A 57,671-nucleotide genomic window follows, 5' to 3' on the forward strand; every position below is an offset into this window, starting at 1 on the left:
TGACATAAATAAAGGTGATCGTTTACAGTCAATTCGTGGGGTAGTTCCATCTTCATTAAATTCAATTGTCGGTGATGCATTTGCGGTTAGAAATGATTATGCTTTAGAACAAGATTTTTTTGTTGAACCAAAATTTTATAGAATAAGTCCAACTCACCGTATAAAATCAGCGCTTCTTGATCCAAAAGCACCAAAAGTTATGCCACCAAAAATTATTTACCAAAAATGACTCCAATTTCAAAAAATGAGGCAAAATAATGAGCAATAATTCTAAATTTTATCTTGAAAAAAACACATATTTTTTTGGTAAGATTGTCCGCCAAACTTGGCGTCAATTAACTCCTGGTGTTAAAAAAATGCTTGAATCTAGCGGCGAAAAACCAATTGTTAGCTTTGAAAATGTCGATATTACCTATGGAACTGGTAACCGAAAAAACAAAGTTATTCATGACATAAGTTTCAATATTTATGAAGGTGAAGTTCTTTCTTTTGTTGGTGAGTCTGGTTCAGGAAAGTCAACAACCGGTTCTGCGCTAGCAGGTTTGGTTCCTCGAAGTTTTGGGAAAATCACTATTAACAATTTAGAATTACCAAAAAATACTCGTAAAATCCGCGCTAAAATTCTTGATGAACTAGTTTCAAATGTGCAAATGATTTTCCAAGATCCACTTTCTTCACTTAATCCTTATAAAAATATTTATGATGTAGTTACCGAAGGAATAGTCAACCTCGAACAGCGAAAAAAAGGTTCAATAAAACAGTTATTTTCACAACATTATTACCAAAATACCTTTGAAAATCTAGTAAAAATTCTTAAAAGCCAAAAAATTCCCCAAAATTTAATCAATCAAATTAGCGATCAATTTTACAAAAACACAACCCAAATTTCAGTGTCAGATTTATTTGCTAATTTAATAAATTACCTTAAAAAAATTAGCTCAATTCACCCAAATATTGTTGACTTTATCCAAAAAAAGTCTCTATTTTTAAAGAACTTTTTGGAAAAACCGACAAAAGATGTAACCTATAAATACGTTACAGACATGCTCGCCTCAATTGGACTTGACAGTTCAGTTTTGTCAAGATTTCCATTAGAATTTTCAGGAGGACAACAACAAAGAATTGGAATTTGCCGTGCTTTATTACTTAGACCTAAAATTCTTGTTGCTGATGAGCCAATTTCGGCACTTGATGTTTCAATTCAAGCCCAAATAATCAACATTTTTAAAGATTTAAAGGAAAAATACAACTTAACAATATTTTTCATTTCTCATGATCTTCGAATGGTTGAATACATTTCAGACCGAATTGCTGTTGTTTATCGAGGTCGAATTTTAGAAATTGGCCCAACAAAAGAAATAACCCAAAAATTTTTACACCCTTATACAAAATCATTGATTGAATCAATCCCGACAATTGAATCAAAAGGTGAATCACTTGCAGGATTTATTTATGATCCAAAAATGCATAAATATTCAGAATCAAACCAACCTGAGTGGATTGATTTAGGAAATAACCATTATATTTTAGCCACTTTTTCTGAAGTAAAACGTTGGAAATTAGGAGACTATAATTATGAAAAAAACTAGTATTTTAATCAGTTATCTGCTTGCTGGCGGCGGACTTGCGACAACGGCCGGCGGAATTATCGGTGGAATTAAACTTTATGCAAATAATAACGAACTTGGAGTTTACAATCTTGATGTTGCCTCAGACAATATTAATGAAATTAAACAAGATGAGTTAGTTTATGCTAATTTTTTGAATGCCCAAGGTGAAAAAATTGCAACTTTTGCACCTTTAGAAGACAATAAAGACGGCAAATACGGTATTTTTTTAAATTCAAATATTAAATCTGAAAAAAGAATTTTTTCAGAATCAGAATTTGCAGACTGATTTGCCCAAACATATAACCGTCAAACTCCAATTTTTGAACTACAATTAGGGGTTATGAAATTTGTTAATGAATATTGGGATGCTATTTCACCTTCAGAGTTTTTTGAATATGCTAAATGATTCAATAAAAATGTTTCCTGAGGTCCTGATGCTTTGACATTACAACATTTTGCGCTCAAAAAAGGGGTAACACGGTCAGGAAATAACTTATTATTAGGTCAACATTCAGCTGTTCGAAAAGAAGAAGCAAAAATAGAATTTTATCCTGATTCATTTTTTGGTTCATTTCCAATTTATTCAGAATTAGCTGGAAAAGGTAACGGACTTGACAATTTAACTTACAAAATTTTTCATGATGCAATTTCAAAAGAATCACTTGATGAATATTTTGAAAAAATTCCACAACAACAAGTTTTAGCAAATTATGACAAATCCAAAGTTATTGCTGGAATTCCAGCCACTGATCTTGTTAAAAATGAGACAATTTATCTTTATGATTTAGTTAAAATTTTAAAAAATTCATTTCCTGAAGATCAAGAAATTTTAGCTAAATTAGAAAAAATTAAAGAGCCAGAGAATTTTTTGGTTTTTAATAATGCAGGCCAAACAATTGAGGATGTACAGAAAAAATTTGAACTCGCAATTCTCATGTTTGCGCATGAAAAGGAAATTCAGTTACTTAAAAATTATAGCTTCAAATTTCCCGAAGATTTTAAAAAAACTTATAAAATACGTGATATTTTAAATACAATTAGGTCTGATTTGAAAAATGATGACAATAATGTACCGCGCGGAGTTCTTTCTTTAGACCTTGAAGGTCTTGAGCCTGATCCAACCTCTGAAGACCAAAAAACTCCTGCTAATGGTAAAAGAACAACTGATTTTATACTAACCCAAAATGTAAATCCTGATATTTCAACACTTATTGCTGCTGAGTTAGCTACAAAAATTTCCGAAAAAGTTAATGAAATTGTTAAAAACGGATTTTATGACCTATATAATATAAATCACCCAGTTGGGAAAACAATTGGTATTTATCAAAAAAGCCCTGAAAATAGGCTATTCTTTCCACTTGGATCTGGTACTGAAAGTCCTTCAATTGAGGCGCAAAACGAATTTTTGGCTGAATTTGATGCTAGTTTGTGATCATCATACCAAATTAAGTCAGTCAAAAAATTATCAAATCATGAATTAGAAGTTGAACTAACAGATCCAAAAGACCCTGAAGGTTCAACAAAAACAATCAAATTTAATCTAGACCCATCAAGCCCAAATTATGCTCAAAGTCTTGAAGAATTTGATAGTTTTAAAATTGCTGTTGACTGAAAAAACCGGGCAATTCCAAAGGTTATTCAGGAAATAGAAACTCTAAAAGACGGACAAACAGTAAAAGTTTATCAACTTTATGGTGAAATTTTTGATGGACTAATTGATAAAGTTTTAAAACATAAATCAACAAATGGCGAAAATCTTGTTGGTACTTATGTTGATTCTGAAGTTGACCCAAACACAGGACTAAAAAAATATACCACAAAAACAGGCGAATTTATTGGTTATTCGCATTCATCAAGAATTCCTTATATCGCGCTTTTAAAAGCATCTTCACCATTTTTTAAAACAACCGGAATTAACTATTTAAAATATGTTGGCGCTCATGAATACGGACACCATCAAACTCTAAATTATGCCCAAGACAATTCTGATCCAGATTTAAATGTTGTTTTAAATGCTCTTTCGACAAATACCGGAATAAGTTTGCAGTCTTTTTATAATTTTGAAGTTCTTCAACAATATCTTAATGCAAGATCTTCTGGTCTAAGTTTGCGAAAAGCAACTCCAAGTTTGAACCCTGAAGATAAAGGAATTTATCCAAATTTTAGCTTTGACAGCGAAAATAACTTTGAGGATGAATCTGAAATTTTTGGCGCCAAAGAAAATCAAGATCTTGATAAGTTAATTTCTAAAAAATCTCGTAGATTCCTACAAACTATTGATGGGCTTAAAACTGCTGCAGATATTCGAAAACTAAAATTATATGATCTTTTTCTTCTAAACTCAATTGATCCAGATTCAGGGACAATAAATCCTGGAATTTCAGGTGCTTCTAAATTCTTCCGAAATAGAAATTCAACTTCGCAAGAATTTACTGAAGATGAATCAAATCAAGAGGCTAAAAACCAAAAAGGATTTATAAATTCTAACGATATTCAAGGCATTTTTGCTAATTCATTAACTGATGGAGCTGGAAATAAAATCCAATTTGACGCACAAGGTAAAATTCATGTCGCTGATTTTGAGCCAAGTTCTGACCGAAGAACTTTTAAAAATTTAAAAGTTCACTTATTTTACGAAAATGGTAAGCCAGTAATTGATCCTTTAACTTTCAAAAATCCTGAAAGTCTCGGTGAATTACAGGCAAAAATCCGTGAAATTCAGAATAATTTTGAGGCTAACATAGTTAAAAACTTTCGCGATAATGGGTGAGATTCAAGTGCTCAATCATTTACTAGATTTTCACCTTCAAGTCCAGCTTTTGAAAAAACACTTGATTCAATTTTGCACAACCCCGTTGAAAATCAAGCATTTTTTGGCACAATTATCGGTGAAAACCCTCAAAATTTAAAAGCCAGTGTTGAAATTCCAGATTCAGTTTTTGACTTGTCAAAATTTTTGGTAGAAATTCAACTTTTGCCTAACATTCCCGATAGTGTGGCGAATTTAGCAAGGGAATTATTAGATAAAGAAAGAAATGCCGGCTTTAAATTCCTTGATTTTTTCAAATTATTCAAGGGAGTTCAACCTGATTCCTCTAATAATGAAATTTCCCAAGCTTTTGAACAATTCAGAACAACACTTAATTTACAAAACCAACTTCAACCGATTCTTAACTCAATGCTTAACGTTTCTAGCAAAAAAGATTCAGATTTACATGCAAATTTAAGCAACATTTCGAGTTTTAAAGACTCACTTTTTTCAAAAATACCCCAAATAGTCTCACTTCTTGAAAGGCTATACACTATTTATTTCCAAACTTTAGTTGAGGCATTTTCAAAAAACGGTACAAGTTCTGGTTCGGCAGCAGGAGCAGGAATTTTAACTAGACTCTTTACTTTAAGACTTAATTCTGAACTATATAAAAATTTAGATAAAATTATAAAATTCACCGACCAAAGCGGGCAAAGTATTTCTCCTAGTCAGTTATTTGTAACATTAGAAAATTTTAATGATTTACCACAAACACAGCAAAATAATCTTAGTATTTTAACTAATGGTCCGATTTTTGCTAGTTCATATTTTGGGAAAATCATTTCAGTAAATGGAAATCAATACTATCAAAATCCAAAATATGACTTTTATACCGGTGTTCAAACTCAAACTAAAATTGATAATGTTCTTGATCAAAGCGAATTTGACCATACAAAACAATTATCAGAACGTTGGACTTCACCTCTTGGAAATCTTTTAAAATTTTCACAAGTGACTGCTCAAAAGCCACTTTTTGGAATTGCTGAAGATTTTAAATTTAATGTTTCAGGTACAACAATTGATAAATCCAAAATTTACCTCGATGCATGAGATAAAACTGTTTTTGGTTTTGATTATGAAAATAATTATTTTGGATATCAAAACGAAAATAAACAAACAGAATTTTCATCAACTTCAGATTTTATAGAATTTATTTCAATTGATCCATTTGCTCTTAAAATTTCAAAAATTAACGGTGAATTTGTTAGAAATTGAGATTTTGACTATGTTAATTCCAAGTTTGACCTTTATAAATATAGTTTTGATAATTTGTCTAAAAATTTCAAATTTAAAGAAAATCAAACTGGAAATCCAGCGCCTAAATGAACTAAAGGTGAAAAATTTGACTCAAAAATTGAACAATTAATTTCAATTTTTAATATTTCTCGTGAAGAATTACAACAAAATTTGCAAAAATTTGCGAACAATTTAATGGAAGCCTTTGAGCAATCAACTCTAAACTTGTTAATCAAAAATACAAAAATAGATAACAAAAATATTGATCACCTATTTTTATCATCTGTTGGTTTTATGGGATTTAAAAATTTTGCCCGAAAAACACGAGCAACTTTACCGTCAACAAAATTTGGGAAACTAACAAATTTTGATAGGATTGAAATTAGAGGGGTTGATTTTGCAGGTTTTGATGAAACAAATTCTTTGGTTTTAGATGAAGAATCTTTCGTTGACTCAGATTTAAATAACTCTGAAAACTCAGAAGTATTTAGATGAATCAAAGGCTTTTTGGAACAAAAAAATATTGAAGCTACCAACCTTGATTTGTTTAAATTGCAATATTTAGTAGGGACAAAAACCGTTGTTGACTACACAATTGATGGCTTATTCCAACGATTCCAACGAATGAATACAGATCTTGAACTGTCATGACTTCGGTCAAAAAATTCAGCTAGATTTGAGACAAAACCTGACGATTTTTTCAGTAATTATGTCTATAATTTTCCCGAATCTTTAACAAGAGACTATGTTCAAATTCATTATTCTCCAAGTGACGAAACGCTTGATAATATTATGCCAGGTTATAAAAATATCTCTGAATCTAATACTGGAAATGAGTATTTTGTTGACGCAATTTATACGAGAAAATGGATTAAAAATTTCATTCCCGCTTTTGACATCGCCCAGGCATACTCTCAAACTTTAATTAGTCCATTTACTAACTATTTTTTGACTAATTATGTAACTTCAAAAAATTCTGAAAATTTAAATACTTTATACCAAAACCTAACAAAAACTTTCCAAAAAGCACAAGAAAAACAACTTTATGATCAAGTTCTTGAGTTTAGTCAGCAAGAAAAGGCCGAAATTGAAAAAATCCAAAGTGAAGAACTACCTAAAAAATTCATTGATAAAACCTTAAAAAACATCGAAAATCAAGGAAGAATTCAGGAAGTTAATGCCAAAATTAAAAGCCAAAAAGATGATATTTTTGCTCAAACTTCAATTGAATTATCTCGAGTACTTTCAGCTTACAAAGGTGAACTTGGCGATTCACAAACATTTAGTAGAGCAAATATTCAACCGGTTGTTGGAAATCTTCGTTGAAGAAATGGCTATATAAATCAAAATATTTCTACAAATAATGGATTTTTTAAAGATCGCTTCCAAAGAAAAGTGCTAAATTGAGAATTGTATGATGACAATTTGGAACCTGTTGAGGATCAAACTATTCGAATAACTAACCTAAAAGGTGAAAAAGTAACAAACAGACCAGAAGCCTTTTGGTATTATTCTCTCAAAACTCAAGGTGTTGGCCAAAGATCGCTTTCAGGAATTTGGCGTGATTCTAAACAAGATAAAGTTGCCTTTTGAGGTTTTCTAAAAAATGAAGATGCCCAAAAAGCTAAATATTTAACTCTTGAAGATGAACAAACAGCCCAAAAATTCTACATCAAATTAGTGAGTGATTCTACAAATAACATTTTTTATCTAAAAAAACAAGCTGATTTATCAACAAAATGGACGCTAAAAGACGAAGGATATAGCTCATGAATTTCATCTTGGTCAATTATCGGTGAGTTCAAAAATGCACTTCTTAGACCAGGAATTGACGGTCTAAAAAGATTCAGAATTTACTTTTCAGATGAAAATAGGCAAGAAATTAAAGACTTATTTACATTAGGAAATTCAAAATATCTTGCTGAAAATGGTAAAAACTTCAATTTAGCACCAACATATATTGAACAAAAATCAAATCAAACATTCCTTGTAATCAGACCTCAATTTAAATAGGAGCTAATATGAATAAATTTAAAAAGTTACTGATTTTAAACACTTTTTTTGCAATACCCACTTTTTTCTTGCTTTCATGTGCTTCTGCTCTTGAAAGAAATCGGCAGGAATTTGACTTTGGAGTTTCAACAACAACAATTAATACTCTAAATTATGTAAAGAATAATTCTTCACACCAAATTCTCAATTCTTTAGTTGAATCTTTTGTAAAACCAGGTCCATCTGCTTCAAATTCATATGGGGCAAAACTAAATTTGCCTGCAATTACCTTTGAACTTTATAGCACAAATCTTCAAAGCGCATCTGCAGATCAAATTCTTCAAAATCCTACAAGCATTAGTGCTGATGGTTCTTCTTATCCAATTAGCGATTTTTCTTTGGCACTTGGATCAATAGCTCCTTCAAGTGGTGGCTCAAAATCTTTTATTGGAATTCAAAACGCTTCTCAATCAATCGTTTCAACCTCAATTTTTCTAAATAAAGGTGCTTCAAGATGGTCAAATAATCAACCTGTTATTGCCCAAAATTTTATTGACTATATTTTATATGTACTAAATATTAATGTCGCTTCACCTAATTTAGTTAAAGTTCTTTCAACAAACATTAAAAATGCCCAGAGAATGATCTCACTACAACAGGATTATGTCTCAAAATTTGGAAATCCTTATCTAAATCCCTTTGGTCAAAAAAGATACATAAAAGACGAAAAAACCGGTAAAGTTAGTCTTGATTTTGACCAAAAAGTTTTTGAATCACAAAACGAAGGTGATGAAGAATATGTTGCTCAATTCAGAGAAGAAGCGCGAAAATTTGGAATGTACACAGGTCAAATTTTTGAACAAATGACCAATAAAGAAGCTGTTGAGTTAGTTCAAGCTAACTTGTCTTTAAATCCCGATTTTAGTGCTAATTCAACTGAAATTAATGTTGTCGAAAATGGGCAAAGATCTGTAATTAAATTAACAAAAAACCCATTTTTAGACCCTTCACAAATTTTTGACGGTCCTAATTTAACTCCAAGATATGATTTTTTGCCTGGGGACGAATATGGACTTAGAATTCAATTTGAAGACTCAGCAGCAAAAAAATTCATTAACTTGTACAGACAGATCGTTTATCCTGATATATTTTTCCCGATAAACCGTGAATTTGTTGAGATTCATGCTGGTGGAATTAATAATTTTGGTACCGATTTATCGAAATTTTTAACTAACGGACCTTTTGATATTTCTGAACTTAATTTAGGTTCACAAGGTTCAATGATTCTAACAAAAAAACAAAGTTATTATTCATCAGATAAAACTGTTCCTAACAAAATTAAAGTCTTTTTTGCCGAACAACCTGAACTTTTATCTTCACTTTTCCTTGATGGCTATATTGCAAAAACTAAAATTCCTTCAACATTTCAGTCCAAATTCTGATCAGAAGAAAAAACAAGAAAATACATGGAAAAACAAACCGGATATGGGACAATCGGAATTCAAGTTAATTTGGACAATGTCAAAAAAGGAAAATCATATCTTCAAGATTCAGATCTTCGAAAAGTTATTTTTTATGGTATAAACCGGATTGATTTACTCAATTTATACGGTCTTGACCACTCTTTTCCACAGACAACTTGAACTAATTTTGACAGTATTTTAACAGCTCGGGGATATCCCTTAGAGACCTTTTTGGAAAACAGAAACTACCGTTCAGAACTTTTAGACTCAAGTGGTAGACAAGTTGAATTTCCAGTTTTAGCCCAAAATTATGGCTCACATTTAGCAAAAGGGGTTTGATTTGAATCTGTTCCGCGAGTTGACACTTCTTATAGTCCGCAAGCTGCAAATTTTTTCCTTGAAAGATTCAAAAAAAATAATCCTACTGTTAGAAAAGTTAAACTAAGTTTCATTTATAAAGATGATGCCGAAGAAAAAGTTGCTATCGGTCTGCAGGACATTTTAGCCCGAAATACGAATAATTTTATCGAAATTGACCCTGTTAGACTTCCTGATGGAATTTACCAACAAAGACTTTCAACTGGTGACTTTGATTTAACAATGAAAAACATTGACTTTTTCAACATCGGTGGTTCTCAACCTCATTCATATATAAAAGCGTTTTTCAACACTGATGAAATTTCGCCAAGTGATAATAAATTTTCTGGACTTGAGTCAAATCCAGCTTCTTCAATGACTTATTGAAAAATGTGAAATGAAATTTCACCTGAGCAAAGGGCTGAAATTGCTAAAAGACTCGAAATTTCTGACATTTTTTTAAAGAAATTTGAAGAACTAATTACCCGAAAATTGAAAGTTGACGCCCAAGGAAAGCCTATTTTTAAACAAGTCTACCTTGATGTAGATCAAAAAATTCCTGCTACCGATTATAATAATAAGCCAATTTTAGTTCCAGAATTCTCTGAGTCATTAGATGAATATAACAACAGAATTGACTCATTCTTTAATGCAATTTTTACTCCTCAGGAAAGACGTGAAGGCTGAACTCAGAATAGAGTTTTTGAATTTGTCTTGGTTTTTGAGAAAATAATTCGTGAATTTTCACCAATTATTCCAATTATGGAAGTAGACACTTTTTGAACCATCAACCGAATTAGGGCAGGATCAGGAAATTCCTTCCAGTTTGCTTTTGATGTTGAGAATATTAAGGTCAATTTTGTAACTCCTGAAGATGGTAAGGAATAAATTTTGCAATTTTTAATCTAATTTAATTTTCAAATAACTTGAAAAATAAATAAAATACCAGTAATTTCTGGTATTTTATTTATTATTAAAAAAATGGGGTAGATACCTGAGTCTGACAGTTTGATGACAAAAATTCACTTTTTAGTGAATATCCTGAGTTTCCCAGTTTGAAGGCAAAAATTCACTTTTTAGTGAATACAAATATGAAAAAATAACGGTAAATCAGTATTTTTTTATCGTAAAACCTTATTTTTTATTAATTCCGTTTAATTACATTTTTAAATTAATTTTTATGGTATAATTATAAATTATGAAAAAACAAAATTTGGTTTTATTTAATGTTTGAGGAAACTCGAAAGATAAACTATATAAATATGTTGGCTGAACACAAGGTTACGGTAAAGCTCCAAAACGGTGATTTAGTTTAGGAAATGTGCAAAATTTGGAAAAAATTAATCCAAATGCTATTCAAATTATCAAAGAAAAGTTGAAATTGTTTTCAAATTTAGATGACATGAATAAAGTCAAGATTGCTTTGCTTGATTCTATTAAAAATTCCAACATAATCGAAGGTTCGGTTTTTGTTGGCGGGGAATTAATTGAAAAACTTATTGAAAAGCACAATATTTTTGAATCACTTCCTAAAAGTAGACATAAAAATATGAAAGAAATTTTTAACTACTTAATTTCAAAACGGATCACTGATCCTGGTAGCATTATTAATGCTTTTGATAAAAAAGATGACTACTCAAATCAAATAAATACTTCCAAAAATAGTTTTTATAGACTCCTAGATCTTGTCTTTGAGTCACAAAATCAACTTTTAAATAGTGTCAACAAAATGGTAACAAGTGAACTTGGAAAAAGGGACAGTGAATTTTATTTTGACTCATCAACAGTCTATTTTGAGACATTTGAAAGAAATGGATTAAGAATTCCTGGTTATTCTAAAGATGCTAAATTCAAAGAAGACCAAATTGTCATTGGCTTAGCGTGTGATAAAAATGGTATTCCTTTTCATATTAAAGTTTTTAAAGGAAATACCGGCGATTCTAGTACATTAATCCCTTTTATTTTAGATGTTGAATCCAAATATAATATCAAAAATATGACAATAATCGCTGATCGCGGCATGTCAACAGCCGCAAATATTCGATTTCTTGAATCAAGAAACTATAATTTCATTATTTCTTATCGTGCAAAGGTAGGGACTCAAAAATTTAAAAATTATTTACTAGATCCAAGCGATTATGTTAATGTAAGTGCGGATTTTAAGTATAAAAAAGAAGAATTTTATTCATCATATAAAAATAAAAGATACACTGAAAATATTAGAAGAAGAATTATTACTTACAGTACAAAAAGAGCGATAAAAGACAGAAAAGCTCGTGAAGAGCAAATCGAAAGTTTTATTAAAAAACAAAATAAAGACGGTTTTATCGAGGTAAACAAATTGTTTGGTAAAAAACCTAAATATTTTAAGGAAATTTCAAACATGAAATTTGAATTAGATCAAAGTAAAATTGACAAAGACAAACAATTTGATGGCTACTATGTTTATGAAACAAATATACTGAATTCGAATGTCTTAGATATAGTTGAAAAATACCAAAAACAGTGGAATATTGAAGCTAATTTTAGAAGTCTAAAAGGTTTGTTGAATATTCGGCCCGTATTTTTAAGAATTGACGAGCACATTCTAGCTCATACACTTTTGTGTTTTATCTCACTAGTTATTTTAAAAACTATAATATTTAAAATCAACAAACATATTAGTGATAACAAGTTATTTGAAAACAATCAATTAACTGAAGTTGGTTTAGTAACGATGTTGCAAAAATTAAGGCAAAGGGTTGAATTTAACACTTTAGATCAGCAAATAACATTTAAAAATCGAGATGGTGTCCCTAGTGATCCGAATATTTGAAATAGGTACGATTTTTACTTTAATATCTTAATAAATAGGTAAAAAAAATTGTAATTAACTTTTAACAAAAAATTTAAAAAAGCCCCTAAAACCGGATACTTTTTTAAAATTACCTTATGAAACTGGGAAACTCAGGAAAATTCACTTTTTAGTGAATATAAATAAGCAAAAATACCGCTAAATACGGGTTTTTTGACTTAAAATCTTAATTTTTATAGTTTTGAAATTAGCCCTTTGTAAAAAAAAAAAAAAAAAATGCTTGGTCTAAGAAAAAATTATGTTATAATAAACATCACTTAAGAATAATTAATAAATTTGATATTGAATTAAAGGGGAATTTGTTATGTTTTTGCCATAAAAAAATCAGATAGTGCGAATTATCCATTATATTTTTAAATATGATGGAATGCCATAAATTTGACCGTTTAGAAATCTACAAACTTATGGCTTTTGGTTATTGTTCTTTCAAAACTTCATATATTTTTTTAGGCTCAATGTGAATAAAAATGAGTTTTCTTTTTACATTGAGTTTAAATAGTAGTTGTATTTTTTTATGATTTTTGTTAGCGTTTTAACTAAAAAAGGTAGTTTAAATATTTTATAATTTTGCTTTTTAAGTTAAAATTTTAGCTTTTTTTAGTTTGCTTTATTTGATTAATAAGTAGATTTTTCTTTCGCAAGTGTTAGTTTAAAATTTAGTGTTTTTGCCTTGATAGTTATTTTTCCTGAGTTTGCTAGAAAAGTTAAAAAAGCGTCTAAAATAATAAACTAGGACAGTTTTTTAAGATTATCTATCAAACTGGAAACTCGGGATTTTAGTCTAATTTTTATAGAAGTTAAAAAAAATAAATAAAATACCAGTATTTTCTGGTATAATATTTAATATTTGAAAAATGGGGTAAATAAAATGTCGGTATCAATTAATGAAATTTTTATACATCCTGAGTTGTATGATCAGAAGAAAATTACAGTTCAAGGTTGAATTACAAATATTCGCGGTAATCTAAAAATAATGTTCGTCGAACTAAATGATGGTTCGTCATTTAAAAATTTACAATGTGTCCTTAAGAGTGATAATATTGACTTTACAAAAGTAGAAAATTTAGCAATTGGTGAAGCTATTGAGATTAGTGGTGTTTTTTCAAGCACTCCTGAACGCCAACAAAATGGTGAGGTTTTAGTTGAGGATTTAGAGGCCAAAGGTCGTAATTATAACAATAATTTTCCGATTCAAAATCAAGAAATTTCCTTAGAAGTTCTTAGACAAATTCCACATTTTCGTCACCGAACTCGACTTTTTCGTGCGATAATGAGACTAAGATCTTCACTTTTTTATGAAATTCATAAATTTTTTCGTCGTCAAGGATTTGTTAATTTTTCAGCACCAATTTTAACCTCAAACGATGGTGAAGGTGCTGGTGAAACTTTTATTGTTGACGATGAGCAAAAAGATTTTTTTAACAAAAAAACAACTTTAGGTGTTACAGGTCAACTTCATGCTGAAGCTTATGCTCTTGGTTTTAAAAAAGTCTACACTTTTGCCCCTACGTTTCGCGCTGAGCGATCAAATACTAGAAAACATGCTGCCGAATTTTGGATGATTGAACCTGAAGTAGCGTTTTTTGATCTTGAACAAATTATTGAATTAGCGACAAAATTACTTCAAAAAGTAATAAAATCTGTAATAATTCGCAACAAAGATGAATTTGCATTTCTAGAAAAAGTGGGTGATAAAAACCTGCGCCGACGTTTAATTCAATTCTGTGATTCTCAAGTAGCACAAGTAACTTACGAACAAGCAATTAAATTACTTTCTGACCACAAAGATCAATTTGAGGAAAAGAACCTGTTTTTTGGTGCCGATTTAAAAACTGAGCATGAACGGTTTTTATCTGAACAAATTTTTCGCGCCCCTGTTGTTGTAATTAATTATCCAAAATCTCTAAAAGCATTTTACATGCACCAGAACGATGATGGCAAAACTGTCGCAGCCTTTGATCTTTTAGTTCCAGGAATTGGTGAGTTAATCGGTGGGTCTCAACGTGAAGTTCGTTATGAAAAACTACACGAGAGAATTACCGACTTGAACATGAAAGTTGAAGATTTCCAATGATACCTTGATTTGCGTAAATTTGGTAACCCCGGCTCAAGTGGTTTTGGACTTGGTTTTGAAAGATTGCTAATGTTTGTTACTGGAATTGATAACATTCGTGATGTAATACCTTTCCCAAGAACGAATAAAAATATTTTAATGTAAGAGGATAAAATTGAAAATTGATTTTGTAAAAGCAAGTTTTTGAAGACGTTTATTTGCAGGATTAATTGATTTTGTATTTCTTTTTCTTACTTTTTTAATATTTTTCTACCTATTTTTGATATTAACTGAATGGTCAAAAATAAAATTTTATCTTTGAATTCTAAGTGTTTTTTTATTTGTAATTTTTTACCGCATTTTTTTAATTATTTTTTTAAAGCAAACAATTGGACTTTTTTTAACAAAAACTAAAGTTGTTTTTTTCGAAGAAAACCTTAATTTTTTAAAAAAATTCTGAATTTTACTAAAAAGGGAAGCATTTTTAAGTCTTAATTGAATATTTTCGCTTTTATTTTCCTCAATTATTTTAGATTTGAGTTTCGGAATTGATCTTAACTTTTTTCAAACTTTTCAAAATTCAAGCCAAAATTTAACTTTTTTTCAACAAGTTAGCTTAAGTTTTCCCGCTTTATTTTCAAAAATTAACTTTTTCTTCTTAATTGTAAATAACCTCTCAATTTTAGGTTCAAAAAAATTAACAATTATTGATTCTTTTTCTAAAACAACTATTTGCTTGAAACAAACGCCTATAAAAGCGGATTATTTAAGATCAATTCATGCAAATTTTAGTCCAATTCATTGGGAGGTTAATTAATTATGTCATCACAAAATATTCTTTCACAGCTAAATGACAAACAAAAAATCGCTGTTATTAGTAATAGCTCGCATCTGAGAATTGTTGCAGGTGCTGGAACAGGAAAAACAACTGTTCTAACAAAAAAAATTGCCTATATTATTAATGAATCACTGGCATATCCCAATCGTATTTTGGCGCTAACTTTTACAAATAAAGCCGCCGAAGAAATGCGAACTCGTGTAGAAAAACTTGTTCATGAAAAGGCAAAAGATATACAAATTTTAACTTTTCACTCGCTTTGCAATTTGATTTTGCGAACTGAAGCAAAAAATATTGTTGAAATTGATGAAATTCAAATAGATGATTACCGTTTTAATATAATTGATGAGCAAGATCAGCGTAAAATTATAGAAAAACTTTTAGGTGCAAACCTTAAAACATCCGAGGACAAAGACGATAAAAAAATTACTGCATTTCAAGCGATTGAGTTTATTTCAAGAGCCAAAAATTTAGAGCAATCCCCAAGCCAAGCACTCAAGCTAGCAAATAATGAAGTTGAATTAATTAAGGCCAATGTTTATAAAAATTATATTGAAAAAACAAGGGAAAATAACATAATTGATTTTGACGATTTATTGCTTTATACTAAAATAGCATTTGAAAAAAATCCACAAATTGCCCAGCGTTGACAGAAAAAATTTGACTTTGTGCTTGTTGATGAATTTCAAGACACCTCGCTAATTCAGTATTCTATTTTAAAGTTTTTTATTAAGAACAATACAAAATTATTTGTTGTTGGTGATCCTGATCAGACTATTTATTCTTGAAGAGGCGCTGATCCATCACTTATTCTTAATTTAGAAAATGACTATCCTGATTTACAAACAGTAATTCTTGACAAAAATTACCGCTCAACACAAAATATTCTTGATGCAGCTAACCATTTAATTTCAAATAATAAAAACCGAATAAAAAAGAATTTAGTAGCTCACTCAACTGAAAAGATTGATATTCATTTTGAAGATCTTGGTAATGAAAGAGGCGCTGAAGTTGACTGAATTTATGAGACAGTCCAAAATTTAATTACAAAAAACAAAGTAAATTATCGAGACATTGCAATTTTAGCACGCTCAAATTTCTATTTTCGACAAATAATTGACAAACTTGATGCCCATAATATCCCTTATATAAAACACGGAAATTCTCCTCTTGCTGCAAAAAAAGAAGTTCGTGAAGCTATTTATTTTTTAAAAGTCATTGAAAATTCTGACCCTTATGCTTTTGAACAAATTATTAATGTGCCGGCCAAAAAAATTGGTGCTATCACAATTAGTAAATTAAATGATTTAGCAGCTAAATTTGAACTTAATTTGTACGATTTTTTATTTAAATACTATTCAGGAAAAATCAATTTAAAAGAAGAACATGGTAAAATTCCGTTAACTATTGAAAATCAAGCCAAAATTAAAAATCTTTTTGAAAGAATAACCGCCGCAAGACGATTCAAGTCTGAAATTGAAGAAAAAAATCCGACAGTTTTTAAACTTTTTTCGCAAGTTCTTGACTCTTTTTTGAAAAAAATTAACTACTTTAGTTCAATAAAAGATCCTAAACAAGAATCTGACACAAAAGAACTTTTGGAAAAATACTATGAATCACTTGATAATTGGCAAATCCAAAATCCTAACAAAAAATTAGCCGATTACCTTGATTTTGCAGTTATTTCTCATTTTGAACAAACCGAAACCCCAAATCGAATTAATTTATTAACAGTTCATTCTTCAAAAGGGCTTGAATTTGAGTATGTTTTTTTAGTTGGTATGAATCAAGGAGTTTTCCCTTCACAAAAAGTTCTTGACCAAAATCTTGAGAGTGAATACGAAGAAGAAAGAAGGCTAGCATTTGTTGCAGTAACAAGGGCAAAAAAAGTTTTATATATAACAAACGGATTTCGTGGTACTTTTTATAATGATCATGGTCGTCGTTGAAAATCTAGTCAAAATTCAATTTCACCATTTATTAAAGAGATGAAAATTAAGGCTGAACAATTTTATCAGTTTCGTAAACTTGATGCAACTGGAAAGCTTAATTACCAAAAAACTGATTCAGAAAATGTTGAATTTGCCCCTGGAAATCATATCGCTCATCTGAAATTTGGTAAAGGAATCATTTTGGAAGTGCGAGCTGACTCAATTTTGGTCAAATTTTTCGATATTCCTGGTGATAAAGGGATAAAAACACTTGTTAAAACTCATAAGTCCATTGAAAAAATTTCGTAAAAATGTCTCCACAAATTCAAACTTATTTAATAGTTGCGCTAATTTTGCTAATTAGTATTTTTTTTGTTTGCTTTTTGATTATAGTGTTACTTTTTGCCAATAATAAAAAAACCAAAATTCTCCCTTTAATTCCTTTCACTTATGATTCTGATTTAAAAAGAATCCGTGTTAGCGATGTTTTTTCACTTCCTAGTTTGAAATATATTGTTGAAAACAACAATTTACTAACAGGACTTTGGGTGAGTCAATCTGATTTTATTTCGCTCCTTGAAGAACCATATCAAAAATTATTCCTTTCACGAATTGATAATTGAAAAAAAGGTTCAATCACAATTAAATTTCAAAAAAGATTTCTTTTTAACAATAATTTTAAAGTTTTTTTCCAAGATAAATCAAAAAACGGTTTTGTTTTAGCCCAAATACAAAAATCAATTTTTGATATCGCTAAATACCAAAAAACCTTTAAAAATCGACTAGTTGACAAACTAATTCTTGATTTTGCAACCCCAAGTTTTCTGGTAAGCTTTAGTTTTCCTTTTGAAATAACGGACGATTTTGCTAAAAATTTTTATATTTCTTACAACAAAATTCTCCCTTTTTTTGTTAAAATTTCTAATTTTTCCATTTTTTACTTTGAGAATATTTTGATTATGCAAATATGTGCAAAATCACCTAAAATGCTGGAAAAAATTAGAAATTCATACAAAAATTTTGCAAAAGCCCATAATTTAGGTAATTTTTTGTCTTGAGTAATTATAAATTTAGATACTCAAATAAATTATGACTGAAAAATAGAAATAAAAAAATTTTTTAACCAAATAACAGCGAAAAAAGCCTTATTTCTCGAAGTAAATTCAAGTAGTCCGCAGTTTAAGTCGATTATTGACACCAAAACACAAGTTCAGCAAATATTTAATATACAAAATCATTTTCTTGCGCATATTTATCAATTTGATAATAAAAACCCTGTTTATAGCGTCTTTGATTTAGACTTTCACAGGAACCAAAAAATCGATGAATTATTAAAATTTTTAACCCAAAATCCTTCATATGATCATTCGCAAAATATTTACAAAATTAATTATATAATCGCGCAAAAAATGCGTAATTATCCAATTGATTTTCAAAAATTAACATTTTTAATTGAAACAGAAATTAATATACCAGAAACAAATATTAGTCATATTCCTAATATTTGCTATCAAAAAATAGTTGATTCTAAGCTTTTTTATTATCTTGCAATTAATAAGCCACCTTTTTTATTTATTAAGAACCTTAATGATTTTACCGATTTTAGTGATGGAAATGATATAGTTGTTTCATCACTTGGCGAATATGCCCGTCGTGAAAAAGTAAAAGTTGTTTTTAAAAAGCAAGATATAACAAAATTTAACTTTGGTAATAAGAATTTTCCTCTCTATTATTGGTAAAAATAATAAAATTTGCTTCTTTTTCCTAATTTTTTCCTTTTTTTGGCCAAAAATAGTTAAAAAATTAATTTAGGTTGCAACAAATTACTATAAGGGAGCAAAAATGCAAATTTATCAATATGGAAAAATTGTCTCAAAAAATAAAAATTATTTAATTATTGAAAATCAAGGGAGTGGATATTTACTGTATGTTCCGCGGATTGACCGTTTTAATACCGATGAAAATAGAAAAATTTATCTTTACGAATATGAAAATGATTATTCAAAAATAACTTACGGATTTGCAAGCTTCCGTGAAAGAATTTTATTTGAAGATTTAATTTCAATTCAAGGAGTTGGTCCAAAAACTGCTATTTCTATCCTTAACAGCGGTTTGCAAAACGCAATTAATTTAATAGCCGCAAATGATTGGAAAGGTCTTTCAAAAATTCCTTATCTTTCCGAAAAAAATGCTAAGCAAATTGTTTTTGAATTTCACGGAAAATACAAAAAATTTCTTGAGAATGACAAAAAACAAAATCAGGAAAATATTCTTGAAACTGATTCTAAAGAAGTTGATAAAACCGATGATTTGAATGATGAAATTCTCCAAAATAATTCAGTCGAAGAAAAGACATCATCCGAACTTGAAGAAACTTTAAAAATGCTTGGTTTTAAACCTAATCAAATTAATTATGCACTCACAAAAGTTGAGCCTAATGAAAATTTCGAAAACTTAATAGAACAAGCTATCAAGATTATTTCAAATGCCAGAGAATTTAGAAGTTAGGCCAACAAATTTTGATAATTTTATTGGCCAACAAAAATTGGTTGAAACACTGAAAATTTTAATTTCATCTTCTCAAAAGCGCAAACAAGCTTTAGACCATATTTTATTTTATGGACCTCCTGGAACCGGCAAAACGACACTAGCAAATATTGTAGCCAACGTTCTTGAATCCAAAATTAAGTACGTGCAAGGCCCATTACTCGAAAAAAAGGCCGACGTTCTTGCTATTTTAGCAAATATTTCTCAAGACACAATTCTTTTTATTGACGAAATTCACGGAATTAATAAAAATATTGAAGAGCTTTTATATTCAGCGATGGAGGAGTTTGTTATCGATTTACAAATTGGGGTTGATGGCGAGCAAAAAATTATGAGAATGAAATTGCCGCATTTTACACTGATTGCCGCATCAACAAAACTAGCGCAAATTTCAACACCTTTGCAAAATCGATTTGGCTATATTGCCAAAATTGTCAACTATACAACTGATGAAATGGTTCAAATTATTTCAAATTCTGCAGCAATTTTGAAACTGCAAGTCAACAAAGAAATTATTAAATACATTGCTAGTTTTTCAAATAACACACCTCGAATTGCTAATAATTTATTAAAAAGAATTCGTGATTTTGCACTTGTTTTGAATAAAAAGAAAATTGACCGCGAAATTGTTAACAAAACTTTTGACAGCATTGGCATTTATAACCAAGGCCTTTCTCAAATAAACATTGAATATTTGAACACCTTATTCAAAATTTTTAAAGGAAAATCTGTCGCACTCGATGTGCTTGCTAATGTTTTAAAGGAACATCGGCAAACAATTATTAATATAATCGAGCCGCCATTAATTGAAAAAGAATTAATTGAAAAAACTCCTAGAGGTCGCCGAATAACTTCAAAAGGTAAGCAATATTTAACTGATTTAACTACTAAAGACGAAAAAAACACCTAAAAAAGCGTAACCTTTTTAGGTGTTTTTGTTTCAATATGTACTATTTTATCCCTATTTTCCTGAGTTTGGCAGTTTGATGGTAAAAATTCACTTTTTAGTGGATACAAATATGCAATAATACCCGTAAATCCGGGTTTTTTGACGGTCAAACCTTAATTTTTATTATTTTGAAATTGAGCTTTTGTAAAAAAAAAAAAAAAAATGTTTGGTGCAAGAAAAAATTATGTTATAATAAACCTCACTTAAGAATAATTAATAAATTTTGATATTGAATTAGGGGGGGTAGTTATGTTTTTTGTCATACTAAAATTAGATAGTGCGAATTATCCATTATATTTTTAAATATGATGGAATGCCTTAAATTTGACCGTTTAGAAATCTACAAATTTATGGCTTTTGGTTGTTGTTCTTTCAAAACTTCATATGTTTTTTTAGGCTCGCTGCAAATAAAAACGAGTTTTCTATTTGCATTGAGTTTAAATAGTAGTTGTTTTTTTATGATTTTTGTCAGTCTTTTAAACTAAAAAAGTAGTTTAAAAATTTCATAATTTTGCTTTTTAAGCTAAAATTTTAGCTTTTTTAGTTTGCTTTATTTGATTAATAAGTAGATTTTGCATCCATGAGTCTTAGATTTAAAATTTAGTGTTTTTACTTTGATAGTTATTTTTCTTGAGTTTGGCAGTTCGATGGGTTCCTAGTCACCCGAATATTTGAAATAGGTATGATTCTTACTTTGATATCTTAATAAATCACTAATAAAAATTGTAATTAACTTTTGTCAAAAAAGTTAAAAAAGCGCAACCTTTTTAGGTGTTTTTGTTTCAATATGTGCCATTTTATCCCTATTTTCATAAATAAATTTTAAAAAATCCCAAACCATTATCATCGCTATAACATCATTTTGGCAGTAAATTTGTAAATTTTTTCTAGTTTCTATTCACTCCATGTCTCCAATGTAATTGAAATAACGATCAACGGCTTTAATCATTGCTTCAAGACCATTTTTTACAGCTAATTTTTTATAAGGTGTTATTAAGTGATCTAAATTATAATTATATTCATTAATAAAATTTTCAATTTTTTTAATTGAGTAAAAACCTTTAAGATCAGAAATTACAACTCAATATTTTGAGAATGGGTCCTTTAAATCAATAGTTTTGGCAATTATTTCATCAACTTTTTTTTGATATCTTTGAATTTTTTCAATTGCCTCATGATATGGATTATTACTTTGGTAATGCATAAAAATTATGTTAACCATTTCTTTAAGTCTTGTAAGTTCATATGATTTGTTAAAAACAACGTAAAAATCAGCACTTTCGAGATAAATTTTATCAATAATTTTGCAAAAATTATCCCAACTATAAGTTTTAGGATCAAAAACGACATTAGTTTCGTCAAAATCTTGAGGTAAAATTTCTCCATTATCAGTGACAACAATTGAAACTTGGGTAACAATTTGTTGAAAAGGTTGGGCATAATCCATAGCTGGAAAAGGTAAAGAAAGAGCTTCAAAATCATACCAAACAATTTTTTTCCCATTCATTTTATTAATGAAGGTTTCTAAATTTTCAATTTCATTAATAATTATTGAATTACTTTTTTTGAAAAAATTATACCAATATGAATTTTTTTCAAAAGAAATGAGTTTAGTTTCATCATTAACAAGTGATAAAATTCTTCTAGAATTTAAAAGTGTTCCGCTAATACCAGTTAGTTGAGGATAAAACTGTTCAACCAGGAAAGCAAAGTTAGGACTTTTTTCAAAGGCACTGTTATCAATTTCACTAGGTTTAGTAAATTTTGTTACATTTTTAGCATCAAGAATCTCATCAATAGCAATATTAACAGGGATCATGTGAACAACTTTTTTATCTTTAACCTTAGAAATTTTTTCAATTTGATTTCTGAATAAGTTTTTTATTATTTTATTGTTCTCTAAAAATGTATTATCTCAAAACTCATCTAAACTAAGACCATTTTGCTTTGCAATTTTTTTTGCAAGAAAAATATTCCCACTTTCAGAATCAGCTTTGGATATAGTTTTTGCTGATTTATACCTTGAAATTCAGAATGTTTCATGAAATTCAATTTTATTTTTTTTTGGATGTTCAACTGTGTTAATTAAAAAACAAGATACTTCATCAATCGGATTTAAATCACCACTGATTTCTCGAAGCATATAATTAGATATTCAAAAATCCCAATTTGCTCTTAAATAGTCTTTGACTTTAGTTGAAGTAGAAAGTTTTAAAATACTTAATTTTTTGTTAAAAACAAAAAAAACTGACGGCTTAGCCGTTGCGTTTTTATATTCAAATGCAGGGTTAAAGATTATATCACATTTTTGATTTTTATAAAAATCAACGGTTTGCTCAATTTTTTCATCAATTAAAATTTTAGAAACAAGACAAATTTTTTTGTCAGCAAACCTTTCTTTTATATAAAAGTAAAATGTTTTGTTGAAACTTTTAAAAATATTCTCATGCAATTCGGGAAATTTTATTTGATTTTCATGAAAAGAGTCAAAATCTCAAAGTTTTTGATCGAAATCATCATCATCTAAGTCAATTTCATCTGAATTTTGTGCATCTGGATTGTTTCAAATAAAATATTTTTGTTGAGTATGCAATTTTAGGTAATGAGAAAAATTAATTTTTTCCATTTAAATACAAAACCTTAATAATTAAGTATCTATTTGAAATTTTTGCTCTAAAATCGCCGGGTTAACTTTTAAAATATTTGGTGAATCAACAAGATTTTGATCAAAAATATGACTATCAGTAAAAAGCTTATTATAACCGCCAACAATTTTATAAAAATTATTTTGTGATCTTCAAGGCAATTTTACTCTAAAAATAAAAGTATTATCTTCATTTTCAACAGGTCTGACATAATTTGCTAAATATTCAATATCTTTATTGTTAATTTGATCAAAACCGGTTTGAACCCCTGTATTTTCACGTTTAAAAACAAGAGTATAATTATTTACAGTGTTAATTTTAACTACTCCAGGGCTAAATTTAACTTTAAAATCAACATCAATATTTTGAAGGTCACTATGAATTTGTCCTGCGAATTTACTATTAGAAACTTTGACACCAACAATATCACCATCAGTTCTAAAAGTTAATGGAAATAAATTCTCATCAAAACTTAACATGTTACCCTTTTGATCATAAAGTCCCGAAATTATGTAAGTTGTGTCTCGTTCAAGATTTTTGAGGTTTACATATAAAGACTGATCAGATCTTAAGTTATGTGTAAAACTTTGTGTTTCAGGATTAGATCGAAGTGCGCTTGCCTTTCTATATTGAACATCAATTTGCTGTGATGTCAAAGTTGTATCAGAAAGTGAAACCTTAAAACTATATTGGCTCGAAGGGTCAGTTGAATCAAGTTTTTGGAATGAACTAGGAATTATTGTTGGATTTGGATTAGTTTGAAAAACATTTCCGCGAACAAATAATTGCTCTTCTTCTTGGCCGTTAATGCGAGTAATTCTAACAACATATTTGGTTTTTGAGTCTAAATTGTTAATTTTTAGTAAAACTTTGGGCTTATTTTCGTGAAGTGCGCGAAAAGCTGAAAATTTAACCTGTTCATAATTATCAGTGTTTTCTTTTCTCAATTCAACTTTGAATGTTTTAGATAAATTTTCTTGTGGAGCTAGTGAAATATTATTTAACAAAAGTTCGACAGATTTTGATTGTATATTCTGAATTGAAATTTCTGGAATTTCGGCATTTGAGCATGCAACAAAAATAACAGGCACGGAAGAAAATAAACCTGTCTGTAGCGTCAAAAATTTTAGTTTTCTTTTAAAATTTTTCATAATTTCCCTTTTCTCTCATTCCTAAATAAAAAAATTATACCACAAATTGCTAAAATTATTGCTTTTAATAGTATTTAAAATTTAATTTTTTTCATTTTTTGTCTAAAACATAAAAAAATTAATCACCCAAAGGTCCGCAAAAATAAATATAATTGAATAAATGAAATTTGTGCTAAAATTTCTTTTATTCTGCAAAAAAAACGGTCTGATTTCAAATGATAAGTCAAAAAAAATTTAATAAATTCCACCTTAAGGCAAATTATAAACCTAGTGGCGATCAACCCAAAGCAATAAAAAGCATAATTCAAAATATTGAAACTGGTAAAGAATCGCAAATTTTGATGGGTGTAACTGGTTCTGGAAAAACTTTTACAATGGCGAATGTAATTGCGCACTTTAACAAACCAGTATTAGTTTTGTCACACAATAAAACGCTCGCTGCTCAATTATATACTGAATTTAAGGAATTTTTTCCGGAAAACCGGGTTGAATTTTATGTATCATACTTTGATTTTTATCGCCCTGAGTCATACCTTCCTTCAAAAGATGTTTATATTGAAAAAACAAGTAAAACAAATGCTGATCTTGAAGCAATGAGAATGTCTGCTCTTAATTCGTTAATCGAGCGAAATGATACTATTGTTGTTGCTTCGGTTTCAGCAATTTATGGGACTCTAAACCCAAATGAATATCATGATAATTTTTTGCTTATAAGTGTCGGTCAAGAAATAAAACCAAAAGAATTAGCCCTAAAATTAACTAGAATTAAGTATCTTAATAACTTAGTTGAGCAAAAACCGGGACTTTTTTCACTAAAAGGTGATGTAATTGAAATTTCGCCAGCTTGAGATGAAACTTTTAACATCAGAGTTGAATTTTTTGGCAATACAATCGAAAAAATTAGTACAATTCAGCCAGTCTCAAAAAAGCTAATAAAAACCTATTCAGTCTATACAATTTATCCTGCCACTGCATATAGTGTTAAAAAAACTATAATTGATAAAGCAATTGAATCTATTAAAATTGAGCTTGAAGAGCGCTTACTTTTTTTTGAGCAAAATAATAAACTTGTCGAAAAACAAAGGCTAAAAGACCGAGTTAATAACGATATTGACTCTTTAAGTGAATTTGGAATTTGTTCTGGAATTGAAAATTATGCCCGTCATATTGACGGCCGTCAACAAGATGAGCAACCATTTTCTTTACTTGACTATTTGCCGCAAGATGCCCTAATTTTTATTGACGAGTCTCACGAGATGATCAAACAAATTGATGGAATGTTCAAAGGTGATCGAAGTCGCAAGCAAACATTAGTTGACTATGGTTACCGTCTTCCTTCAGCGCTTGATAATCGGCCTTTAAAATTACATGAATTTGAACAATTTAGGCAGCCTAAAATTTTTGTTTCAGCCACACCAGCTCAATATGAACTTGAAAAAACTGATGGTGAAGTTGTTAGTCAAATTATACGGCCAACTGGATTGCTTGATCCTGAAATTATAATTGAAAATACTGATAATCAAATGGCAAAAATTTCTAAATATTTAGATTTGCAAAAAGAAAAAAAGGAACGAACTTTAATTTTAACAACAACAAAACGTAACGCTGAGGAAATTAGTAAATACTTGCAAGAAAAAAAATTACACAATGTTTATTATTTGCACTCAGAAATGACAACCTTTGAACGTGATGAAATTATTATTAAATTACGAAAAGGAATTTTTGATGCAATTGTTGGGATAAATTTGCTTCGTGAAGGTGTTGATATTCCGGAAGTTTCATTGATTCTTGTATTAGATGCAGGTCTTGCTTCTTTTTTAAGATCAAAAACGTCATTAATTCAAATAATTGGCCGTGCTGCTCGAAATCAATCAGGAAAAGTAGTCCTTTTTACTGATGGAATTACAAAAATAATTCAAGAAGTTATTAATGACAATTTAGCTAAACGAAAAATTCAAATACAACACAATCAGGAAAATAAAATAATTCCAAAAACAATAAAAAAACCAATTCCTGAAAGTATAAATCCAAATGCTCTAAAATTAAGCAAAGTTCTTCATGAGAAAAAAATGAATAAAAAAGAAATCGAAAAACAGATACAAATTTTAGAAAAAGAAATGAGAAACGCCTCTAATGCTAACCGTTTTGAGGAAGCTATTCAAATTCGGGATCTAATTGCCGAAATTAAACAAAAAGCGGATCAATTTTAAAAATAAAGTGTTAAAATGAAATTGGAATTATTTTATAATAAATCACTCTCATCGCTATGTTTTTATGATAGTCAAAAAAAAATGCTAACAAAAGTAAAAACACCTGTTTTTACAGCATTTTTTTCAGATTTGGAGTCTAAAACTATCAGATTCAATTTTTGCTTTAATTTAAAAATTTCTTATTTTAATAACTTTTTATTTTGACTTGCAAGTCAAAATTTAATTTCAAAAAACAATTTATTTAATGGGCTTAATTTGTCTAAAAATAAAATATTTGCTCTAAAATTGTTGAATAATTTCCACATTTTATTTTGAAAATATCAGATCAATAATCTTGTCATTTTTATTGAAGATGATAATGAATTTAGCGATTGATTTGCGCAAAATTATGTCGTTTTTAAGGAACAAATTTATAAAAATTCTAAACTATTTATTTGTTCTACAGATACTGTTGTTGGACTTGGTTCGTTTTATCATGATTTGGATCTAGAAGCAATTTACAAAATAAAAAACCGAGATGTTAGCAAAAAAATTGTAACTTTGGTAGGAAAAATATCGCAAATACAGCCATTAATTAGCCCAAGTAATTACAAAATTCTTAAACAAAAAAGCAAAAAATATTGACCTGGCGCAGTTACTTTTATAATTGAAAAAAAATCATTTAGAATTCCTGGGCTAACAAAGTGCCAAGACTTATTTATAAAAAATGGCCCTGCTTTTGTTACTAGCGCCAATATTTCCGGCCAAAAACCTCTTAATTTTCAAGAAGCTCGCCAATTATTTTGGCAAATCACAAAATTTTACGATTTTGGTCATGGTTCAGGTCGCCCCTCAAAAATTTATGATATTGATCTAAAAACTTGAGTTCGAATTTAAAATTTACTTCTTAAAAATAAAAAAAACCTTTGGGAAAAAAGGTTTTTTAAAGTCAATTAGATATGGTGGGAACGAATGGGATCGAACCATCGACCTCACGATTATCAGTCGTGTGCTCTAACCGTCTGAGCTACGCTCCCGAAGGTGATATAACTATAGCAATATAATTATATCATATTTTTTTAAAAAGGAAGAAAAAATTACCGTTTTGAAAATTGACGTGCTCTTCTTGCTTTTCTCAATCCAAATTTTTTACGTTCTTTAGCTCTAGCATCACGTGTCAACATTCCAGACATTTTAAGACTTGGACGATAATCAGCTGAAATCTCTAATAAAGCTTTTGCAATTCCTAATCTAATCGCACCGGCTTGCCCAGAAATTCCACCACCATGAGCATTAACACGAATATCAAATTCAGAAATTGTATTTGTAATAGCTAGTGGTTGTAGAGCGTCTTTAATTAAAATATCAGATTTTAGGTACTCTTTTGCTATTCGGTTATTAATTTTAAAATGACCATTTCCGCGTTTTAAAATAACACGGGCAACTGAAGATTTTCTTCTTCCTGTTCCATAATAAGTTAATTCTTGATTCATTCTAATATTTGACCTCTAATTTTTTAGGGTTTTGACCTTGGTGTGGGTGTTCAATTCCGGCATAAACATAAAGATTTTTTCTTTGTTTGTCCCCTAGTTTTGTGTGAGGTAGCATACCATAAACCGCTTTTTCAATTAAAGCAATTGGTTTTTTTGCACGAAGTTCTCTAGCAGTTCTAACTTTTAAACCACCAGGATAACCAGAGTGTCTATAATATAGTTTTTGGTCTTCTTTTTTTGCTGTTAATAAAATTTTTTCAGCGTTAATTATGATTATTTTATCTCCCATATCAACGTTAGGAGTAAAAAGCGGAGAGTGTTTTCCGCGTAAACGGCTAGCGACAAACGCGGCTAAACGCCCTAAAATTTGTGACTCTGCATCAATAACAAACCATTTTCTTTCAACTTCATTTGGTTTTATAAACGTAGTTTGTCTCATGACTACCTTTCTATAATTTTTAAAAAGATTTTTATAAAAATAATGTAACGACTAAGGGAGGGAGATTTTTAAAATTATACACTATTTTTTGAAATTCAAAACAAAAAAATAAAAATTATTTATTTTTAATATTATCAAAATAAAAATTTGAAAGTCTAGCGTAAGTTTCAAAATTTATTTCTTGTGGTCGTATTTTTGGGTCAAAATTGAAAAAATTAAAAATTTTTTCAATTTCCTCTTGTGATAAAGAATTTTTGAGATTATTATATAATGTTTTTCGCTTGAATTGAAAGCACAATTTTGTAAATTTAAAAAATTGTGCAACTTTTTCAGGGTTTAAATTTTTTCTTATTGAAAAATGAACAATAGCAGAATTTACCTTTGGAACCGGAAAAAAAGAACTTGGAGGTACAACGAAAAACTTTTTTACTTCAGCAACATATTGGCAGGCTAGTGATAATTTTGAGTAAGATGGTGAGCCTGGTTTTGCAATAATTCTATCGGCAACCTCATTTTGAACCATTATTAAGATTTCATCAAATTTTTCAAAATTATCAAATATTTTAAATAGAATTTTTGATGTTATATAATAAGGAAGATTTCCAATAACTGTTTGTTTTTCTGAAAAATTCAGATCTGAAAGTAAAAAATCCTCATTAATTATTTTTATATTCTTGTTTTTAAATTTATTTTCAAGCAGTGGAATTAAATTTTTGTCAATTTCATAACAAGTCAAAAATTTAGCTTTTTGGACTAAAAATTTAGTCAAAAAACCGGTTCCAGGTCCTATTTCAACAATATTTTTATCTGCTAGGTCAATACTACTTACAATTTTTTGGGCAATTTTTTCATCTTTTAAAAAATTTTGACCTAGATGTTTTTTAGGCGATATTTTCAGCATTTTTTACCTTAAAAATTTTTAGCGCATTTTCATAAACTATTTTAGAAAGCTGCCTTTTTGTTAAATTTTTCAAATTAGCTATTGTTTGATAGGTATTTTCAATTTGCGGAGATGTATTGGGCCAAACTTGACGATTAGGTTCGGGACTTAAATATGGCGCATCAGTTTCACACAAAATTCTTGAAATCGGAGTTTGAGATACTATTTTTCTTAGTTCAACACTCTTTTTGAATGTTATTACTCCTGAAAAGGAAAAATAACAGTTTTTTTTGTTAACTATTTCTGTGAATTTTTCATAATTTGTTGAAAAATTATGAAAAATAAAGTTAATTTCAGGAAATTTGTCAATTATTAAAAGTATTTGATTAATTGCATTAAATTCGCCAAGTTTGTCGCGAATATGCAACATTACAGCGATATTATTGCTTTTTGCGATTTCAATTTGGGCCAAAAGTGCATTTATTTGTTCTTGTTGGCCAGGGTTATTTTCATAATAAAAATCAAGACCAACTTCGCCAATTGCTACCACATTTTTGTCAATGTATTTTGAAAGGTTATTATAATTATCTGTTGTTTTTATTAAATTTGGATGTATTCCAATAATTTTATATATTTTATCAGAATATGAACTAATTGGTTTAATCTCTTCAAGATCCTCTCAAGAAGTTCCAACAACAAAAAGTAGACCAATATTATCATCAAATCATTTGGTAATTTCTTGTTTTGGGTTTTGAAAATATTCCAAAAAAGGATGGCAGTGAACATCAGTAAAGTTATATTTTTCAATTTCCTTAATTTGGAATGTTAAAAATGAAGAATTTTCTTCTTGAAGCCAAGGTGCAAAAAAATTTTTAAAAACTATACTTTTTTGGTCAATTTTAAGATAAAAATCACGTAATTTATAGTGTTTTTTAATAAAATCAAGTATAAATTCGCCAATAATGTTAATTCAGTTAGAATCCAAAAGTTGACTAAAAAAAATCAAACTTAAATAGAAAGTTTGTTCTTTTTTAGAAATAATAAAATGTGCTAAACTAAAGTCTAAATTTTTGTCAAAGTCAACAACAGTAAATTCATGATTATTTTCAAAATTTTGGAAATAATCCAAATTGGCAACATTAGTTTTACCATTTTTAGTTTTTAAATTTACTTCTAAATTAAATTTTTTAATCGAATTTAGAAGTAAATTTAAATGCCGCGGAGAAAATTGCTCGATTTTTAAATACATTATAACTTTTCGAAATATTATTAAAATTAATTATATTTTATTATATAATTATATTCTAAATAAAAAAATAAACAAGGCGAAAAATGAACATAGATATAAAGAAAAGTGTAATTCTTTTTGGAATGGAAAATTCACTAGATTTAGCAAGAAAAATTTCAATTCAAACAGGAATTCCGCTCTCAGGGATTGATCGAACAGTCTATGCTGATGGCGAAGTTTTGCTAAAATCTAATGAAACTGTTAGAAATTCAACGGTTTTTGTTATTGCAAATACATCAAGACCAGTTAATGAAAATATAATGGAACTTTTAATTTTCATTGACTCTTTAAAGCGAGCTTACGCTCAAGAAATTGTTGTGGTTCTTTCATATTATGGTTATGCTAGACAGGATCGAAAATCATCCGGAAGACAACCAATTACTGCAAAATTAGTAGCTAATTTACTTGAAAAAGCAGGTGTAACTAAACTAATTTTGGTTGATATTCACAATCCAAGTATTCAAGGATTTTTTGATATTTCAGTCGATGAACTTCATGGCCAATATATTCTTGCAAATGAACTTGTTGGCAAAAACAAGGATTATGTTGTTGTAACCCCGGATCATGGTGGTGCTGTTAGAGCTAGAATTTTAGCAGAAATTTTAGGAAAACAAACAAATGTTGCCGTTATTGACAAGCGAAGAACCGGGACAAATCAAACTGAGGTTCTAGGATTAATTGGAAACGTTGAAAATAAAGATTGCATTATAATTGACGACATTATCGATACAGGTGGAACTATAATAAATGCTGCAAATGTTGTTAAACAAAAAGGTGCAAAATCAGTAATTTTAGCAGCAACACACGGTGTTTTTAGCCACGGATTTGACAAATTTCAAGAAAATGAAAATATTGACAAGGTAATAATTACTGATTCAATCGATAATAGACAACTTGTAGAAAAATTTGATAAATTACTAGTTACATCTTTAGCTGAATTTTTGTCAAAAAGTATACTAGCATGCATCCATTCAAAATCAATTACAAGTATTTATGAGGAAATTAAGGAAAAATTAATTTCAGCAAACAAAAATTAAAATATTTTCAATGTTTTTATGTATAAAGAAAAAGTAAAGTTACTTGTTGATTTAGATGTATTTGAAAAACTTGAGCAATACGTAAAATTAATCGAATTTTATAATCAAAAATTTAATTTAACCGGTTTTTCAGGGGATATTCTTTGGAAAGAAGGCATCCTTGAGTCCATTGTTACAATGAATTTTATAATAAATTTTTTGAAAAAAGAAAACATTTCAGAAAAAGTAAAAATTTTAGATATTGGAGCTGGCGTAGGCTTTCCTTCGATTCCGTATTTAATTTTTGATCCAAAAATAGAGTTGACCATTTGCGAGTCTATGCAAAAAAGGTGCCAATTTTTAAAAAAAGTATCTGAAACTCTGGGAATTAAATTTAATTTAGTTTGTAAATCTGTCCAAGAAATTGAAAACGATAATTTTGATCTTGTGACAGCACGAGCAGTTGCAAATTTAGAAAAACTCGATAAAATTGTTAATAAAATCAAGGCCAAAAATACAATATTTGCATTTATTAAAGGACCAAAAATTTTTGAAGAGCTCAAAAATTGCAAAAATTGCGATTATCAGGTTGCAGAATTTGTCAATAATCTTGATAAAAAAATTTTTATAGCATTTAAAAAAATATAAAAATTTAATATACTTATAATTATTTTTTATTGTAAAATTGTGTTCTAATTGATAATTTTAAGTAAAGGAACTAAAATGAAAACTACAAGATATTTTAGCATTGATATTAAATGTGCAAGCTGCAAGGTGGTTTTTGAAAAACTATTTGAAAATTTGGAAGATTTTCAATGGAGTGCAAATATCAGTGCAAAAGTTTTGAAAATTATTGCTGATGAAGAAAAATATCCTGACGAATTTATTAGTGAAAAATTAACTTCTGTTGGTTATGCAAGTGAAAAAATCGACGAATAATAGAAAATTTTTCGTTGACTCTAAACAAAAGGCAAAAATAAAAATATTTATTGAGTTATTAATTTTTATTTTTGCCTTTTTTTCGTTTATTTTCGATACTTTAAATAATTATAAAGTTTTAAATTTTAGTCACGATCACAAAATTCATCTAATTTTAGCGTCAATTTTGTTTTTCTTTGCATTTTTAGTTATCTTTCTAGAAAAAAAATACTTTTTAGCATACAAAAACCTTTTAAGAAAAATTTTTACAATGGAATTGCTAATAGCGATTGCAAGCCATGTTTCATTTATTTATTCTGCAATTTCATTTTTGTATAAAATAAGTACTGGTGACAAAATTAGTATGGAATTTTTTGAAGTTTCAATTATTCTGTTCTTATTTTTTAATGCTGGAAAATATCTTGAGGAAAAACTACAAAAAAAATCAAGTTCAGACTTTCAAGGAATACTAAAATTAAAAAATCGCTATTCACATATAATAGTTGATGGCAAAAAAGAACAAATTTTAACTAATAAAATTACCCCTGGTAATATTGTTTTTGTTCCAAAAGGTGAAGTAATTCCAACTGATTCAACCCTAAATTCTGATTTTGCAACTATCGATTACTCGTCAATTAACGGTGAATCTTTGCCTATTGAATTTGTTAAAAATCAAGAAATTTTGTCTGGAAGTATCAATATTGGCGAGCCGATTTACCTAACTTGCACAAAAAAAGCGCAAGATTCATTTTTAATGCAAACAATTAACAGATTAGAGTCAATTTTTGAAACTCCTTCCAAAATTGAAAGAGTTTCAACTAAAATAGTTTCACTTTTTACCCCAACTGTTTTAATTTTGTCAATTTTAACTTTTGTAATCTGAGTCATAATCGGTTATTCACTTGGAGATTTTGAGCAAATTTATACTGGATTTACGCCTCCAAGAAATTCTCATCCATTTTATGTTGGTGCTCATATAGGAGTTGCTGTTTTGGTAATTTCGTGTCCTTGTGCTTTTGGAATAGCCGCGCCAATGGCTATTTATTCTTCTTCGATTTTGGCCTCAAAAAATCGAATTTTATTTGCAAATTCAGAGATTTATGAAAAAATTATTACCACAAAAACAATAATTTTTGACAAAACCGGAACTCTAACTGAAGGAAAACCAAAAGTTGTTGAATTTCAAGGCGATTCAAGTTTTTGACCTTTAATTAAGGAAATGGCTCAAAATTCTAAACACCCAATTTCACTTTCAATTCATAATTTTTTGCCAGAACATCAAGAAAAATTTGACAATTTTAAGGTTAGCGAAACTCCTGGACAAGGTTTGGGACTTATTGATTCAGACTCAAATAAATATAGCCTTATTTCTCACGAGTTTGCAAAAAATAATAATTTTTTGATTGATAATAATTTTAAATTTGACAAGCTAGGTAATTACACAGTTTTTGCTAAAAATGATAGAGTTATTGGTGTTTTTTTAATAATTGATCAAGTTAAAGAAAGTGCAAAAAAAGTTGTTAAAAAATTTCAATCTCACGGGATAAATTGCATTATTGCTTCAGGTGATAATCCAAAAAATGTTGAAAATGTAGCAAAAATATTGGGAATAAAGCAATTTTATGCAAATTTGAAACCTAATGACAAGTTTGAATTAGTAGAAAAACTAAAAAAAGATACCCCGATTATTTTTGTAGGTGATGGACTAAACGATATTTTAGCTTTAAAATCTGCCGATCTTTCAATCGCTTTTGAAAGTGGTTCTAACCTTAGTAACTCAATTGCTGATATTTCCTTATTTGAAACAGATCTTGTTATGGTTTATAAATCACTTGAAATTATCAAAAAAACTAATAAATTAGTTAAATTAAATTTCTTGTGAGCAATTTTATTTAATTCGCTTTTCATTCCTTTAGCGTTTTTAGGTTTTATAAATCCAGTTTTTTCAATGTCATTAATGTTGTTTTCATCAATTTTCCTTATTCTTAACACAATTATTTTCAAAAAAAGACATCAGAAGTTTCTCGAAAAAGCTATTTAAAATTTTTATTTTTGCATTTGTCAAACTTACATGTTTACAAAATTATTTTAATTTTAACCTATGAATTCATAGGTTTTTTTATGCTTTTTAGATTAAAAATTATTCTTTAGCTTTTGAAAATAATATAAAAACTCCTGAGTTTGCTAGTTTGATGGCAGAAATTCACTTTTTAGTCAATAAAAATAGGAAAAAATACGGGTAAATCCGTGTTTTTTGCGGCTAAAATCTTAATTTTTATTATTTTAAAATTAACCTTTTGAAAAAAAAAAAAAAATGCTTGGTCTAAAATAAAATTATGTTATAATAAGCATAACTTAAGAATAAATTAATAAATTTGATATTGAATTAGGGAGGAATAAGTTATGTTTTTCGCACAATAAACTCAGATAATGCCATTTTTTCCATTATGGCTTTAAATATTAATGGAATGCCTTAAATTTAACCGTTTAGAAATCTATAAATTTAAGACTTTTTTATTGTTCTTTCAAAACTTCATATATTTTTTTAGGCTCAATGTAAATAAAAATGAGTTTTCTTTTTACATTGAGTTTAAATAGTAGTTGAATTTTTTTATTGTTTTTGTCAGTGTTTTAAACTAAAAAAGTAGTTTAGAAATTTAATAATTTTGCTTTTTAAGTTAAAATTTTAGCTTTTTTAGTTTGATTAATAAGTAGATTTTTCTTTCATGAATGTTGGATTTAAAATTCAGTGTTTTTGCCTTGATAGTTATTTTTGCTGAGTTTGTCAAAAAATTTAGAAAAGCGCCTAAAACCAGACACTTTTTAAGATTGTCTCATCAAACTGGAAACTCGGCAAAAAAATTAGAGTTTTATTCTTGAATTAGTATTTATGCTGTTTTATTTTCAAAGTTTCTAAGTTTAATTATTTTTTAACAAGCAAAAATTTAAAAATTAAAAAACCAATGAACATTTTATGATTCACAAATGCAAAAAAAATGCTTTTTTTTAGAGTTTTTTAGGATAAGTTTAATATAATTTACTTATTTTAAAAATTTAATCTATCAAGAAATACCAAATTATGAAGTTAATTAAAATTGAAATTGAAGGTTTTAAATCCTTTGCAGAACCCGTTAGCATCAAATTTGACGGTTCTATTGTTGGAATAATTGGGCCAAATGGTTCAGGGAAATCAAACATAAATGATGCAATTAAATGGGTTTTAGGTGAAAAATCAGCAAAACAACTACGTGGATACAATATGGACGATGTTATTTTTGCTGGTTCAAAAACAGTCGCTCCTGTTGAAAAAGCGATGGTAAAATTAACATTTAGTAATGAAAGTCGCGAAGATTCTGCCCAAATTTTTACAATTTCACGACTTATTAAGAGAGGTCAGGGAACTAATGAATATTTTTATAATGACCAACCAGTTCGCTATAAAGATATCCGTAATTTAGCAATTGAGGCTGGAATTTCAAAGTCATCTCTTGCAATTATTTCTCAAGGTACAATTTCTGAAATCGCGGAGTCAACTCCTGAGCAAAGAAAACTTGTAATTGAAGAAGTTGCCGGAACTTCCAAGTACAAAAATGACAAACAAGAAGCTATTGTAAAACTTGATCAGACCCTTATGGGTATTGAAAAAATTGAAATTCGTGTAAAAGAGCTTGAAACTCAAGCAAAACAACTTGAAAAACAAGCAAAAAATGCCAAAATATATTTAGAAAAATCAAAACAATTAGAATCAGTTGAAGTTGGATTAATTGTTAGTGATATCAAAAAGTTTCAAACTGAATTAGAAAAAATTGAAGAGCAATTATCACGCCTTAAATTTGAAGAGCCTAAATTTGTCAGTGAAATTGAATCTAATGAAAGAATAATAAATGACAATGTCCAAAAAAGAACGCAAACTGATCTAGAAATTACTGAAAAAATCAATAAAATAAACAATCTTAAAAACGAAATTAACAATGTAAACTTAGCTTATGCTAAAATTACACAACTTCAGGAAATGATATTGTCCCAGCAAATTAATGTTAATTTTGAACAAAAAATGGCTGCTTTAAAGCAAAGGCATGATCAAATTCTAGTTGAAAAAGACAATTTTTCGAACCTAATTAGTCAAAACAAACAAACAAAATCTGAAGTTGCCCAAAGAATTGCTGATTTAAGCGCCAAAAAATCAGAAATTGACTCAAAATTAAACAGTTTAAATTCAGAAAAAATTATAAGTCAAACACAAATTTTTGAATTGCAAAAAACACTTGAATCTAGGTCTTTTTTGCCCAAAGGCACAAAAGTAATTGTTGAAAATAGTCATCTTTTTTCAGGCTATTGTGGTCTTGTTTCTGATTTAATTAAAATTCCACAAAAATATACAGATGCAATTGAAACAGCTCTTGGCTCAAGTTTGAAACAAATTGTTGTTGAAAAGCCAGAAAATGCCGTTGAAGCCATCAATTTTTTGAAAAAAAATCACGCCGGAAGTGCAACATTTATCCCACTTTCAACATTAAAACCGCGATTTATCCCCGATTTGTATTTAAATCACCTTGAGACTCAAGAGAGTTATATTGGAATTGGTTCTAATTTGGTAAATTATGACAAAAAATACCAAGTTTTAGCTGATTTTTTGCTTGGCGGTGTTATTGTTAATGATAAAATCGACAACGTTAATAAAATTTCGAAATTTGTTGATCATAAATTTGTTGTCGTCACTTTAGATGGCGATATTGTCCGCACAAGTGGTATAATTTCAGGTGGTTTTAAGCAAAAAAATGATTCAGTTCATTCTTTGGAATTAAGAATTAATGATCTTAAAAATAAAGTGAATTTTTTTGAGAAAAAAATTCAAGAATTTAAGGTAGAATTAAATAATCTTGAACAAACCATCAATAAAGAATCTTACTTTTTGCAGCAAACCGAAATTTCTCTTGATGAATTAGAAAATAAATATAATGCTGCAAAAGCTGAACTTGACAAAATTAGAATTGAAAATGAAGGAATTGAAGCTGTATCTCAAAGTGATGAAATTGATTCAAAAATCAATGAAACCTTAAAACAAAAAATTGAACTTGAAAATTCAATTGCAACCCTTGAATCTGAACTAAAAATTTTAAACCGTGAAAAACAAGAATATGATTCCCAAATTTCTAAATTAACAATTTTAGTTCAGCAACTCAACCAAAGTCAGCGAAATATTAATGCCGAACTGAATCAAAATCAAACAAGTAAAGAAAAATATGAGTTTCTTTTAACTAATCTAAAAACCACTTTGTCGCAAAAATATAATCTCACCTTTGAATCGGCGCTTGAAACACACCAATTAGAAATTGAAACTCAAGATGCACATGACCTTGTTAATAGTTTAAATTCGGAAATCAAAGCGCTAGGTAATATAAATCTTGATGCAATTGAAGATTTTCAAACCACATCAAATCGGCTTGAAAAATTAAAAACTAGCCAACATGAACTTGAAGTGGCTAGATCAAAAATTTTAGAAGTAATTTCTGACCTTGACAAAATTATAATTGCAAAAACTCAAGAAATTGTTGACCTTGTAAATTCTGAATTTAACTTAGTTTTTCAAAATATGTTTGGTGGCGGAAGCGCTAAAATTTACTTTAGTGACAAAAATGATATTTTGAATTCTGGAATTGAAATAAGCGCTCAACCACCAGGGAAAACTATCAAAAATATCCGTCTTTTTTCAGGTGGTGAAAAAGCAATAATCGCAATTTCACTATTATTTTCAATTATAAAAGCCCGGCCAATTCCACTTTGCATTCTTGACGAAGTTGAGGCTGCGCTTGATGAGGCTAACGTAATTCGTTATGTTGAATTTTTAAAACAATTAAAACAAAAAACACAATTTTTAATTATCACTCATCGTCATGGAACAATGTCTCGCGTGGATCAACTTTTAGGAATTACAATGCAAAAACGCGGGGTTAGTTCAATTTTTTCTGTTGAACTTTCCAAAGCAAAAGAAATTTTAAAAGATGAACTGCAATAATTTTGCAATTTGTTATTAACAAATACAAAATTATGTTATAATTATATATTTACTAAGATTTATATTTTTTAAAAGGAGCCAAAATGCCAAGAGAAGGACTAACATTAAGATGCATTGATTGCAAAATGGAAAATTATATCACTAAAAAAAATAAAAAAACAAAGCCTGAAAAAATTGAAGTAAAAAAACATTGCCATAAATGCAACAAACACACTTTACACCGTGAGAAAAAATAATATGAATCCTAAGTATTTAAATAAAGCTTTTGAAGAAAACAATTTAGATGTTATAATTTCATTTTCTTATCAAACTCGCCTTTGGTTGACAAAAGTTTCAGCTACTGATGGTCTTTTATTTATTCAAAAGAGCGATTCTTATTTGTTTGTTGATGGCCGTTATATTGAAGCAGCCCAAAAAAATGCTAAAAATTGTCAAGTTTTACTAATTACAAAGCAAAATATTGAAGATTTTTTAGCGCAAAAAAAATATCACCGAATTGGAGTTGAAGCTGAATATTTAACAATTGAACAACTTAATAAAATCAAACAGTGATTCCCTAGTTCGGAGATTATCAATTTATCAGCTCAACTTTTTCGAATTATTAAAACTGACGAAGAAATTCAAAACATCCAAAAAGCAGTTAATATTTCACTTGAAGCTTATAGCAAAATTTTGCCAAAAATTCAACCAGGATTAACTGAAAAATCAGTTGATATTGAACTAAATTATCAAATGAAATTACTTGGGGCTGAAAAAGAATCTTTTGATTCAATAATTGCAACCGGTCCAAATTCAGCAATGCCTCATTGAAGAGCTAGTTCTGCAAAAATTCTTGACAATGATCTTCTAAAAATTGATTTTGGTGCTCTTTATAATGGTTATTGCGCTGATATTACTAGAACTTCATATCTTGGAAAACTTGATTCAAAAAAACAGGAAATTCTTGAAATTGTCAAAAAAGCTGCAGAATTAGGGCGTAAAAAAGTTGCTCCTGGTGTTAAGGCATCAGAAATTGACAAAGCTTGCCGTGATTATATCGCCCAAAAAGGTTATGGACAATATTTTGTTCATTCAACTGGTCACGGAGTTGGAATTGATATTCACGAATTGCCTGTTGTTAGTGCCAATAGTGATACAATTTTAGAGCCAGGAATGGTTATAACTGTTGAACCTGGAATATATATCCCCGGACTGGGCGGTGCTCGAATTGAGGATGTTGTTCTTGTAACTGAAAATGGATTTAAAACACTTTCTCGTGAAGAGGAATCATAAAAAGCTTATTTTTTTTGCAATTAAAATTAGCAAAAAAAAATAAAAAAATTAATTAAAAATATGTTATAATATTTAATTAATTTGGTGGATGTGGCGAAGTGGCTAACGCATCGGGTTGTGGTTCCGACATACGCGGGTTCGATCCCCGTCATCCGCCCCATTTCTTTAATAGACCAAAAAAAAAAAAAAAAACTAGACTCTAACCGGTCTAGTTTTTTATATTTACAATTTTTCTCTGAGTTTGCCAGTTTAATGGCAAAATCCACTTTTTAGCGAAAGTAAATATGCAAAAATCCCGGTAAATCAAGGTTTTTTGACCTAAAATCTTAATTTTTATAGTTTTGAAATTAACCTTTTGCAAAAAAAAAAAAAAAATGCTTTGTCAAAAATAAAATTATGTTATAATAGTCTCACTAAGAATAATTAATAAAATTAGAAATCAGAATTAAGGGGGAATTAATTATGTTTTTTGTCATAAAAAAATCACAAAATACGAATTTTCCATTATGTTTTTAAATATAATGGAATGCCTTAAATTTACCCGTTTAGAAATCTTTAAATTTACAGCTTTTAATTATTGTTCTTTCAAAACTTCATATATTTTTTTAGGCTCAGCGTAAATAAAAATGAGTTTTCTATTTGCATTGAGTTTAAATAGTAGTTGTATTTTCTTATGATTTTTGCCAGTGTTTTAAACTAAAAAAGCAGTTTAAATATTTTATAATTTTGCTTTTTTAGTTTACCTTATCTGATTAATAAGTAGATTTTTCTTTCATGAGTGTTGATTTAAAATTCAGAGTTTTTTCCTTGATAGTTATGTTTCTTAGGTTTGCCAAAAAAGTTAAAAAAGCTGCTAAAACTAAACCAGGACACTTTTTTAACATTATCACACCAAACTGGGAAACTCGGGATTTTTTTCTGTTATAATAAAAAACCCTTAAAATCAAAGGACTTTATGATTTTAAGGGTTTTGTTAATAAGGGTTTTACACTTAATAATTAGGAAATTTTTAAACATGCAAATTATTAAGAATTCATAATTTGACGAATTTTATCGATTATTTTTTCTTTTGTAATTGTGTGGAAATTTTCACCTTTTGCTAACGGAACAGTAATATCATATCCAGTAAGACGAGCAGGAGCTGCTTCTAAATATTCAAATGCTTTTTCGTTAACACGGGTTATAATTTCTGCTGAAACTGAAAAAGATTTAACAGCTTCGTGAACAATTAAAATACGTCCAGTTTTCTTAACTGATTCGATAATAGTTTCAGTATCAACTGGCTTAATTGTTCTTAGGTCGATTAATTCAACATCAACATCTTCAAGTCCAGGAGTTGAACTAAGAGCTTGAATAGCGGCGATTGATTCGTGAACTTGAGCACCGTAAGTTACGAGTGTTAAGTCACTTCCTTCTTTAATTACATTAGCTTTTCCAATTGGAACTTCGTAAATTCCAGCAGGAACTTCTTGTTTAAATGCACGGTATATTTTTTTTGGCTCAAGGAAAATAACCGGATCTGGGTCATTAATTGCGGCAATTAAAAGACCTTTTGTGTCATATGGAGTTGAAGGCATAACAACTTTTACTCCAGGAATGTGGGCAAACATTGCTTCAATTGCTTCTGAGTGGTGTTCTAGAGCACGAACTCCACCTGCCATTGGCATTCTTAAAACCATTGGCACAGTAAACCGACCACGGGAACGGTTACGATAACGCGCTCCGTGAGCAAAAAGCTGTTGAAAGGCAGGGAATGAGAAACCTTGGAATTGCATTTCTGCAATTGGACGTAGCCCGGCAATGGCTGCTCCAACCGCAACACCACAAATAGATGCTTCTGCTATTGGGGCATCTCAAACACGTTCAATTCCGTATTTTTTCTGTAATCCTTCAGTTGCACGGAAAACTCCACCTTCAAATCCAGCATCTTCTCCTCAAAGAACAACGCGAGGATCTTTTTCCATCATTAAATCAATAGCATTTGTAACTGCACCGATATTATTTAGAGCGATTTTATCTGAATTTGCCATTATTTAGCTCCTTTAAAAAATTCGATTGCTTCTTGTTTTTGTTCTTCAAGTTCTGGAGGTAAAGTCTCGTAGGTGTAATCGAAAATTTCATCGATTGTTGAGTCTAAACCAATTAGAGATTTTTCATAAGTTTCTTTAACAACATTTAAAGAATCATCTCAAATTTTTTGTTTTTCTTCTTCAGTTAAAATGCCACGATCAAACATGTATTTTTCGATACGGTGCATTGGCTCTCATTTTTCGTGTTCTTTTTCTTCTTCTTCAGTTCGATAAATTCTTGGGTTATCAGAAGAAGTGTGAACACCTTGACGTCAAGTAACAAATTCAACAAGAACAGGACCATTTCCGGCACGAGCATAATCAACTGCTTCTTGAATTACTTCGTAGGAAGCTAAAAGGTCATTTCCGTCAACACGAAGCCCTGGCATTCCTGCAGCTTTTGCTTTTGCAGCAATTGTTGAAGCGGCATTTTCGTATTTATTAGGTGTTGAAATTGCTCATTGGTTATTATTTACGCAAAATACAACAGGTCATTTTCAAATACTTGCAATATTTAGAGCTTCGTAAAATTCACCTTCAGCAGTTCCACCATTACCAATAAAACTCATTGAAACAATTTTTTTACCGGTTAATTTAGCAGCATAAGCGATTCCGGCAGCATGTGAAAATTGAGTTCCGATTGGAATGTTAATTGGTAAAACATTAACATCTTTAGGAATTACATTTCCTTTTTCACTTCCGTTTCAGTATTGCATTTGGTTTATCATTGGTACACCAAGATATAACATTGTTGCATTTGAACGGAAAGCAGGTACGAATCAGTCATCTTTTGTAAGTGCCATTCCTGAAGCAACTTGAAGAGCTTCTTCACCAAAGTTAGGGGCAAAAGTTAACATTCGACCTTGACGTTGAAGTTGGGTCATATAAACATCTTGTTGACGTGATAAAACCATAAACTCATAGGCTTTTTTGATTTGATCAGCAGATAATCTAATATCTTTTGACTCATCAATTTGGCCAAAAACAGTCGAAGTTAAGAGATTTCCATCAATATCGAGAAACCTAATCATTTCATGGTCTTTGTCCATAATTAGATCAGGTTTGACATAACGAAATTTTTCCATGAATCTCCTTTTTTTATAATTTTTTAATATTTTAAATTATAAACTCAAAAAAAACAAAAAAAATTTTTTAATTTGAGCTTACAATAAAATTATAACAAAATTTAAAAATTTTGTTACTTAATTTTTGAGTCAAAAAATTACTTTATTTTAATGAGTGAAGTAACCTCATAATTTTGTAATTTTTTTCGACCTTCTAATTGTTCAAGCTCAATTAAAAAAATAATTTTTGAAACAATAGCTCCGGCATTTTCAATCATTTTTGTGATGGCATTCACGGTTCCTCCAGTTGCGAGCACATCATCAATAATAGCCACTTTTTGGCCTGGTTTGATCATTCCGGTTTGAACTTCTAAAATTGCAGATCCATATTCTAAATCATAGGCAAATTCTTCGACATCACCTGGCAATTTTCCGGCTTTTCTAACCATTATAAATGGTTTTGAAAGAAAAGCGGCTGTTGGTGTTCCGAATAAAAAACCTCGAGCATCTGGTCCAACAATTATATCTACATCTTTAGCAAGCGATGCCATTTCAACAATTGCATAATTTAAAGCTTTACCATTGGCAAGTAATGGCGAAATGTCTTTAAAACTAATCCCTTTTTTTGGGAAGTTTTCAACTGTGCGAATAAAATTTTCTAAGTTAATTTTCATAACTTTCTTATATTATATTTATAATTTGCTTTTTTTAACAGTTTTTTTTATTTTTTTTGTTAAATAAGTTCAAAATACCGGAAAAACAGGGACAATTATAAAGAAAATAAGAACAATAACTTTTGTAATTCTAGTTTTTAGAATTAAGTTAAAATTTTCAATCTCAGGTTGATAAATCAAAATTGTAAAAAGATCGATAATTGGTACGACAACTGCAAATAATAATATTAATGAAATGCAAATTACGGAAATATAACCAAAAAACAGGAAGTATTTTTGTTTTTCGACAGCAATTTTGTTTGTTTTTCGATTTTTAATACAACCATAAATAGCAGCAGCAATCAGTAAAAAACTAATTAAGGCCGATCAATTTCCAGTAATATCAGCAAATGAATATAAATTATTTAATTTTTGACCATAAGTCCCGTATTCTTGATCATCAAAGCCAAAAACACCAATAAGTGTAAAAATAATTAGACACAAAACTGAAAAAATAATTAAAAAATAAGTTGAAACAACAGGTTTATTTAAATTTAGATGTTTTTTTCACTTTTTGAGCAAAAAAAACTCGTTTTTAGAAACTAATTCTTCAAGTGCACGCGGTCCTCACAATGTAAAAACATTAATAATTCCAAGAAGACTAATTCCAATTAGTAAAAAAGTTGTACCCAAAATTAATTTAATTGTAAGTGGTGGCCATTTTAATTCATTTTTTGCAATATTAATAAATGACGAAATTGAACCATCGCCAACAATTGAAGTTGCAATTGCAATAAAAAGATATATTATTGTTGTGATTCCAATTCCTAAAAGAATAGCAATTGGCGTTTTTTTAGGCTCTTTCATTTCTGATTGCAGACCAGCAGCAGTAAAAAATCCTTCATATGCAAAAAATATTCCAGCCATTGAAATTAAAACACCAACGCCTGGTAAACTTGAGGAAATTGACACTCCTTGAGTTTTTATTTTTTCAATACTTGCAAATTCAGGTTGAGAAAGAAGTTTATTTGAACCACCTTGAAAATATAAAATAAAACCTACAATAACTGTCACAAAAATAGGGATAAATTTTGCAATTAAAATAATTTTATTATGAAATTCAGCAATTTTTGTATTTAGACTAATTATAAAAAAGTAAATAACAATAACAATTGAAACAACTAAAACGATGACTCAGTCAAATTTTATATTTCAATCACTAGATGATTCAAGACCAAAAGCTGCAATTGCATCCTGCAAAATTTGCATAAAATAAACAGGGAGAACAAAATAAGTAAAGGGCAAATATAAATAAATTATGAAATTTTTTGAAATTTGAAAAAAACTCTCAGAATTAAATAGTTTATTTCAAATAATCACAGATAAATTTGATTTTTTTGTCGCAGATGAAATTTCAATTAATGCAATTGCCATCGCAACAATTGCAAAACAAGCAAAAACTCAACTTCCAATAGCAAGTCAAAGATTATAACCTGAATTTTCAATAACGGCCTTGGACTTGAAAAAGATTCCTGCGCCAATACTTGCGCCAAGCACGATTAAAAGAGCACCAAAAAAGGTGATTTTCTGAGACTTATTCTTTTCCAGTACTCTTGTTGCCATATTTTTCCCTTCTTGAAGTTGGATCATATTGTACCATATTTTTCAAAAAGTTCTATAAATTTAAAGGTTTTTTTACTATTTAATCAATGGCAAAAAATATTTTTTAACTAAATTTGTCTTGTCTTCTCCCATAATTAAAAAAGGTGAATCTATCCCAAACTCGTCATATTTATCTTTTAAATTTTCTGTAAAGAATTGGAAAAATTTTGCATAAGCTAACTGGTTATTTATATAAAGTGTGGTTTCATTTAGAAAAACATATTCAGAATTCATCGAATAGTGAATTTTAGGGTCAAAAAACTCTTTCAAAAATCGATTAATTTCGTTGACTAATGATTTCAAAGTTAAAAAATTATTTTCTTTAACAGTTTTTAGTTTTTCTTTAAGCGCTTGAATTTCTTGGTCAATTTTTTGACTAACGATGGAAAAATTACTTTTTGGAAGCTTATTTTTTCCTTGCTCCTTTTCAGATTTGATTTTTAAGTTTTCTTTTTGTTCAAAAAGTTCATTAATTTGCTGACTTATTTTATTTTCTTCCTTTTTTGAGTCATCTGATTTTATAGCAAAATCAATGATTGAAATAATAATATTTCTTGTAAGCTCTTGGCTTAATTTAAGAAAATGCAAGTAAAATCTAGCAATATTTATGTGAAAAATTAATTTGACTACCGGGTTTCACTGTCTTTTTTCAGCTATTAGTTTTTCTTCGATAAAAAGATGTTTTTCCTTATTTTTTAAAAATTCATCCAAACTTTTTGATTTATATATCTTTATTTGTTCTTCATAAAATTTTTGATCATCTAAATTATTAATATTTAAGTCTGTTATATTAATAAGTCCTAAATTTTCATCAAAATATTGGTCATCATCATTTGCACCAAGATTTAAAGTTAGGTCAATATTTTTAATTTTTTCTTTCAAACTAAGAAAAAGAACCTTTTTTTGGCTAAAATCCATATTACTATAAAATGTATTAAAAAATTGAACTAGAATTTCTTCAAGACCAAAATACTCTTTTTCATCAATTTGCCCAATTTTTAGCTGTTCAATTTTGCTTTGATCTAAAATCCCGCTAAATTTTGTGCTTGGTTTTCCTTGATTTTTTGGCAATCCTTTCATAATTGTTTCAAAAACAAAAGGCTTTGATTTGTCTGTGTTACTTTTTATTTTGCCCTTGTTTTGTGAATGGATCGAGTTTATATTAATTTTAAAACAACTTACAAATAAAAAAACAGGTAAAATCCAAGTTAATTTGAAAAAAAGCAAAATTTTAATATTTTTTTTGAGTTTATGCATTATAATTTATATTCACTGTTTTTGTCTATATTTTTTTAAAACAGTGAAAAAATGGGTTTTTTTACTTTTTTTGGGAAAAAATCTGAATATAACTAATTTTAATTAGGTTGTTGGTTAAGCAAATTAAAAAAATATTAAAAAAAAACTTTTTTCTTTTTTTTATGATATAATGTTATATGCTTTTAACTGAACAAACCATTAGTGCTCGAGTGGTGGAATGGTAGACACAAGGGACTTAAAATCCCTTGGGAGTAATCCCGTGCTGGTTCGAGTCCAGTTTCGAGCACCAAAAGCGCCCTTAGCTCAGCAGGTAGAGCAAATGACTTTTAATCATTGGGTCAGAGGTTCAAATCCTCTAGGGCGTACCATTTCAAATTTATTTGTCCATTTTTTTATAATTTTTCATTAAAAAGGCTTAAAATGTCAAAAAAAATAGCAATTTTAACTTCTGGTGGCGACTCACCAGGAATGAATTCTGCTATAAGTGCTCTTGTTAAGGCTGCACTTAATTCAGGATTTGAACCATATTTAATTTTAGAAGGCTACCTTGGAATTTTAAATAAAAATATTATATTAGCCTCTGAATTTCCGTATAACGGTATCTCTAGTTTTGGTGGCACAGCAATTGGTTCTACCCGTTTTCCGGAATTTAAAGAGGAAGAAATTCAAAAAAAAGCTGCAAAAATCTTAACAGATATGGGTATTTCTTCTTTAATTGTTATTGGTGGAGATGGAACTTACAAAGGTGGTTATAAACTTCATTTGCAAGGAATTAAAGTAATTGCTCTACCAGGAACAATTGATAATGATATTCAATTTACTGATTATACAATTGGATTTGATTCAGCTTTAAATACAATTGTAGAAAGTGTTGATAAATTAAGAGATACTGCTAATTCCCATCGACGTTGTTTTGTTGTTGAAGTGATGGGGCGTCATTGCCCAGATTTAGCTTTGTATTCAGCAATTGCAACCGGAAGTGAAATTGTTATTACCAACACAAATCGCCTAAGTGCACAAGAAGCATCAGAAATTGTTCTTGAGCAATTTAAAAAAGGTAAGCCAAGCGTTATTATTACAGTTTTAGAGTATGTTTTACCAAATTTAAAAGAATTTGCTGCTCAAATTGAAAAAATGACTAATATAACAACAAGAGCTTTTGAAGTTGGACATATTCAAAGGGGCGGAAGACCTTCTGCATTTGACCGAATATTAGCAACTAAGATGGCAATGAAAGCAATTGAGTTAATTGATCAAGGTAAATCAGGACTTGCAATTGGTTATTTAGATGGAAAAATTCAAGCCCACGATATAACCGAAGTAGTTTCGGCCGCAGTTGAACGAACAAATGAATTAGCTCAAAAAATTAATAAGATCAATCAAAATTAATTTAGAAAAGGTATAAAATGCGTAAAATTAGAAAACTTCAAATGCAAAAAAGACGAGAAGCACGTAGACTTAAAACTTCTAAAGCCGCTAAAAAATTAAATGCAAAATTACAACTTTTAGTGGAAAATAGTTTGCAATAATTTAAAAAATGTTAAATAAAAAAAGGTGAAAATCACCTTTTTTTATTTAAGAACTTAAACTGAAAAACCAAAAATTAACTATTTTTTTAGAAAATCAATAAAAATTCTATTAAAATATTCAGGATTTTCTGTATAAATTAAATGTCCAGTTTTTGGTATGATTTCGGTTTGAACGTGTGGTATTAGACTTTCAAAATACGACTTAGTTTCTTGCTGCAAAACAATTCCATCTTTTTCACCTAAAACAAGAAGTGTTGGACATTTTATTGATTTAATTCCGCCCTCAATTTGATCCATCATATTATTTTTTAGTAAATTTTTGCTAAGGGTCACAATATAGTAATTATTAAAATATTCGTAATTAAAGGTGGTTTTTGCTCATTCTATATATTTAGGATTTTTATATTTTTCTTTATCATATTCATAAATTGGCAAAAATTCTAGCATTTCTTCAGGTGTTTTTGGGAAGAATTTTTCGTAAAATAAATCTTTTAATGGCAAATTAGCTTTATTCATTGGACCAATGAAAACCATTTTTGAAATTAATTCAGGAATTCTTTTATAAACTAAAGCACCATATCCGCCTCCCATTGAGTGGCCAACTAAAACAACATTTTTAAGGTTTAATTTTTTAATAAATTCAACTGTCAAATCTGCATAATAATCTACATAAAGTTGTTCGTCTTTTGCGGGAGTTAAATTATTTCCTGGGAGTGTGTAGGCATAAAAATTTACACCTATTTTTTTGCCAATAGACTCAATTACACTACTAAAAACATTATGGCTTGAGTTAAATCCGTGGCAAAAAACAATATTAATTTTATTGTACGGGCTTTGATTAATAATAAAAGGGTATGGTCAAACTGAATTAGACATTTTCTGATCTCCTTCATGATTTTTTTGTGTATTTAAATGTGTATTTAAAACAAATTTTTTGCTTATTTAAAATTAATTATAAAATAAAAAAATTTTTTTAACTTTTTATTTCAAAAAAAATAAAAAGTGATATAATGTTATTGCCACTAAAATAATAACCTTGTAACCTGGTCAGGATAGAAATATAGCAGCCATATCGAGAAGTATTGTGTTTAGTGGTCTTTTTTATATTTGAAAAGGTAAAAAAAACACTATGTCTTCTCGGCAATTTAATAAATCAAGCAATGTTCATTGTTCTTGTTCTAATCAGAAAAACCATAATTTAGCTAAATGCTTAAAAAATCAACTTGTTTTACGTGCAGAACGTGAAATTTTTTATCACAATCAAAGCAAAATAAACCTGAAAAATTTCTGAAAAAAGCGAACCCTTTCAATCATAATGATGGCTATTTCAGCATTATTTTTTACTTTAGGTGTTATTTTTTTCTTAGGAGTTGCAAGAACTGTCCCAACAGGTGTATCGGCAATTCCAGCACTTACTATAATAATAATTAACTCTCAATATGAGGTAAGTATTGGCTGAAGTTTTGCAATAATTTATTTTGTTATTAATATTCCTTTAATAATTTTTATTCTTGTTAAAGTTCCGAACAAAAGTTTTAGTTATCTTACTTTTATTTGACTTTTTTTTCAAATTGTTTGAAACCAAGTTTTTTCTTTAGATACCCCAATAAGAACATTTTTAATTAACAATATTTTAATTCCAAACCAAGAAGGTTCTTGGACTATTTTCTATTATACAATTATTGGTTCCATTTTGTCTGGTTGAGCTATCGGAATGGCATGAAAATTCGGTGGTTCTTGTGGAGGAACTGATTATATAACTTATTATATTGCGCTAAAATATCGCAAACCTATTGGCAAAATAATGTTTAGTATTTCGATATTTTTTGGACTTTTTTCAATTATTATTCTTTATTTTCTTGAACCTTCACAGGTTGATGGACAACTTTTGGGTCAAAAATTAGCATCTGTTTTTCTTTATTTAATTGTAAGTTCGTCAATTGTTAGCCGAATTTATCCAAAATACGGAAAAATTCTTTTACAAATTTATACTAATCACCCCGAAAAAATTGTTGAACATCTTAAATCAATAAAATATTGGCACTCATATAACATTTGAGAAGGTGTTTCTGGATATACTGGCCAAAAACAATGAAGAGTTGAGACAATTATTTATATAATAGAAAAAAACGCAATCTTGGAAGAAATTGCAAAAGCAAACGTAGGTTTTTGGTATTCAGCAACTAAAATCCTACAAACAACAGACCGTTTTGATGCAACAAAAATTAATTAAATTTTCACTATTTTTAATTTATTTTTGTTTTTGAGTTGAAACATTTTTACTACCACTTCTTAAATTCAGCCAAAATTTTTTAATAGTCATAATTAAGATTATTAAAAAATTTTGGCTGTTTATTTTTAATGTTTAACTAAAAACTGAAATTTTTTTAAATTTTAGACAAAAAAGTTCCAGTTTGATATTTTTTTAAATTTTTGCTATATAATTTTAAGAAGAGTTATTAACTCTTAATACATTTTTAAAATTTAGGAACTAAATTGTATGAATGATAATTTTATTTTAAAATTTGCTCAAAAAAACATAAAAGAAAAAAAATTAACTTTTAGTGCCGGGTTAATTCTATGAGCATTAATTGTTTTTGCTTATATGATTTTTGTCATAAATTGAGGATTTGCATCAGCTGGACTTAACGGAAAAGCTGGTGAAAGTGGATATTTAGGACATTTTTTCCCAGATGCTAGTGCCGCGCCTGGAACTGTAGTTAATCAAGCGGTTAACTGAGGAATTACAATCGGTCGTGGAATTGGATCAATTCTAGTTGGTTGATTTATTGTAAAAATTTCGCATAAATATACTGTTGTATTGTCGCTTGTTTTCATGCTTTTTGGAATAGCGGCGCCTTATTCACCAACCTATGCAGGGTTTATAATTTTAAGAACTATTTTTGCAATTGGTGGAACAATGCAAATTGTTTTAATTCAACCAGTTGTTTCAAACTATCTAAATTCACGTCAAAAAGCAGTAATTTCACAGTTTTCACCGTTTTTTTACCCAATTGGAACAATAATAACACTTATTCCTTTTATAATGAGTGGCGAAATTCAAAGTTCTGTTCGTTCCCATTGACAAACAATTTTCTTAGTAATTGGACTTTTAACACTTATTCCTTTAATTGGCTACATAATTTTAGGAACAAAATTTGACCTATATCCTTCTGCTTTAGCAAATCAAGCTAAACAAGAAAAACTAACTTTATCAAGCTTTTTTAAACAAAAAGATACTTGATATTGAGCAATTGTTTATGGTTCATGGCTTATTGCGGTTGTCTTCCCCTTTACATTTTCTAAGCCAATTTTTGCTCGTTTAATTGGTGATAGTGCCAATACTTTTAGCCAAAAAATCTCAGTTTTCTTAATTGTTTTCTTATCAGGAATGTTTGTTGGTCCATTTACAATTGGACTACTTTCAAAATATCAACTTCAAAGACGTAAATATATATCAACAGTTATTTCTTTCGGCGTTCTTTTTTATGTTCTTGCTACCGTTGTTTTTGTTACAAAAGTAGGAAAAGACCCTCTAAGTGCAGAAACTTACAAAGATGGTTGAACTTGATTATTTTTAATTTTAGGTTTCTTAATGGGAATCTGTCTCTGGGGAATTCAGGGAGTAATGCTTAATTTACCTCATGAATATCCAGGCGCAAATCCTAAAAGAGTAGGATTCCAATTTGGACTTATTTGAGGACTTGGTTATACAGCCTTTACATTAGCAACAATAATAACTTCATTAATTAATACGCCTCCAGGGGTGGATTTAAAAACAGTTAATACTGGAAATGTTGATGGGTATGCCTTAGGCGCTTATATTTTAATTATAATTTTTTCATTAGCTTCGGCAATCGGTCTTGCTTTATTAAAAGAGCCTCATCCAAGCTATAAAAAATTGTTAAGAATCCGTAAACTTTCAGACATTAAACGCATTCAATTGTAAAAAAAATTTAATTTTTTTAAATAAATTTTTAAAAAACAAGCAAAAGTTTATTCTTGCTTGTTTTTTTATTTAAAAATGTATTAAAATATCAAAGTAAAGGCGAAAACACTGAATTTTAAATCTAACACTCATGAATGAAAAATCTACTTATTAATAAAATAAAGCAAACTAAGAAAGCTAAAATTTTGACTTAAAAAGCAAAATATGAAATATTTAAACTACTTTTTTAGTTTAAAACACTGCCAAAAATCATAAAAAATACAACTACTATTTAAACTCAATGTAAATAGAAAACTCGTTTTTATTTGCATTGAGCCTAAAAAAACATATGAAGTTTTGAAAGAACAATAATTAAAAGCCTTAAATTTCTAGATTTCTAAACGGTTAAACTTAAGGCATTCCATTAAATTTAAAGCCACAATGGAAAAAATGGCATTATCTGAGTTTACTGTGCAAAAAACATAACTAATTCCTCCTTAATTCAATATCAAAATTTATTAATTTATTCTTAGTGTGTCTAATTATAGCTTAAAATTTTTTTAAGCCAAACATTTTTTTTTTTTTTTGCAAAGGGTTAATTTTAAAATAATAAAAATCGCTTTTGGTTGAAACTCAAAGGGGTAATTTATTTGTTTAATCAAAGTTTATTTAAGGCACTTTTTTGTGTATGTTGAATTCTTTGAAGAGATCTCCAAAAGCATTATTAGTAAATTCGCGTCCTCGGGCTTTTTACGTATTTATATTCCTAAAAAGTGAATTTTTACCATCAAACTAGCAAACTCGGCGGAAATTAAACCTATTAAATTATAAAAAAAATTTCATTTTTTTAAATAAATTTAAAAAAAACAAGCAAAAGTATATTTTTGCTTGTTTTTTATTTAAAAATGTATTAAAATTTTAGACATAACAAGGATATTTAATATTTTTGTTATAACCATTATAGTAAAAAACTAGGAGATACAATATGAAGCCAATCAAAATCGTTCTAATCGGCGCAGGAAACGTTGGAAATTCATTTCTTTATGCAGCAATGAATCAAGGTCTTGCATCTGAATACGGAATTATCGATATAAACCCTGATTTTGCAGAAGGAAATGCATTTGATTTTGAGGATGCTTCTGCTTCACTTTTGCGTCCTTTTTCAGTTCGCCGTTATGAATATAGCGACTTAAAAGATGCAGATTTTATTTTAATTACAGCAGGAAGACCTCAAAAACCAGGTGAAACTCGACTTGAATTAGTTGCAGATAATATTCGAATTATCCGTGATATTGCTTTTAAAGTTAAAGAAAGTGGCTTTAGTGGAATTACCGTTATTGCCTCAAACCCTGTTGATGTTATTACTCGCGCTTATCGTGATGCTTCAGGATTTTCTGACCAAAAAGTTATCGGAACAGGAACAATACTTGACACTGCAAGACTTCAATTTGAAATTGCAAAAAGAGCAAAAATTGCCCCAAATTCAGTTCAGGCTTACGTAATGGGTGAGCATGGCGATTCATCTTTTGTTGCCTATTCTAATATTAAAATTGCAGGTGAATGTTTCTGCCATTTTTCAGAACTAACCGGAATTGATAGTTCCAATTACGAAAAAGAGCTCGAATATCCAGTTTCACGTCGTGCTTATGAAATAATTAACAGAAAAAGAGCAACATTTTACGGAATTGGTGCTGCATTAGCCCGAATTGTAAGCAACATTATCCAAGACTCAAAAAATATTCTTATTGTCGGCGCGAATTTACGTGGTCAGTACGGGTTCGATGGCGTTAATATTGGAGTTCCAGCTGTCCTTGGTGCAAATGGTATTGAAAAAATCATTGAAATTACCCTCAATGACAAAGAAAAAGAAAAATTCGCAAAATCAGTCGAAATTGTCGATACTATTTACAAAGACGCTATGAAAAATCTTTAGTTTTCAAAGTCACACACTTAAAGTTTAAAGAAAAGTGCTCCAAATTGGAGTGCTTTTCTTTAAACTTTTCCCGAGTTATCCAGCTTGATGAGATAATCTTAAAAAAGTCTCTGGTTTTAGGTGCTTTTTTAACTTTTTTGGCAAACTCAAGAAAAATAACTATCAAAGTAAAAACACTGAATTTTAAATCTAACACTCACGAAAGAAAAAATCTACTTATTAATAAAATAAGGCAAACTAAAAAAGCTAAAATTTTAGCTTAAAAAGCAAAATTATGAAATTTTTAAACTACTTTTTTAGTTTAAAAGACTGACAAAAATCATAAAAAAACAACTACTATTTAAACTCAACGCAAATAGAAAACTCGTTTTTATTTGCAGCGAGCCTAAAAAAACATATGAAGTTTTGAAAGAACAATAAAAAAGCCTTAAATTTATAGATGTCTAAACGGTTAAATTTAAGGCATTCCATTATATTTAAAAATATAATGGAAAATTCGCACTGTTTGATTTTTTTATGACAAAAACATAACAAATTCCCCCTTAATTCAATATCAAATTTATTAATTATTCTTAAGTGAGGTTATTATAACATAATTTTTTCTTAGACCAAGCATTTTTTTTTTTTTTTTACAAAGGGCTAATTTCAAAACTATAAAAATTAAGATTTTAGGTCAAAAAATCCGTGTTTACTGTCATTTTTGCATATTTATATTCAATAAAAAGTGAATTTTTGCTTCAAACCAAAAACCAGGAATTCGCAAAATCAGTTCAAATTGTCGATATTATTTACAAAGACGCCATGAAAAATCTTTAGTTTTCAAAGTCACACACTTCAAATTAAAGAAAAGCACTCCAAATTGGAGCGCTTTTCTTTAATTTTTTAATTATAAAAAACAATAAGGGTATATTATATTTGGTGGCTCATATCGGACTCGAACCGATACGCATTGCTGCAGCAGGTTTTGAGTCTGCCGTGTCTACCATTCCACCAATGAGCCTTAAAAAGTTTTTAAAATTTATTATTTTAAGTATAATTATAATATAATTATATCAATCATGGCAAAAAAACAAAACAAATCTTTGAAAAAAATACTAACAAAAATTCTCCCAATAGTTGGAATTTCAACTACATTTTTTATTGCTTCTTGCACACCCCTTGGAGCGGTCGGTAGACTTGTCCAGCGAACACTCGAAATTGGCCAATCAAACCCTTGGGATCAAGAACTTGATCAAAGCAAACCTTTAGATTCAATAATTACAGGGAAAATGGTCTTAGGCAACAAACTTAAGGCATCTGATTTCTTAAAACAGTATTCAGCCTTAGATTTAGATAATGATTCAAATAGTTTATCTCGTCGCCTGCCAAATAGTAGAGATTCAATTTTAAACTCATCAATTATTTGAACTTTTATCCCAGGCGTTGATAATCTTGACTTAAATGCAAAATTTAACTTAAAAATTACTCCAATTGCAAATTCTGCTAATGATTATTACGGTTCAATTAAAGTTAAGGTTGACTCTTATAATAAAGACACACAAACTTTGGTTCAATCAAAAGAGTTAGTTATTAACGGTTTTGAAACAGAACAAACCGGAATTTATGCTTACAAGGAAAGAATTAATACCGCTTTTGAAAAAATAGAAACCTTAGAATTAAAAAATCAAAGCAATTTTAACATTGACTCACTAAAATCTGACTCAGATATTTGGGAATATATAAATTTACCGTCAAATTTTGAAAAAATGGATGTAAACACGCTTAGAAATTCCGATGAATTTGATGTTCCAGATCAACCACAATCAGTTCCAAGTATTCAAAATATTGCCAAAAACCCTTACCGTTTAAAGGTTAAAAATTTCTATTATTTAAAAGCAACAATTTTAAAAGACACATATGATTCCCAAACCGGAAATGTCGATGTTGTCTTGTCAATTTATCATGATTCATTCCATAATTATGTTTCAAAAATTGTAAAACTTAAACTTAATTCAGCCCAAGGTCTAAAAAAATTAACTGAAATTAAAAGTTTCAAACTTAAAGAAGAGTATTCTAACTTTTTGCCATCTTTTTTAATAAATTCCAACGAAAATTCAGGTGAGACATTATCTAAATATATCGATTTTGGTAGTTTAGATTACAAAAAGTATGACATCAAAAAAGTTCCATCACTTTCAAATGATCAAAATGGTGAGTTTTACCTAATTTTAAATTCAAAAGAAAACGATTTAACTTCAGGTCCAACAAGTCCTGGTCAAATTATTAAAGTCGAAGGATTTAACTCATATGATAAGATATTTGCCTCAACCGAATTTACAGATCAAATAAATTTTGACTTTATTGATTCGTGGTATAAATTGCCTACTACAACAAATGTTTCAGAAAAATTGAAAAATATTTCTCAAAGTTTAAATTCCTCAAGTGATGCACTTTTATGACCGCTTTTTGGTCAAGCAGTTAAAAAAACACTATCAGAAGCGACACTTTTTAAAAATACTGCAGAATTAACTAATTTTGAAAAATTAAATTATGACTTTGCTTCATTCACTGATTTTAAAATTTCTGAGTCAGGAGTTTCATTTTACTTTGGTAATTCAGTTGAAGACTATTACAAAATTAACGTAAAATTTAGCAACACTAGAGAAAGCAAAAACATTGTTGAAGATTTTGGAGCAAAAGTTCTTGAAAAAAACATAATTAATGACTCATTGCGTTCAAGATCGATGGTAATTCAATTGCGTTCAAATGCTTTTGACCCAAGAACTAATTCAAATACAACCCGAATTACCTCAGGAACAGCTTGAGTTTTTGATCGAAAATTAAAACCCGACCCTGATAATCAAGGAAAATTTTTACCAACTAACACTTATTATCTAGCTACAAATTTGCATGTTATTTCAGATTTAATTAACAAACCAGACCAAATTTATTCATTTTCTTATTTACTTGATGGAAATTTGACAAAATTAGATGAAATTAGTTTTGATGATACTAATTTATTCCGTCGTTTTGATCGAATTTCAAAAACTGAAGGAAACAGAGATTTTTTACCACCTGAAGGATTTCAGTATATAAACTCTGAGTCAAAAAAATTCTGAAATAATTTAAAAATTAATCCTATTGGTCTAGATATGCCCGATAGAGGAAAATTTCGTGATATTGCAATAATTGAAGTGACTTTTCCCGAAGACGAACATAAAAACAATCCATTTAATTTCGGAATTCCTTTTTTAGATCGTAACTTTTTTGGCAGAGATTCATACATAAAAAATGTTCCTGATGCCGTTCGAAATTACAACGAAGCTCCACTTGATGTTTTAGTAACAAATAAATTTCTTCCTACTTTTACAAAAGGAACTCAACTAAAGACCTCAAAAATTGAAGGAGCTTTACCACTGCATGCTTATTTAGGTGGTTTTTTAGGCGGATATACTTGAATTACTGACAATAAAAATTCATTTGTTACAACTAATGAGCTACAAAAAGGTAATCAGTTCAAACAAGATAATTCGCTTAAATCTTTCCAAGGGGCAACTTCAATTTCACTTCCTGGACTTCAAGGTGGACGTGGAATGTCTGGTTCGCTCGTTGTAAATGAATATAACCAAGTTATCGGTATTTTTTGGG

At 28.9% G+C, this 57,671-nt stretch carries 39 protein-coding genes, 5 tRNA genes and 1 other RNA gene (2 of these 45 only partly in view); 31 read left to right on the forward strand and 14 right to left on the reverse strand.

Features of this window, described 5'->3' with window-relative positions; all coding sequences use genetic code 4:
• The 11 genes from U3G01_RS00925 to ruvB all read left to right on the forward strand — a co-directional run.
• Positions 1-268 carry the 3' portion of an ABC transporter ATP-binding protein gene (locus U3G01_RS00925; protein WP_255030816.1) on the forward strand. Its footprint begins 1,142 nt before the window's first position, so only the last 268 of its 1,410 coding nucleotides appear in the window; its start codon lies beyond the left edge, outside the window; it ends in the stop codon at positions 266-268.
• Complete coding sequence (locus U3G01_RS00930; RefSeq protein WP_255030817.1) at positions 258-1,589, forward strand: ABC transporter ATP-binding protein; 1,332 nt, start codon at positions 258-260, stop codon at positions 1,587-1,589. Before U3G01_RS00925 ends, U3G01_RS00930 begins: the two co-directional genes overlap by 11 nt.
• Positions 1,576-7,671, forward strand: a complete 6,096-nt coding sequence (locus U3G01_RS00935; RefSeq protein ID WP_255030818.1) for a PDxFFG protein — start codon at positions 1,576-1,578, stop codon at positions 7,669-7,671. The genes U3G01_RS00930 and U3G01_RS00935 overlap by 14 nt, the downstream gene beginning before the upstream one ends.
• Before the next feature lie 8 nt (positions 7,672-7,679).
• On the forward strand, positions 7,680-10,358 hold the full coding sequence (locus tag U3G01_RS00940; protein ID WP_255030819.1) for a hypothetical protein: 2,679 nt from the start codon (positions 7,680-7,682) through the stop codon (positions 10,356-10,358).
• 310 nt (positions 10,359-10,668) lie between these two features.
• Positions 10,669-12,327 (forward strand): IS1634 family transposase, encoded by a 1,659-nt coding sequence (locus tag U3G01_RS00945; RefSeq protein WP_326564830.1) that lies wholly within the window; start codon positions 10,669-10,671, stop codon positions 12,325-12,327.
• An 865-nt stretch (positions 12,328-13,192) separates the two neighbouring features.
• Positions 13,193-14,542 carry an asparagine--tRNA ligase gene (gene asnS / locus U3G01_RS00950; protein WP_255030623.1) on the forward strand — a complete coding sequence of 450 codons (1,350 nt, stop codon included), beginning with the start codon at positions 13,193-13,195 and terminating at the stop codon, positions 14,540-14,542.
• 10 nt (positions 14,543-14,552) lie between these two features.
• Positions 14,553-15,194 (forward strand): RDD family protein, encoded by a 642-nt coding sequence (locus tag U3G01_RS00955; protein WP_255030622.1) that lies wholly within the window; start codon positions 14,553-14,555, stop codon positions 15,192-15,194.
• A 2-nt stretch (positions 15,195-15,196) separates the two neighbouring features.
• On the forward strand, positions 15,197-17,455 hold the full coding sequence (locus tag U3G01_RS00960; RefSeq protein ID WP_255030621.1) for an ATP-dependent helicase: 2,259 nt from the start codon (positions 15,197-15,199) through the stop codon (positions 17,453-17,455).
• 2 nt (positions 17,456-17,457) lie between these two features.
• Positions 17,458-18,885 (forward strand): hypothetical protein, encoded by a 1,428-nt coding sequence (locus U3G01_RS00965; protein ID WP_255030609.1) that lies wholly within the window; start codon positions 17,458-17,460, stop codon positions 18,883-18,885.
• 103 nt (positions 18,886-18,988) lie between these two features.
• Entirely contained in the window at positions 18,989-19,654 is a 666-nt protein-coding gene (gene ruvA, locus U3G01_RS00970) for a Holliday junction branch migration protein RuvA (protein WP_255030607.1), read from the forward strand.
• Entirely contained in the window at positions 19,632-20,603 is a 972-nt protein-coding gene (gene ruvB / locus U3G01_RS00975; protein ID WP_255030604.1) for a Holliday junction branch migration DNA helicase RuvB, read from the forward strand. The genes ruvA and ruvB overlap by 23 nt, the downstream gene beginning before the upstream one ends.
• 787 nt (positions 20,604-21,390) lie before the next feature.
• On the opposite strand, the gene U3G01_RS00980 is transcribed toward ruvB, so the two are convergent.
• The gene (locus U3G01_RS00980) at positions 21,391-23,268 is read right to left on the reverse strand and encodes a DUF2779 domain-containing protein (RefSeq protein WP_255030603.1); all 1,878 of its coding nucleotides are present in this window, start codon (positions 23,266-23,268) and stop codon (positions 21,391-21,393) included.
• 21 nt (positions 23,269-23,289) lie between these two features.
• Entirely contained in the window at positions 23,290-24,438 is a 1,149-nt protein-coding gene (locus tag U3G01_RS00985; protein ID WP_255030597.1) for a hypothetical protein, read from the reverse strand.
• A gap of 215 nt (positions 24,439-24,653) precedes the next feature.
• On the opposite strand from U3G01_RS00985, the gene uvrB reads away from it, so the two are divergent.
• On the forward strand, positions 24,654-26,648 hold the full coding sequence (gene uvrB, locus U3G01_RS00990; RefSeq protein WP_255030595.1) for an excinuclease ABC subunit UvrB: 1,995 nt from the start codon (positions 24,654-24,656) through the stop codon (positions 26,646-26,648).
• 15 nt (positions 26,649-26,663) lie between these two features.
• Positions 26,664-27,524, forward strand: a complete 861-nt coding sequence (locus U3G01_RS00995) for an L-threonylcarbamoyladenylate synthase (protein WP_255030593.1) — start codon at positions 26,664-26,666, stop codon at positions 27,522-27,524.
• A 63-nt stretch (positions 27,525-27,587) separates the two neighbouring features.
• Here the strand turns inward: U3G01_RS00995 and U3G01_RS01000 are convergent.
• From U3G01_RS01000 to U3G01_RS01020, 5 genes are all read right to left on the reverse strand, one after another.
• Positions 27,588-27,664 (reverse strand) — tRNA-Ile (locus U3G01_RS01000).
• A 60-nt stretch (positions 27,665-27,724) separates the two neighbouring features.
• A complete protein-coding gene (gene rpsI / locus U3G01_RS01005; protein WP_010321069.1) occupies positions 27,725-28,120 on the reverse strand; it encodes a 30S ribosomal protein S9 in 396 nt (131 codons plus the stop codon).
• 1 nt (position 28,121) lies between these two features.
• Positions 28,122-28,559, reverse strand: a complete 438-nt coding sequence (gene rplM, locus U3G01_RS01010) for a 50S ribosomal protein L13 (RefSeq protein ID WP_255030591.1) — start codon at positions 28,557-28,559, stop codon at positions 28,122-28,124.
• 115 nt (positions 28,560-28,674) lie between these two features.
• Complete coding sequence (gene rsmA, locus U3G01_RS01015; protein WP_069099876.1) at positions 28,675-29,460, reverse strand: 16S rRNA (adenine(1518)-N(6)/adenine(1519)-N(6))-dimethyltransferase RsmA; 786 nt, start codon at positions 29,458-29,460, stop codon at positions 28,675-28,677.
• A complete protein-coding gene (locus U3G01_RS01020) occupies positions 29,441-30,688 on the reverse strand; it encodes a TatD family hydrolase (RefSeq protein ID WP_255030589.1) in 1,248 nt (415 codons plus the stop codon). The genes rsmA and U3G01_RS01020 overlap by 20 nt, the downstream gene beginning before the upstream one ends.
• 83 nt (positions 30,689-30,771) lie before the next feature.
• Between U3G01_RS01020 and U3G01_RS01025 the strand changes: the two genes are divergently transcribed.
• The 8 genes from U3G01_RS01025 to U3G01_RS01060 all read left to right on the forward strand — a co-directional run bounded on the left by U3G01_RS01025 (position 30,772) and on the right by U3G01_RS01060 (position 40,109).
• Positions 30,772-31,764: a ribose-phosphate pyrophosphokinase gene (locus U3G01_RS01025; protein ID WP_010321073.1), complete on the forward strand. Its 993-nt coding sequence runs from the start codon at positions 30,772-30,774 to the stop codon at positions 31,762-31,764.
• An 18-nt stretch (positions 31,765-31,782) separates the two neighbouring features.
• On the forward strand, positions 31,783-32,391 hold the full coding sequence (gene rsmG, locus U3G01_RS01030) for a 16S rRNA (guanine(527)-N(7))-methyltransferase RsmG (RefSeq protein ID WP_255030587.1): 609 nt from the start codon (positions 31,783-31,785) through the stop codon (positions 32,389-32,391).
• Positions 32,392-32,466: 75 nt separating this feature from the next.
• A complete protein-coding gene (locus tag U3G01_RS01035; protein ID WP_010321075.1) occupies positions 32,467-32,682 on the forward strand; it encodes a hypothetical protein in 216 nt (71 codons plus the stop codon).
• A gap of 250 nt (positions 32,683-32,932) precedes the next feature.
• On the forward strand, positions 32,933-34,702 hold the full coding sequence (locus tag U3G01_RS01040; RefSeq protein WP_255030585.1) for a heavy metal translocating P-type ATPase: 1,770 nt from the start codon (positions 32,933-32,935) through the stop codon (positions 34,700-34,702).
• A 1,038-nt stretch (positions 34,703-35,740) separates the two neighbouring features.
• Positions 35,741-38,677, forward strand: coding sequence for an AAA family ATPase (locus U3G01_RS01045; RefSeq protein ID WP_255030583.1), 2,937 nt, complete (start codon positions 35,741-35,743; stop codon positions 38,675-38,677).
• An 83-nt stretch (positions 38,678-38,760) separates the two neighbouring features.
• Positions 38,761-38,913, forward strand: a complete 153-nt coding sequence (gene rpmG / locus U3G01_RS01050; RefSeq protein ID WP_010321078.1) for a 50S ribosomal protein L33 — start codon at positions 38,761-38,763, stop codon at positions 38,911-38,913.
• Position 38,914: 1 nt separating this feature from the next.
• On the forward strand, positions 38,915-39,949 hold the full coding sequence (locus U3G01_RS01055; RefSeq protein WP_255030581.1) for an aminopeptidase P family protein: 1,035 nt from the start codon (positions 38,915-38,917) through the stop codon (positions 39,947-39,949).
• An 84-nt stretch (positions 39,950-40,033) separates the two neighbouring features.
• Positions 40,034-40,109: transfer RNA gene (locus U3G01_RS01060), tRNA-His, on the forward strand.
• 865 nt (positions 40,110-40,974) lie between these two features.
• Here the strand turns inward: U3G01_RS01060 and U3G01_RS01065 are convergent.
• The 5 genes from U3G01_RS01065 to U3G01_RS01085 all read right to left on the reverse strand — a co-directional run bounded on the left by U3G01_RS01065 (position 40,975) and on the right by U3G01_RS01085 (position 46,477).
• The gene (locus U3G01_RS01065) at positions 40,975-41,979 is read right to left on the reverse strand and encodes an alpha-ketoacid dehydrogenase subunit beta (protein ID WP_069098152.1); all 1,005 of its coding nucleotides are present in this window, start codon (positions 41,977-41,979) and stop codon (positions 40,975-40,977) included.
• A complete protein-coding gene (gene pdhA, locus U3G01_RS01070; protein WP_069098151.1) occupies positions 41,979-43,103 on the reverse strand; it encodes a pyruvate dehydrogenase (acetyl-transferring) E1 component subunit alpha in 1,125 nt (374 codons plus the stop codon). Before pdhA ends, U3G01_RS01065 begins: the two co-directional genes overlap by 1 nt.
• 137 nt (positions 43,104-43,240) lie before the next feature.
• Positions 43,241-43,756: an adenine phosphoribosyltransferase gene (locus U3G01_RS01075; protein WP_069096891.1), complete on the reverse strand. Its 516-nt coding sequence runs from the start codon at positions 43,754-43,756 to the stop codon at positions 43,241-43,243.
• A gap of 18 nt (positions 43,757-43,774) precedes the next feature.
• Positions 43,775-45,358, reverse strand: coding sequence for an amino acid permease (locus U3G01_RS01080; protein ID WP_255030579.1), 1,584 nt, complete (start codon positions 45,356-45,358; stop codon positions 43,775-43,777).
• Between the two features lie 75 nt (positions 45,359-45,433).
• Positions 45,434-46,477 carry a hypothetical protein gene (locus tag U3G01_RS01085; protein ID WP_255030577.1) on the reverse strand — a complete coding sequence of 348 codons (1,044 nt, stop codon included), beginning with the start codon at positions 46,475-46,477 and terminating at the stop codon, positions 45,434-45,436.
• Positions 46,478-46,857: 380 nt separating this feature from the next.
• Here U3G01_RS01085 and U3G01_RS01090 point away from each other — a divergent pair.
• From U3G01_RS01090 to U3G01_RS01105, 4 genes are all read left to right on the forward strand, one after another.
• Positions 46,858-46,943, forward strand: a tRNA-Leu gene (locus U3G01_RS01090).
• Between the two features lie 3 nt (positions 46,944-46,946).
• Positions 46,947-47,022, forward strand: a tRNA-Lys gene (locus U3G01_RS01095).
• Between the two features lie 52 nt (positions 47,023-47,074).
• Complete coding sequence (gene pfkA, locus U3G01_RS01100) at positions 47,075-48,043, forward strand: 6-phosphofructokinase (protein ID WP_255030575.1); 969 nt, start codon at positions 47,075-47,077, stop codon at positions 48,041-48,043.
• Positions 48,044-48,060: 17 nt separating this feature from the next.
• Positions 48,061-48,183 carry a hypothetical protein gene (locus U3G01_RS01105; protein WP_255030573.1) on the forward strand — a complete coding sequence of 41 codons (123 nt, stop codon included), beginning with the start codon at positions 48,061-48,063 and terminating at the stop codon, positions 48,181-48,183.
• A 78-nt stretch (positions 48,184-48,261) separates the two neighbouring features.
• Here U3G01_RS01105 and U3G01_RS01110 read toward each other — a convergent pair whose 3' ends face one another.
• Positions 48,262-49,059 carry an alpha/beta fold hydrolase gene (locus U3G01_RS01110; protein WP_255030571.1) on the reverse strand — a complete coding sequence of 266 codons (798 nt, stop codon included), beginning with the start codon at positions 49,057-49,059 and terminating at the stop codon, positions 48,262-48,264.
• Positions 49,060-49,199: 140 nt separating this feature from the next.
• Between U3G01_RS01110 and ffs the strand changes: the two genes are divergently transcribed.
• From ffs to U3G01_RS01135, 5 genes are all read left to right on the forward strand, one after another.
• Positions 49,200-49,284: signal recognition particle sRNA small type (gene ffs / locus U3G01_RS01115), an RNA gene on the forward strand.
• 28 nt (positions 49,285-49,312) lie between these two features.
• Positions 49,313-50,416 carry a YitT family protein gene (locus tag U3G01_RS01120; protein ID WP_255030569.1) on the forward strand — a complete coding sequence of 368 codons (1,104 nt, stop codon included), beginning with the start codon at positions 49,313-49,315 and terminating at the stop codon, positions 50,414-50,416.
• A 267-nt stretch (positions 50,417-50,683) separates the two neighbouring features.
• Entirely contained in the window at positions 50,684-52,132 is a 1,449-nt protein-coding gene (locus U3G01_RS01125) for a hexose phosphate transporter (RefSeq protein WP_069098864.1), read from the forward strand.
• A 964-nt stretch (positions 52,133-53,096) separates the two neighbouring features.
• Positions 53,097-54,044 carry an L-lactate dehydrogenase gene (locus U3G01_RS01130; protein ID WP_069097410.1) on the forward strand — a complete coding sequence of 316 codons (948 nt, stop codon included), beginning with the start codon at positions 53,097-53,099 and terminating at the stop codon, positions 54,042-54,044.
• 684 nt (positions 54,045-54,728) lie between these two features.
• Positions 54,729-54,860: a hypothetical protein gene (locus tag U3G01_RS01135; RefSeq protein ID WP_326564853.1), complete on the forward strand. Its 132-nt coding sequence runs from the start codon at positions 54,729-54,731 to the stop codon at positions 54,858-54,860.
• Between the two features lie 100 nt (positions 54,861-54,960).
• Here the strand turns inward: U3G01_RS01135 and U3G01_RS01140 are convergent.
• Positions 54,961-55,044: transfer RNA gene (locus tag U3G01_RS01140), tRNA-Leu, on the reverse strand.
• A 58-nt stretch (positions 55,045-55,102) separates the two neighbouring features.
• Between U3G01_RS01140 and U3G01_RS01145 the strand changes: the two genes are divergently transcribed.
• On the forward strand, positions 55,103-57,671 hold the 5' portion of the coding sequence (locus tag U3G01_RS01145) for a DUF31 family putative serine protease (protein ID WP_326564854.1). Its footprint extends 269 nt past the window's final position; only the first 2,569 of its 2,838 coding nucleotides appear in the window; the start codon lies at positions 55,103-55,105; its stop codon lies beyond the right edge, outside the window.

This window comes from Mesomycoplasma ovipneumoniae, from assembly GCF_035918255.1.
GTDB lineage: Bacteria > Bacillota_I > Bacilli_A > Mycoplasmatales > Metamycoplasmataceae > Mesomycoplasma > Mesomycoplasma ovipneumoniae_A.